Here is a 56,044-nt window from a genome sequence, read left to right on the forward strand (position 1 = left end):
CTACCTGATCCACCACCGCCAGCTTAAAGGCCAGTGTGTAGTCCTTCTGCGTTCTCTTAACCCATTGATCCACTTGACTTTCCTTCCTGATGAACAGAAAGGTGTCAACCTCATTCAGGACGGGTCATCCACAATAAAAAAGCGCCGGGAGTGCCGGCGCTTTTTTTTGTGACCGCTGAGCGGGGGATCAGGCCGTCAGCGCCTTCACCACCGCATCGCCCATCTGCGCCGTACCCACCTTGGTGGTGCCTTCGCTGTAGATATCGGGCGTCCGCAGGCCCTGCGCCAGCACCTTTTGCACGGCGGCTTCGATGCGCTGGGCGGCGGCTTCCTGGTTCAGGCTGAAGCGCAGCATCATCGCGGCCGAGAGGATGGTGGCCAGCGGGTTGGCCACGCCCTTGCCGGCGATGTCGGGCGCACTGCCGTGGCTGGGTTCGTACAGGCCCTGGTTGCTGCTGTTCAGGCTGGCCGAGGGCAGCATGCCGATGGAGCCTGTGAGCATGGAGGCTTCGTCCGACAGGATGTCGCCGAACATGTTGCCGGTCACCACCACGTCAAACGCCTTGGGGGCCTTGACCAGCTGCATGGCCGCGTTGTCCACGTACATGTGCTGCAGCTCGATGTCGGGGTATTCCTTGTGCACGTCGGTGACCACATCCTTCCAGAACTGGAAGGTTTCGAGCACGTTGGCCTTGTCCACGCTGGTGACCTTCTTGTTGCGCTTGCGGGCAGCCTGGAAGGCGACGTGGGCGATGCGCTCGATCTCGGGGCGGCTGTAGCGCATGGTGTCGAAGGCTTCCTCGGCACCGGGGAAGTGGCCATCGGTGGCCACGCGGCGGCCACGCGGCTGGCCAAAGTAGATGTCGCCCGTCAGCTCGCGGATGATGAGGATATCGAGGCCCGCGATCAGCTCGGGCTTGAGGCTCGATGCGCCCACCAGTTGCTCGTAGCAGATGGCGGGGCGGAAGTTGGCGAACAGGCCCAGGTTCTTGCGCAGGCCCAGGATGGCCTGCTCGGGGCGCAGGGGGCGGTCGAGCTTGTCGTACTTCCAGTCGCCCACAGCGCCGAACAGGATGGCGTCGGCTTCCTTGGCGAGCTTCAGGGTGGATTCGGGCAGCGGGTGGCCGTGGGCCTCGTAGGCGGCGCCGCCGACCAGGGCAGATTCCATCTCGAACTTCAGGTCCAGGGCTTCCAGAACCTTCACGGCTTCGGAGACGATTTCGGTACCGATGCCGTCACCCGGCAGAACTGCGATTTTCATTGAATTTGCTTTGATTTTGATAGCTGCTACCGCTTATGGATAAAGCGCTAGAGGCCAATTTAAATGATATTTTTTTGATGCCTGCGGTGTCTTACGACACCATGGTGTGCGCAAGCCAGGGCTTGGTCGCCAGGCGCTGCGCTTCAAACGCCTTGATCTTGTCGGACTGGCGCAGGGTCAGGCCGATGTCGTCGAAGCCGTTGAGGAGGCAGTACTTGCGGAAGGCCTGCACGTCGAACGGAATCTCTTCGCCCTGAGGACGCACGATGACCTGGCGCTCCAGGTCGATGGTGAGTTGGTAGCCGGGGAAGGCGTGCACTTCATCGAACAGCTGGGCCACCGTTGCCTCGGGCAGCACGATAGGCAGCAGGCCGTTCTTGAAGCAGTTGTTGAAGAAGATGTCGGCAAAACTCGGCGCGATCACGGCGCGAAAGCCGAACTGGTCCAGTGCCCAGGGCGCGTGTTCGCGGCTGGAGCCGCAGCCGAAGTTCTTGCGTGCCAGCAGGATGGAGGCGCCTGCATAGCGCGGCTGGTTCAGCACGAAGTCGGGGTTGGGCTTGCGGCTGGCCGGGTCCTGGCCCGGCTCGCCGTGGTCCAGGTAGCGCCATTCGTCAAACAGGTTCACGCCAAAGCCGGTCTTCTTGATCGACTTCAGAAACTGCTTGGGGATGATCGCGTCGGTATCGACGTTCTCGCGGTCCATCGGGGCCACCAGGCCCTTGAGTAAGGTGAATTTCTGCATGGGTGCCTTGTTACTTGTTGGCGGCGCGTTCGAGTGCGCCCCCTGCCCGTTGAACGTCCTGGCCTACGCCCTTGACGGTGTTGCATCCGCCCAGCAGCAAGGCGGCAGACAGTGCGATGAGGATGGCGGCGATTTTCTTCATGGCGGGCTCCTTCAGGCGAATTGGCGAATGTCCACAAAATGACCGTGCACGGCAGCGGCTGCTGCCATGGCGGGGCTGACGAGATGGGTGCGGCCACCAGCGCCCTGGCGGCCTTCGAAGTTGCGGTTGCTGGTGGATGCGCAGCGCTCGCCCGGCTCCAGGCGGTCGGCGTTCATGGCCAGGCACATGCTGCAGCCGGGCTCGCGCCACTCAAAGCCTGCAGCCACAAAAATCTTGTCCAGGCCTTCGCGCTCGGCCTGCTCTTTGACGAGGCCCGAGCCGGGAACCACCATGGCCAGCTTCACGTTGCTGGCCACCTTGCGGCCGAGGTTCTTCACCACAGCAGCGGCTTCGCGCATGTCTTCGATGCGGCTGTTGGTGCAACTGCCGATGAACACCTTGTCGATGGTGATGTCGTTGATTGCCTTGCCGGGCTGCAGGCCCATGTAGGTCAAGGCGCGCTCGATGGCGCCGCGCTTGTTGGCGTCCTTTTCCTTGTCGGGGTCCGGCACGCGGGCATCCACGCCCAGCACCATTTCGGGCGACGTGCCCCAGGTCACCTGCGGCACGATGTCGGCGGCGTCGAGCTTCACCACGGTGTCGAACTTGGCGTCGGGGTCGGAGTGCAGCGTCTTCCAGTACGCCACGGCCTGGTCCCATTCGACGCCCGTGGGCGACAGGGGGCGGCCCCTGACGTATTCGATGGTCTTGTCGTCCACCGCCACCAGGCCAGCGCGCGCGCCGCCTTCGATGGCCATGTTGCACACGGTCATGCGGCCTTCCATGCTCATCGCGCGGAAGACGGAGCCTGCAAATTCGATGGTGTAGCCCGTGCCGCCGGCCGTGCCGATCTTGCCGATGATGGCCAGCACCACGTCCTTGGGCGTCACGCCCTTGGCGAGCGTGCCGTCCACCTGCACCAGCATGTTCTTGGCCTTCTTGGCCAGCAGCGTCTGTGTGGCCATCACGTGCTCGACCTCGGAGGTGCCGATGCCGTGGGCCAGTGCGCCGAACGCGCCGTGCGTGCTGGTATGGCTGTCGCCGCACACCACCGTCATGCCGGGCAGGGTGGCACCGTTTTCAGGGCCGATGACGTGCACGATGCCCTGGCGCTTGTGCATGAAGGGGAAGAACGCAGCGGGCGAGATCTGCGCCATGTTGTCGTTCAGCGTGGTGATCTGCTCTTTGCTGATGGGGTCGGTGATGCCGTCGTAGCCGTTTTCCCAGCCGGTGGTGGGCGTGTTGTGGTCGGCGGTGGCCACGATGGAACTCATGCGCCAGACCTTGCGGCCCGCCTCGCGCAGGCCTTCAAACGCCTGGGGGCTGGTCACCTCGTGCACCAGATGGCGGTCGATGTAGAGGATGGAGGTGCCGTCCTCTTCGGTGTGGACGACATGCTCGTCCCAGATCTTGTCGTACAGGGTGCGTCCCATGGCGTGGCTTTCTTTCTGCTTTTCAGGTGGGTGATTGGATTTTAGTGTCGGGGTCTGGCCGGGGTGACAGGTGTTCCACCAGCAAACGGGCCGTGACGGGCAGGGCGTTGAAGTCGCGAGCCACCACACGCAGCTCGCGGTGGGCCCAGGCATCGGTCAGCGGGATGGCTTGCAGGTTGCCCACGCCGCGCATCAGCGCAAATGCCCGGTCGGGCAGCAGGCCCACGCCCAGGCCGTTGTCGATCATGCGGCACATGGCATCGAGCCCTGTGACCTGGATGCGCTGTCGCAGCGGGCGCCCGGCGGCGGCGGCGGCGGCGCGCATGGCCAGGCTGATGCTGCTGTTGGCATGCAGGCCCACGATGTCCCAGTCCAGAACTTCTTCAAAATTGATAGCGTCCAGCGCAGACAGGTCGTGCGCCAGGGGTACAACGAGCACCAGATTGTCGGCGCGGTAAGGGCGGCTTTGCAATTCCAGGGCACCGTTGCCACTGGCCATGCCGATGTTGCAGATGCCCAGGTCGGCGGCGCCCTCCTGCACGGCATGCAGCACGTCGCTGGAGAGGTGCTCCTGCAGGTCGATCTTGATCTGGCTGTGCTCGCGCGCAAAGGCGCCCAGGTCTTCGGGCAGGAACTGGAAGATGGCCGAGATGTTGGCGTGCATGCGGACATGGCCGCGCACGCCGTCGGCGTATTCGCTCAACTCGCCCTGCATGCGTTCGAGGCCAAACAGCACGGTGCGCGCATGGTGCAGCAGGCTCTCGCCTGCGGGTGTGAGCGTGACGCCCCGGCTGTGGCGGTAGAGCAGGGCGGTGTCCACGGCGGTTTCCAGGTCCGACAGGCGCTTGCTGACGGCCGATGCCGCAATGAATTCGCGCTCAGCCGCGCGGCCAATGCTGCCGAGCTCGCACACCGCCACAAACAGTTGCAGCGAGGTTAGGTCGATACGGCGCGCAAAACTGCGCTCGGAGCTTTTCATGGGGTTTTAACTTCTCGAAATGAGAAGGTTGCCTATTTTCTTCCCATTATTGCCACTTTGACATCGCGATACGCGATGGCGGCACTGCCCTTCTGCGCGAGGGTAGAACCGCTGAGGCCCAGAAAGCTAACGTGGCTCAGGCGGTGCAGGTGCTGCCGTGCTCTGGCACAGCGGCACGCCAGCGCAGCTCATGTTCAATGCGCTGACGCAGCAGATCGGCCGCGCCCATTTCACCATGCACCACGTACACCTTGTCCGGCGCGTGCCCCATGCTGTGCAGCCAGGCGATGAGCTGGTTGCCGTCGGCATGGGCTGATGCAGAGGACAGCCGAACCACCTCGGCCCGCACGGCCACGTCCTGGCCGTGGATACGGATGGTTTTTTCGCCCTCTGCCAGCCGCGCACCACGGGTGCCTGGGGCCTGGTGGCCGGTCAGGATGATCATGTTGCGGTGGTCGCCTGCGTGCAGTGCCAGGTGGTGCAGCACGCGCCCCCCGGTGGCCATGCCGCTGGCCGACAGGATGACCATGGGGCCATGAAGCTTGGCCAGCCCCTTGGATTGCTCGGGCGTCTGGACCATGGTGGCGCCATGCTCCAGTGCCTGCACCTCGCGGCCGCTCAGGCGGTGTTCCTGCATGTGGTGCTGGAACAGCCCCGTGGTACTGACGGCCATGGGGCTGTCCAGAAACACCTTGAGCGATGCGGGCACCACACCCTGCGCCTTGAGTAGGCCAATCGCGTGCAGCACGACCTGTGCACGCCCCACGGCAAACACCGGCACCACGGCAATACCGCCACGCGCCGCCAGGCGCTGCAGGGCGGGGCCCAGTTCATCGAGCGGACCTTCGGGCGGGTGCTCGCGGTCGCCGTAGGTGGACTCGATGAGCACGGTGTCGGCCTGGGGCGGCGCGTCAGGCGGGTTCATGAGCAGGTCATCGGGCCGCCCCAGGTCGCCCGAAAACAGAATGCGCCTGCCTCCCACCTCCAGCAGCACGCTGGCTGCACCAAGGATGTGGCCTGCGGGCGAAAACGTCACACGCCAGCCGGGCAGGGGCTCAAACGCCTTGTGAAATGGGTGGATCTGGAACTGCTTGAGGCAGTGCAGCGCGTCGAGCCGGGTGTACAGGGGTAGGGCGGGGCTGTGGCTGCTGAGCTGGTGGCGGTTGAGAAAGGCCGCGTCTTCTTCCTGCAGGTGCCCGCTGTCGGGCAGCAGGATGGTGCACAGGTCGCGTGTGCCCGGTGTGCAGTGGATGGCGTGGGTGTAGCCGTCGCGCGCCAGCAGCGGCAGGTAGCCGCTGTGATCCAGGTGGGCATGGGTCAGCACCACGGCGTCGATCTGGTGCGGCGTGACGGGCAGAGGCTGCCAGTTGCGCAGGCGCAACTGCTTGTAGCCCTGGAACAGGCCGCAATCGACCAGGAGGCTCTTTCCGTTGTAACGCACCAGGTACTTGGAGCCGGTGACCGTGCCGGAGCCGCCCAGGAAGGTGATGTTGACGTTCATGTGCCCAAGCTCCCGGGTGATCATCGATGAGACCCATCCTACTGCGCTGTGCGTGCATCGCACGGGCCTTAGGGAGTTTCTTGCCCTGCGTCAAGAAAAAACCGCCTGGGCCAAAAGGCCACAAGCGGTTTTCGATGGGATGCCGGTGCGCGGTCAGCTGAAGAAGTTCTTCAGCCGGTCCGTCCAGCTCTCGCCGCTGGGCGAGTGGCGGGCGCCGCCCTTCTTGAGCGAATCTTCCAGTTCGCGCAGCAGCTTGCGCTGGTGCTCGGTCAGCTTGACGGGTGTCTCGACTGCGATGTGGCAGTACAGATCGCCCGGGTAGCTGGCACGCACGCCCTTGATGCCCTTGCCACGCAGGCGGAACTGCTTGCCGGCTTGGGTGCCTTCAGGAATGTCGATCGCTGCCTTGCCAGCCAGCGTGGGCACTTCGATCTCGCCGCCGAGTGCTGCCGTGATGAAGCTCACGGGCACCTGGCAGTGCAGGTCGTCGCCATCGCGCTCGAAGATGTCGTGTTTCTTCAGGCGGATTTCGATGTACAGGTCACCCGGTGGGCCGCCGTTGGTGCCCGGCTCGCCGTTGCCGGTGGAGCGGATGCGCATGCCGTCGTCGATGCCCGCAGGGATCTTCACTTCCAGCGTCTTTTGCTTCTTGAGCTTGCCCTGGCCATGGCAGGTCGTGCACGGCTCGGGAATGATCTTGCCCGTGCCGCGGCAGTGGGGGCAGGTCTGCTGCACGCTGAAGAAGCCCTGGCGCATCTGCACCGTGCCCGCGCCCTGGCAGGTGCCGCAGGTCTTGGCACTGGTGCCGGGCTTGGCGCCGGTGCCGTGGCAGGTGTCGCAGCTCTCCCATGACGGGATGCGGATCTGCGCATCCTTGCCGCGTGCGGCTTCTTCGAGGGTGATCTCCATCGCGTACGACAGGTCGCTGCCTCGGTACACCTGTCGGCCGCCGGCACCGCGCCCACGCCCGCCCTGCTGGCCAAACATGTCGCCGAAGATGTCGCCAAAGGCCTCGGCAAATCCGCCAAAACCTTCCGCACCTGCGCCGCCGGGGCCGCGCATGTTGGGGTCCACGCCTGCGTGGCCGTACTGGTCGTAGGCAGCGCGTTTTTGCGGGTCAGAGAGCATCTCGTAGGCCTCTTTGGCCTCCTTGAACTTCTCTTCGGCAGGCTTGGCTGCGTCACCCTGGTTGCGGTCAGGGTGGTGCTTCATCGCCAGCTTGCGATAGGCCTTCTTGATTTCTTCGTCCGAGGCGTTCTTGGGAACGCCCAGGATTTCGTAAAAGTCTCTTTTGGACATGGTCATTCTGAGCCCGGTTGGAACAGGAACGCCGCGCAAGCCCCGTCAAGGGCCCCGCGCGGCGGCTGGGGTCAACGGGGGCGTGCTCAGCCCTTCTTGACTTCCTTCACCTCGGCATCGACGACGTTGTCGTCGTCTGCGGGCTTGGCTGACGCACCACCGGCCGATGCGCCTGCGGCCTCTGCACCACCGGCTGCCTGAGCAGCTTGCGCTGCCTGCGACTCTGCGTACATCTTTTCGCCCAGCTTCTGGCTGGCAGCCATCAGCGCCGTGGTCTTTTCGTCAATCGCGGCCTTGTCTTCGCCCTTCAAGGCTTCTTCCAGCGCCTTGACTGCGGCAGTGATCGCGTCCTTTTCACCTGCGTCGAGCTTGTCGCCGTGTTCGGCCAGGCTCTTGTTCACGCTGTGCACGGCGGCTTCACCCTGGTTGCGGGCTTGCACCAGCTCCAGCTTCTTCTTGTCGTCGGCCGCGTTCAGCTCGGCATCCTTCACCATCTGCTGGATTTCTTCTTCCGACAGGCCTGAGTTGGCCTTGATGGTGATCTTGTTTTCCTTGCCCGTGCCCTTGTCCTTGGCGCCCACGTGCAAGATGCCGTTGGCGTCGATGTCGAACGACACCTCGATCTGCGGAACACCGCGGGACGCAGGTGGAATGCCCTCCAGGTTGAACTCGCCCAGCAGCTTGTTGCCGGTAGCCATTTCGCGCTCGCCCTGGTAGACCTTGATGGTCACGGCAGGCTGGTTGTCGTCGGCCGTCGAGAAGGTCTGTGCGAACTTCGTCGGGATGGTCGTGTTCTTCGTGATCATCTTGGTCATGACACCGCCCAGGGTTTCGATGCCCAGCGACAGGGGCGTCACGTCCAGCAGCAGCACGTCCTTGCGGTCACCCGACAGCACCTGGCCCTGGATGGCAGCGCCCACGGCCACGGCTTCGTCGGGGTTCACGTCCTTGCGGGGGTCCTTGCCGAAGAATTCCTTGACCTTTTCTTGCACCTTAGGCATGCGGGTCATGCCGCCGACCAGGATCACGTCATGGATGTCCGACACCGACACGCCAGCATCCTTGATGGCCATGCGGCAAGGAGCGATGGTGCGCTCGATCAGCTCTTCCACCAGTTGTTCCAGCTTGGCGCGGGTCAGCTTGATGTTCAGGTGCTTGGGGCCCGATGCGTCTGCCGTGATGTAGGGCAGGTTGATGTCTGTCGAGGCCGAGTTCGACAGTTCGATCTTGGCTTTCTCGGCCGCTTCCTTCAGGCGCTGCAGGGCCAGCACGTCATTCTTGAGGTTGACGCCCGACTCCTTCTTGAACTCGTCAATGATGAAGTCGATGATGCGCTGGTCGAAGTCTTCGCCGCCCAGGAAGGTGTCGCCGTTGGTCGACAGCACTTCGAACTGCTTTTCGCCGTCCACATCGGCGATTTCAATGATGGACACGTCGAACGTGCCGCCACCCAGGTCATACACAGCGATCTTGCGGTCGCCCTTTTCCTGCTTGTCCAGGCCAAAGGCCAAGGCTGCAGCGGTGGGTTCGTTGATGATGCGCTTGACGTCCAGGCCCGCAATGCGGCCAGCGTCCTTGGTGGCCTGGCGCTGTGCGTCGTTGAAGTACGCGGGCACTGTGATGACGGCTTCCGTCACGGGCTCGCCCAGGTAGTCTTCAGCCGTCTTCTTCATCTTGCGCAGGATGTCGGCAGACACTTGCTGGGCCGACAGCTTGTTGCCGCGCACTTCGATCCAGGCGTCGCCGTTGTCGGCGGCCACGATCTTGTAGGGCATCAGGTCGATGTCCTTTTGCACTTCTTTTTCGGTGAACTTGCGGCCGATCAGGCGCTTGACGGCGTACAGCGTGTTCTTGGGGTTGGTCACGGCCTGGCGCTTGGCCGAGGCACCGACGAGGATCTCGCCGTCTTCCTGGTAGGCCACGATGGAGGGCGTGGTGCGTGCACCTTCGCTGTTTTCGATCACGCGGGTCGTGTTGCCCTCCATGATGGAGACGCAGCTGTTGGTCGTACCCAGGTCAATGCCGATGATTCTTCCCATGATTTTTCTCCGAATGCTTGAATGGTTTGGATGGCTAGTAACTTGTGGATAACTTGGTGTGGTTCAAGTCTTCCGGGTCGATTTTTTTGAGGCTTACTTGGGAGCCGTCACCGTGACCAGGGCCGGACGCAGCACGCGCTCGGCGATCACATAGCCCTTTTGCAGCACAGCCACCACGGTGTTGGCTTCCTGCTCGGCAGGCACCACGCTGATAGCCTGGTGCTGGTGCGGATCGAACTTGGCGCCAGCGGCCGGGTTGATGGCAATCACCTTGTTGCGCTCCAGTGCCGACGTCAGCTGGCGCAGGGTGGCGTCGGCGCCTTCGCGCAGCTGCTGGGGCGTGGCTTCCTTGATGGCCAGGGCGGCATCCAGGCTGTCGGCCACGGGCAGCAGGCTCTCGGCAAAGCTCTCGATACCGAATTTGCGGGCCTTGGAAACCTCGTCTTCGGCGCGGCGGCGGGCGTTCTCGGCCTCGGCCTTGGCGCGCAGGAACTGGTCGGCCAGATCAGCGCTTTTGGCCTTGAGCTCGGCCAACTCGCCCTGCAGGCGTGCCAGCTCGTCAGAGGCGTGGGCAGCCATTGCGGCTTCGACTTCTTCGGGGGCGGATGCGCTCTGTGCGGGGGTGGTTTGGCTGGTGTCGGACATGTCTTGGTCTGGAAGTAAATGAACGGTACGCGCGGGATCTGGGGGCGTGCCACCACAAATCAAGGTCTGCGCCAGGGGCATAGTCTCACGAGCCCCGTATGCATCGCGGTTTGTTGTATTGCATGTCGGCCCAGCCACTGGTTTTACAAGGGGCTGGACGCATCTATGGCATCTTTTTGTACGCCTAGACAGGGGCGGCGAAGCACTGAGTGTACAAGCGACGCAGGCCGGGCTATAATCGCAGGCTTTCCCTTGCCACACCACTTCAAGACGCAGTGGGTGGTCTTACCCAAAAGGAGTATGCATGCGTCATTACGAAATCATTTTGTTGATCCATCCGGATCAAAGCGAGCAAGTTCCAGCCATGCTGGAGCGCTACAAGGGCATGATCACCGCTGGCGGTGGCAAGGTGCACCGCGTGGAAGACTGGGGCCGCCGTCAACTGGCGTACCTGATCAACAAGCTGGCCAAGGCCCATTACCTGTGCGTGAACATCGAAGCCGATCAGGCCGTGATGGCTGAACTGGAGCACGCCTTCAAGTTCAACGACGCCGTGCTGCGCCACCTGACGGTTCAGAAGAAGAAGGCTGATACGGGCCCATCTTCCATGATGAAGACCGTCGAGCGCGAAGAAGCCCGCAAGGCCAGCCAAGCTGAATATGCAGCGGCCGGTGGTGAGCGCGGCGAGCGCCCAGATCGCGCCGAGCGCTGATCTAGCCCGTTGGAGTGGAGAACCGCGTCGCCTTGACCGCCTGTATCGCAGAGGCTGAACCCCTGCGCTACACGCCCGCCGGATTGCCTGCCCTTACGCTGCGCCTCGAACACGAGTCCCAGCAAACCGAGGCAGGCCACCCCCGCGAAGTCAAGGCTGCCATGAAAGCCATTGCCTTTGGAGCGATGGCCGAGCGACTGGCACGGCAGAACATCGGAAGTCTCTGGACTTTCCATGGATTTCTGGCCAACCCGCGCAATGGCAAGACCGCAGTACTGCACATCCAGGATATTCAACAAAATTAATTTTCAAGGGGTCCGCAATGGCCACGTTCAAGAAGTTCAACAAAGACAAGCGCCCAAAGCGCAACACCCAGTCCCTGCTGTTCAAGCGCAAGCGCTTCTGCCGCTTCACGGTGACCGGTGTTGAAGAAATCGACTACAAGGATGTCGATACGCTGCGTGATTTCATTGCCGAAAACGGCAAGATCATCCCCGCACGCCTGACCGGCACGCGCGCCATCTTCCAGCGTCAGCTGAACACCGCCATCAAGCGCGCCCGCTTCCTGGCCCTGGTGCCTTACAGCGACCAGCACAAGATCTAAGGAGCACAACCCATGCAAATCATCCTGCTCGACAAGGTTGTGAACCTCGGCAACCTCGGTGAAATCGTCAAGGTCAAAGACGGCTACGCCCGCAACTTCCTGATCCCCGCTGGCCGCGCCCGCCGCGCCACCGAAGCTGCCAAGGCAGAGTTCGAAGCCAAGCGCGCTGAACTCGAAAAGGCCGCTGCTGCCAAGCTGGCAGAAGCCCAAGCCCAAGGCGAAAAGCTGGCTGGCACCACCGTCAAGCTGACGCAAAAGGCTGGCGTGGACGGTCGTCTGTTTGGTTCCGTGACCAACCATGACATCGCCGAAGAACTGAGCAAGCAAGGCTACAAGGTTGCCAAGTCGCAAATCCGCCTGCCCAACGGCCCGATCAAGGTCGTGAGCGAAAGCACTGTCAGCGTGGCTCTGCACACCGATGTGGTGGTGGACGTGACCGTGTCGGTCTACGGCGAAACCGCCTGAGATTCACTTCGGTGTTTCACGCAAAGCCGCCTTCGGGCGGCTTTTGTTTTTGTGCGGCTCTGGGTTGTACATGGTTACCCACTGGTTGCCCCAACTTTATCCACAGACTTGTGCCATGACGGCGCGCCGCACGGGCGCTAGCATGCCGGGTTAGCTCCGAGGATTCCATGTCTGCTGTTTTTCCGCCCCTTGACGATGGCTTCACGCCGGTACCCGACCGTGAAATCGCCCAGTTGCGCGTGCCGCCGCACTCGATAGAAGCGGAGTCCAGCGTGCTGGGCGGGTTGCTGCTGGACAACAACGCCTGGGACCGCGTGGGCGACCTGCTGGTAGAAAGCCATTTCTACCGCCATGAGCACCAGATGATCTACTCGGCCATCGGCGCACTGATCAACGCCAGCAAGCCGGCCGACGTGATCACCGTGTTCGAGCACCTGCAGAACCAGGGCAAGGTGCAAGAGATGGGTGGGCTGGCCTATTTGAACAATCTGGCGCAATACGTACCCAGCGCCAGCAACATCCGCCGCTATGCGGAAATCGTGCGCGAGCGTGCCATCCTGCGCAAGCTGGTCACGGCCAGCGACGAAATTTCCACCAACGCGTTCAACCCGCAAGGCAAGACGGTCGAACGGATTCTGGACGAGGCCGAGTCCAAGATTTTTGCCATTGGCGAGGAAGGCTCGCGCACCAAGCAGGGCTTTCAGTCGCTGGATACGCTGGTGATCGACCTGCTCGATCGCGTGCAGGAGATGGCAGACAACCCTGTGGATGTGACGGGTGTGCCCACCGGGTTTGCAGACCTCGACCGCATGACCAGTGGGCTGCAGGCGGGCGACATGGTGGTGCTGGCAGCGCGCCCCTCCATGGGCAAGACCTCGTTCGCGGTGAACATTGCCGAGCACGTGGCGCTCAATGAGGGCCTGCCGGTCGCCATCTTCTCGATGGAAATGGGCGCCGCCCAGCTGGCGGTGCGTATCGTGGGTTCGATTGGCCGGGTGAACCAGGGCAATCTGCGCACCGGCAAGCTCACCGATGACGAGTGGCCGCGCCTGACCGAGGCGATTGAAAAACTGCGCACCGTCTCGCTGCACATTGATGAGACCCCGGGCCTCACGCCCGGCGAATTGCGCGCCAACGCGCGGCGCCTGGCGCGCCAGTGCGGCAAGCTGGGCCTGATCGTGGTCGACTATTTGCAGCTGATGAGCGGCTCTGGTTCGGCGGCCAGTTCGGACAACCGGGCGACCGAGCTGGGTGAAATTTCCCGGGGCCTCAAGATGCTGGCCAAGGAACTGCAGTGCCCGGTGATCGCGCTGTCGCAGCTCAACCGCTCGGTGGAGCAGCGCACCGACAAGCGCCCCATGATGTCCGACCTGCGCGAGTCGGGCGCTATCGAGCAGGACGCCGACATCATCATGTTCATCTACCGCGACGACTACTACAACAAGGACTCCAAGGAGCCCAACGTGGCCGAGGTCATCATCGGCAAGCAGCGTAACGGCCCCACGGGTACCGTGAAGCTGTTCTTCCAGAAGAACCAGACGCGCTTCGAGAACCTGGCGATGGGTTCGGGCGACGATTTCTAATAATAATAGCCACTAGCGCTTATTGGGTAAGCGCAAGTAGCTATCAAATTAGGAGTTTTTGGCCGGGGTAGATGGTGTTGGTCGGAGTTCCGTTAGGGTCGCAGCACCCACACCAGCAAACCCGCACATCCCACGGCAAGAACACCCACAGCCACAGTGAGCAGTTGCTGGCGTTGGCGCAGCACTTCTACCGCCTGCACCACCTGGGCATTCTGTTCGGCCAGTGACTGGATCAGCACGGCGGATTCCTGTTGCTCCTGCTCCAGCATTGCCACCCGCTCGCGCAGATGTTGCAGCTGCAAGGCCACGGGAATGGCGGGTTCGCCCCCAGCGCCTTCGAGTGTTCCCGCTGCAGTTTCAGCCTTCCCTTTTCGGGTGGTGCTCAGCAGCTTCTTGGCCGCCTGGAGAATCTGGGGCGTCGCCTCGATGACGTCGCCCCAGGGCACCAGCTTCAGTGCTGCAACCCAGCCTGCAGCCAACTCAGAGCACCTCGCTGGCGAAATCTGCCAAGCGCGAGCGTTCGCCGCGCGCCAGCGTGATGTGCCCGCTGTGCGGCCAGCCCTTGAAGCGGTCCACGGCGTAGGTAAGCCCGGAGGACCCTTCGGTCAGGTACGGCGTGTCGATCTGCGCGAGGTTGCCCATGCAGATGATCTTGGTGCCGGGACCGGCGCGGGTGATCAGCGTCTTCATTTGCTTGGGCGTCAGGTTCTGCGCCTCATCGATGATCACGTACTTGTTCAGGAAGGTGCGTCCGCGCATGAAGTTCATGCTCTTGATCTTGATGCGGCTGCGGATCAGCTCGTTGGTGGCAGCGCGGCCCCACTCGCCAGCATTGCCGCCGTCGCCCTTGGCCAAAAACTCCAGGTTGTCGTCCAGCGCGCCCATCCAGGGGCCCATCTTTTCTTCTTCGGTACCGGGCAAAAAGCCGATGTCCTCGCCCACGCTCACCGTGGCGCGGGTCATGATGATCTCGGTGTAGCGGCGATCGTCCAGCACCTGGGTCAGGCCTGCAGCCAGGGCGAGCAGGGTCTTGCCGGTGCCGGCCGTGCCGGTCAGGGTCACGAAGTCGATCTCGGGGTCCATGAGCAGGTTCATGGCGTAGTTCTGTTCGCGGTTGCGCGTGGTCACGCCCCACACGGCATTTTTGGCCGAACCGTAGTCCTTCAGGGTCTGCAGTACCGCTGTTTTCTCGCGGATTTCGCTCACGCGCGCAAACAGGCTGGGCTCGCCGGGGGCTTCGAAGTACACGAACTGATTGATCATCAGCTGCGGCACGATGGGGCCGCCAATGCGGTAATAGGTGTGGGCGCCGCTTTGCCAGCTTTCCACGTTCTTGCCGCTCTTGGCCCAGAAGTCGGGGGGCAGGGCCAGCACGCCAGCGTAGAGCAGGTCGCCATCTTCCAGTGTCTTGTCGTTCTGGTAGTCCTCGGCAGTCAGGCCCAGCGCGCGGGCTTTGACGCGCATGTTGATGTCTTTGGAGACCAGCACCACTTCGCGCGGTGCGTGCAGCTTGCGCAGGGCTTCGACCACGCCCAGGATCTGGTTGTCGGCTTTGCCCGGGGGCAGGCTGGTGGGTAGGCTGTAGTCCAGTGGCACCGTCTGGAAGAACAGGTGGCCACCCGCAGCACGCTGGCCGGTGGAGTCAAGCTTGAGGCCCTTGGCCATGTCGGCGCCCTGGGCGGCAGCCAGGGCATCCAGCGTGCGGCTGGCCTGGCGGCCGTTGCGGGCCACTTCGGTCATGCCCTTCTTGTGGCCGTCCAGTTCTTCCAGCACGATCATCGGCAGGAAGATGTCGTGCTCTTCAAAGCGGAAGAGGCTGGTTGGGTCATGCAGGAGCACGTTGGTGTCCAGCACAAAGAGCTTGGTCGGACCTTGCGGTGCGGATTTGCGGGTGCGTGTGGTGGTCGCGGTGGCCGGGGTGGTGCTGGCGGTGACGGCGGCAGGTGTGTCGGTGCTGCGTGCCTTGCGCGTGCCGGTGCTTCGGGCCACGGGGGCGGCGGAGGGTTGGGGTGTGCGTGCTCGGGTCTCAATCTGGACCAATGGAGCTGTGTCAGGCGCTGCCAGCGACGAGGCCACGCTGTCTGCCTTACGTCCGGCGCGGGTGGGGGCTGTAGCGGTGGCGGTGCGCTGGGGCGTAGCAACGGCTTCGTTGGCCGAGGTGGTAGCTACGCGGGGGCGGGCTGCGACTTCAAAGGCTTCTGGCGCGAGGAGTGCAGCGCGCCGGCTGGGGGCGGGGGGCAGGGGCATGGTGGCAGGGCCTCGGTCGGTAAAGGGGTAACGGGTGGGTCAGAAAGCAAAAAGCCGCCTGGAGGCCAAGGCGGCTTTTTGGAGGAGGGCAAACGTTGCGATAACCAGGGGCATAAAACCATTATGCCTACTCTGGATGTCTTGCCTGGGCAAAACAAGCGGGGTGTCGCGCCGATGCCCCAATGTGCAGATCAGGCGGCCTTTTTCAGGGCCTTGATGGATTTGACGGCTTTCAGGACCTCGTCCACGTGGCCGGGAACCTTGAGGCCGCGCCACTCTTGCACCAGCAGGCCATCGGGGCCGATCAGGAAGGTGCTGCGCTCAATGCCCTTGACCTTCTTGCCGTACATGATCTTATTCTTGACCACACCGAACATGTGGCACATCTTTTCTTCGGTGTCGGCGATGAGTTCGAAGGGCAGTTCCAGCTTTTCCTTGAATTCGTCGTGCGACTTCATATTGTCGCGGGACACGCCGAACACGGCAGCGCCTGCCTTCACGAAGTCCTTGTACTTGTCTCGAAACTGCATGGCCTCCGTGGTGCAGCCAGGCGTGTTGTCCTTGGGATAGAAGTAGAGAACCAGAATTTGGCCAAGGTGGGAGGTGTTGGAGACCTTGAGTCCACCGGTAGCGTTGGCTTCAAATTCAGGGAGGGGTTTGTTGACAACGATCGCCATATCACTTCAATCTCTCAGGATGTAGTCGTTGGTAAGCCGGGGGAGCTAGTGTGTTATTGCTCTTGGTGGTGCCCCCGACCGCAACCGGCGATTTTACCCCGAATTCACTCTTCGGCCAAATGTAAGACAGTGTGTCCGGCCCGCAGTGGCGGGCATTTAGGCAAGGCCTTGCATAGGTGCAAGCGCCGGATTTGCAGCTTGCCGCGGCGGTTGCGGGCCTGCAGCTCAGGCTTCCAGAATCAGTGCTGCCACCACGTTGCGCCCTTCACTGGCCAGAATGTTGTACGTGCGGCAGGCGGCGGGGGTGTCCATGGTTTCCAGCCCCAGCCGGCGGGCGATGAGCGGCGCAAGCCACGCCGGTGGCGGGAACCGGTTGCGTGTGCCGCTGCCAAAAATGACCAGCTCTGTCTCCAGGGCTGCCAATTGCGCGAAGTGTTCGGGGGTCAGGTCTTCAAAGCGCGTGCAGGGCCAGGCCTGGCGCAGCCCCGACGAGCCGATGATGACGCTGTGCGTGATCTTCTCGGCATCCACGCCGATCCAGCCGGGGCCGTAGCCGCTGATGGTCTGAGCGTTGGAGCGGTCGGGCTGGAATTTCATGGGTGTTGGCGTCGGTTGCAGGCGCTGGCGCTGCGGGTAGGCCCGGCGCAGGGCCCGGGCGCGCTTGTGATCTGTGGTCAAATTATAGGTTTCGCCAAGGTGCCAGCCGCTCTGGCCGCCACCTGACCCCACTGCACCACCGTCAGCGCATGAAAACCGTCCAAAAATCCGCCAAGCTCGCCAACGTCTGCTATGACATCCGGGGGCCCATCATGGACGCGGCCAAGCAGATGGAGGAAGACGGCCACAAGATCATCAAGCTCAACATCGGCAACCTGGCGGTGTTCGGTTTTGATGCGCCGGAAGAGATTCAGCTGGACATGATCCGCAACCTGCCCAATTCGGCGGGTTACTCGGACAGCAAGGGCATCTTTGCGGCGCGCAAGGCCGTCATGCACGAGACCCAAAAGCAGGGCATCAAGGGTGTGATGCTGGACGACATCTACCTGGGCAACGGCGCCAGCGAGCTGATCGTGATGGCCACCAATGCGCTGCTGGACAACGGCGACGAGCTGCTGCTGCCTTCGCCCGACTACCCCCTGTGGACCGCCGCCGCCAGCCTGTCGGGCGGCACGCCCGTGCACTATGTGTGCGATGAAGCCAATGGCTGGATGCCCAACCTTCAGGATATCCGCGCCAAGATCACGCCCCGCACCAAGGGCATCGTGGTCATCAACCCCAACAACCCGACGGGCGCGCTGTATTCGGACGAATTGCTCAAGGGCATCGTTGCCATTGCACGCGAGCACGGCCTGGTCATCTTTGCCGACGAGGTGTATGACAAGGTGCTGTACGACGGCGCCAAGCACACGGCCATTGGCTCGCTGAGCGAGGATGTGCTCACACTCACCTTCAATTCGCTGTCCAAGAGCTACCGCTCGTGTGGCTACCGCGCGGGCTGGATGGTGGTGTCGGGCGACAAGAAGCCTGCCAAGGACTACATCGAGGGCCTGAACATGCTCTCGAACATGCGCCTGTGCGCCAACGTGCCCGGCCAGTGGGCGGTGCAGACGGCGCTGGGTGGCTACCAGAGCATCAATGAACTGGTCGGCGAAGGCGGCCGCCTGCGCAAGCAACGTGATCTGGCGTACGAGCTGATCACGGCCATCCCGGGCGTGACCTGCGTGAAGCCCCAGGCGGCGCTCTACATGTTTCCGCGCCTCGACCCTGCCGTGTATCCCATCGAGGACGACCAGCAGTTCTTCCTGGAGCTGCTGCAGGAGACCAAGGTCATGCTGGTGCAGGGCACAGGCTTCAACTGGGCGGCGCCGGACCATTTCCGCATCGTGTTCCTGCCACACGAAGACGATCTGCGCGACGCGATTGGCCGCGTGGCGCGCTTCCTGGAGCAATACCGCAAGCGCGTGCAAATGGCGGCTGCGTAACTTGCACGTTGAACGGTGCAGAAACTCATTTTTTCATAGCTGCTAGCGCTTGATGGATAAGCGCTAGAGCCCATTTTGACTGATAAAAATCCCATGAAACCCATCCAAGTAGGCCTTCTGGGCATCGGCACCGTCGGCAGCGGCGTGTTCAACGTGCTCGCGCGCAACCAGGACGAGATCAGCCGCCGCGCTGGCCGTGGCATTGAGATCACCATGGTGGCCGATCTTGACGTGGAGCGCGCCAAGGCGGTAGTGGGTGCTGACATCCAGGTCGTCAATGACGCCCGCGCCATCATTGCCAACCCCGACATCGACATCGTCATCGAGCTGATTGGTGGCTATGGCATCGCCCGCGCGCTCGTGCTCGAAGCCATCGCCGCTGGCAAGCACGTGGTCACCGCCAACAAGGCGCTGCTGGCCGTGCACGGCACCGAGATCTTCGCGGCTGCATCGGCCAAGGGCGTGATGGTGGCCTTTGAGGCGGCCGTGGCGGGGGGCATCCCCATCATCAAGGCGCTGCGCGAAGGCCTCACCGCCAACCGCATCCAGTGGATCGCCGGCATCATCAACGGCACCACCAATTTCATCCTGTCCGAGATGCGCAGCAAGGGGCTGGACTTTGATGTGGTGCTCAAGGAAGCACAGCGCCTGGGCTACGCCGAGGCCGACCCCACCTTCGACATCGAAGGCGTGGACGCCGCGCACAAGGTCACGCTGATGAGTGCCATTGCGTTTGGCATCCCCGTGCAGTTTGACAAGGCCTATGTCGAAGGCATCACCAAGCTCGGCGCGGCCGACATCAAGTACGCCGAGCAACTGGGCTACCGCATCAAGCTGCTGGGCATCACGAAGCGCGCGGACAAGGGCATCGAACTGCGCGTTCACCCGAGCCTCGTGCCCTCCAAGCGCCTGATCGCCAACGTCGAAGGTGCCATGAACGCCGTGGTGGTGCAGGGCGATGCCGTGGGCACCACGCTGTACTACGGCAAGGGTGCGGGCAGCGAGCCCACCGCCAGCGCCGTCATTGCCGATCTGGTGGACATTGCGCGCCTGCACACGGCCGACCCCGAGCACCGCGTGCCGCACCTGGCCTTCCAGGCCAACACGCTGGCCGATGCCATGGACACGCTGCCCGTGCTGCCGATGAGCGAAGTGGTCACCAGCTACTACCTGCGCCTGCGCGTGGCCGACCAGGCCGGTGTGCTGGCCAAGGTCACCGGCCTGTTGGCCGAGGCAGGTGTGAGCATCGACGCAGTATTGCAGCGTGAGGCTGACGAAGTCGGTGGTGAAGGATCTACGCAAACGGACCTGATCATCCTGACCCACGACACCCGCGAAGGCACCATGGACGCCGTGATCGCCCAGATGCAGGCCCTGCCCACGGTGCTGGCGCCCATCACGCGCATCCGCAAGGAGGAACTGAACTGATGCTGTACATCTCCACACGCGGCCACGCCGACCGCAAGCATTTCTGCGACATCCTGCTCGAAGGCCTGGCGCCCGATGGCGGCCTGTACCTGCCCGAGCACTACCCGCAGGTCAGCGACGCGATGCTGACAAAGCTGCGCAAGGCTTACCACGAGCAAGGCTACGCCGAGCTGGCGTTTCAGATCCTGTCGCTCTACATCGATGACATCCCCGCCGCTGACCTGAAGGCCCTGTGCGCCAAGACGTACACCGCCGAGGTGTTTGGCACGGGCGAGATCGTGCCCCTGCGCCACCTCGAAGACGGCCTGTGGCTCGAAGCCCTGTCCAACGGCCCCACGCTGGCCTTCAAGGACATGGCGATGCAATTGCTGGGCAACCTGTTCGAATACGAACTGAACCGCCGGGGTGAAGAGCTCAACATCCTGGGCGCCACCAGCGGCGACACCGGCAGCGCGGCCGAGTACGCCATGCGCGGCAAAAAGGGCGTGCGCGTCTTCATGACCAGCCCGCACGGCCGAATGAGCGCGTTCCAGCAGGCGCAAATGTTCAGCCTGCAGGACGAGAACATCCACAACATCGCCATCGAAGGCGTGTTCGACGACTGCCAGGACATCGTCAAGGCCGTCAGCAACGACCTGGCCTTCAAGCGCAAGTACAAGATTGGCACCGTCAACTCCATCAACTGGGCGCGCCTGCTGGCGCAGGTGGTGTACTACTTCGCGGGCTACATCCAGGCCACCGAGAACAACGACCAGAAGGTCAGCTTCACGGTGCCCAGCGGCAACTTTGGCAACGTGTGTGCGGGCCATGTGGCGCGCATGATGGGCCTGCCCATTGACAAGCTGGTGGTGGCCACGAACGAGAACGACGTGCTCGACGAGTTCTTCCGCACCGGCGTCTACCGCGTGCGCGCCGCAGCCGACACGCACGAGACATCGAGCCCCTCGATGGACATCAGCAAGGCCAGCAATTTCGAGCGGTTCATCTTTGACCTGCTGGGCCGCAACGGCCAGCGCACGAACGCGTTGTTTGCCAAAGCGCTGCCCGCCTATGGCCGGTTTGACTTGAGCGCCGAACCGCTGTTTGCCGAAGCCGCCACCAAGTACGGTTTTGAAAGCGGCAAGAGCACCCACGCCGACCGCCTGGCCACCATCAAGGACAACTTCGAGCGCCACGGCGTCACCATCGACACCCACACGGCCGACGGCGTGAAGGTGGCGCGCGAACACCACCAGGACCCCAAGGTGCCCATGATCGTGCTGGAGACCGCGCTGCCCATCAAGTTTGCCGAGACCATCGTCGAAGCCCTGGGCCATGCGCCCGAGCGGCCCGCCAAGTTCGCGGGCATCGAAGACCTGCCCAAGCGCGTGCAGGTGATGCCGGCCAACGTGCAGTTGGTCAAGCAATACATCGAGCGCCACTGCACGCCCGCCCTCTAGGGTGGGCAATCCGCAGCCGCTCTGTCGCTGCGGATGCGGGAGCGGCTCAGGATGCTGGGTTTGAACAAAAAATGCCCCTGGCGCTTGTCTGGTAAGCGTTAGCAGCTATAAATACAATAGCTAACCAAGGAGCAGTGGATGAAGGTTGTCGGTTTTGCCGGTTTTTCCGGCAGTGGCAAGACCACGCTGGTCGAGCAGTTGATCCCCGAGCTGCGGCTGCGGGGGTTGCGCGTGTCGGTGGTCAAACATGCCCACCATAGTTTCGACATCGACCACCCGGGCAAGGACACGTACCGCCACCGCGAGGCAGGGGCCTTCGAGGTGGTCGCGGCATCGGACAAGCGCCTCATGCTGGTGCGCGAGTTCGAGCAGCCCGCCACGCTCAGCGTGCACCACCTGCTGGCCGAGCTGTACCAGGGCGTGGACTGGGTGCTGGTGGAGGGCTTCAAGGACAGCGACCTGCTCAAGATCGAGGTCTGGCGTGCCCCCGAACCCGGCCAGGTGGCCAAGCCTGTGCGCTACCCCGAAGACGATTTTGTGGTCGCCGTGGCCACCGATGCACCGCAGGGCCTGCCTGTGCCCACCCAGTTGCCCCTGCTGGACCTCAACAGCCCGGCGCAGGTGGTGGACTGGCTGCTCCAATACGAACACCGCTTTGAGTACAACTGGGATCTGCACGGAGGCCTGGTGCCATGCTCCCCCCAATGAAGCCCCTGAAACCGCTCGACGAGGCGCTGGCCGACCTGTTGGCCAAGGCCACACCGTTGCCAGAGGTCGATACGGTTGCCACGTTTGACGCGGACGGCCGCGTGCTGGCGCAAAACTGTGTTTCGGCCCTGCAGGTGCCGCCGCAGGACAACAGCTCCATGGACGGCTACGCCGTGCGCTGCGCCGATGTGGCACAAGCGGGTGTGGTGCTACCGGTGTCACAGCGCATTGCCGCGGGCAGTGCCGGTGATCTGCTCGCGCCAGGCAGTGCCGCCCGCATCTTCACTGGCGCGCCAGTGCCCGAGGGGGCGGATGCCATCCTGATGCAGGAAGACTGCGAAGCCCTCGCCACGGGCGACGGCCTGGGCCAGGTGCGCATCAACGCCGTGCCCCCACAGGGCCAGTGGATCCGCCGCGCGGGCGAGGACATCACCCGTGGTGCCGTGGTGCTGTCGGCCGGCACACGCCTGACCCCGGCCGAGCTGGGCCTGGCCGCCAGCATCGGCTTGCACGAACTGCAGGTGGCCCGTCGCCCCCGCGTGGCGCTGTTCTCCACGGGCGATGAACTGGTCATGCCCGGCGAGGTGCCGCCGGAGCAAATGCGCCCTGGTGCCATTTACAACAGCAACCGCTTCTTCCTGCGCGCCATGCTGCTGCGCCTGGGCTGCGAGGTGACGGACTTTGGCATCGTGCCCGACCGGCGCGACGCGACCATCGACGCCCTGCGCAGCGCGAGCGCAGCGCACGATCTCATCCTCACCAGCGGCGGCGTGAGCGTGGGCGAGGAAGACCACATCAAGCCCGCCGTCGAGTCGCTGGGCACGCTCGACCTGTGGCAGATCGCCATGAAGCCCGGCAAGCCGTTTGCCTATGGCCAGATCCCGCGTGACGGTGGTGCCGCCCACTTCATGGGCCTACCCGGCAACCCGGTGTCGAGCTTTCTGACCTTTGCGCTGCTGGTGCGCCCGTTTGTGCTGCGGCTGCAGGGTGTGGTGGACGTTGCTCCTCAACCCATAGCTGCTCGCGCTGATTTTGCCTGGCCCAAGGCCGATAAACGCCGCGAGTTTCTGCGCGTGCGCCACAATGCGGCAGGTGGGCTGGATCTGTTTCACAACCAGAGTTCGGGCGTGCTCACTTCGGCCGCCTGGGGTGATGGTGTGGTGGACAACCCGGCGGGCCAGACGATTGCATCCGGCGACACGGTGCGGTTCATTGCCTTTTCGGAGCTTTTGTCATGACGGTCACCGTGCGCTACTTTGCCTCCATCCGCGAGGCCATTGGGCAAGGCAGCGAGGCGGTCGATACCGCTGCCACCACGCTGGGTGCGCTGCGCGATGAGCTCATTGCACGTGGCGGCGCCCATGCCAGCAGCCTCGCGCGTGGCCGGGCCGTGCGCATGGCACTCAACCAGACCTTGAGCGATGAATCCGCCACCCTGGCCGATGGGGCCGAGGTGGCGTTTTTCCCGCCGGTGACGGGCGGTTAGCCCGGGCGCTCTCGCGCGCTCTGGCACGTCACCTCAAAGCGCCTTCAAACGATCCTGCAGCGCCTCCGAGGCCGGCATCATCGGCGCGCGCAGTTCGCTGCGCATCCACCCTGCATGCGCCAGCATGGCCTTGAGCGGGGCAGGGTTGGGCTCTGCAAAACACGCTTCCACCCAGGGTTGCAAGGCCTGCCACAAGTGGCGGGCTGCAGGCAGGTCGCCCAGGCGCAGCAATGCCATCAACTCCACAAAACGCGGCGTCTGCCAGTGTGCACAGGCAGAGATGGCGCCTGCACCGCCGAGGGCCAGCGTATGGAAGATCTGCGCGTCTTCACCGGTCAGCACCTGCAGCCGTCCATCGGCGATCAGGGCCTGCGTCTTGGCCGTGTTGCCGCCACAGTCCTTGATGGCCTGGATGCGCGGATGCGCCGCCAGCGCCAGCAGCGTCTCGGTGGTGAGCGTGGCGCCCGTGCGGTACGGAATGTCGTAGATCAGCAGGGGCACCGCGCTGGCGTCGGCAAGGGTGCGGAACCAGTGCAGCAGTCCCTCCTGCGAGGGGCGGATGTAGTGCGGGGCGGACACCAGCAGGCCTGCAACCGGGTAGTGTGCAAGGGTCCGCACCTGTTCCAGCACCTGGCCCTGGTGGTAGCCCGACACGCCCATCACCACGGGCAAACCCTGGGCGGCGCTGAGCACGGTCTCCAGTACCTGCAGTTGCTCGGCCTTGTCGAGGGCTGCGGCCTCACCGGTCGAGCCGCAGGCAACGAAGCCCGCAACGCCGTCGGCACGCAGCCGGGTGGTGAGGGCGGCAAGGGCCGGGTGGTCCACGGCGCCGTCCTTGAACGGTGTGACCAAGGCGATCCAGAGCCCGCTGAACAGCGGCTGGTGGGAGGTAGCGGTATCGGTGGCAGACATGCGAAGCGTCCTTTCAGGGTTCGACCAAGGGAAGAACCGTCCGGAGGGAGCGCGCGCGGAATGCCGGGGAGTGAAACGAGAAAAGGAAATTTCTCTACCAGGTGGTTCCGTCGCTCATCCGGACGGAACCACAGCTCCGGTCAGATGAGCTCTGGTTTTTTGGTTTTGCCCACGCACTGCAACGCCACCGCAAGTGCGGCGGTCATGGCAAAGGGGGTGTGCGTGGACATGGGCCGCAGTATAGCCAAGCGCCCACCGTGTCCCAAGGTTGGTCAGCCTGCCTGCGGTGGCTGGGCCGCGTCGGCTGCAGATTCAGGCTGCGGCGGCACCAGCACGGGGCATTGCCACACCAGCAGCTCGGCCAGCCGGGTGACGATCCATGTCGCTTCGGCCACCGCCACGCCAGATTCGGCCGTGCACAGCCCCACGTGGATGCGCTGCAGGATCTCGGTCTCGGAAGGCGCCTGCACGTGGTACAGCGTCTGCGCGTGCTCCACCAGGTGGCCTGCCAGGTCTTCGCACAGTTCGTAGCGGGCGCGCACGCCGTCCGCCTTTTCCGTCAGGCGCCCTCGGGTGTCGGTGTACACCGCCATGAAGGAGGGCGGCACGTGGATCTGGTTGTCGTCGTACATGGCTTGTTGGGTGGTGGGCGCGGTTCGGGGGCAGGAAAAAAAGCCCGCCAGAGCGGTGCAGTCAGGGGTTGTGCACACCAGCGGACTTATTGTGCGTGGGTGCTTGTGAGCGGGCTTGCAGGTGGTGCTGCGCCATGGCCGCTGTCTCTGCAAACCAGCCCAGCAGGTGCTGCAGCCAGATTTGCAGCTCCGCCTGAAAGCGGGGTGTGAGCGCGACGAGGCCCCGGGGCGCGTCCTGGGTGAGGTGGCCCTGCGCTGCGGCTTCATTGACCAGGTTGCGCACATGCGAGTGCGAAAAACCCAGGCGCTGCGCAAGCTCGCTGGCCCGCAGGGGAAACGGCGTGGACCCTTCTTCTCCAGGGCGGTGCACCCGGCAGTGTTCGCGCAACAGCAGCATGGCAATGCGGCCACCGCCGTCGCGCTGGTCAAACCAGTCCCAGCCGCCAAACCGGCCCCGGGTTTCGGCCAGGCGATCCAGGATGTGGTCGGCCCCGGCCAGAAAGGCGGCAAAGTAGTCCGTATCGCTGTCCAGTCGCTGTGCATGGCCTGGGGGCAGGGCGCCCAGGGCCTCAGCGCAGTGCAGGTGGTGCCGCACCCAGGTGCGCAGGCCGTCCAGCAGCCGGGGGGTGGGCACCAGGTAGCGCACCCGGCGGTCGCCGGGGTCAATGTCCACCGCCACCATACCGGCAAGGCGCAGCACCGCAAAGAACGTGGCCAGCGTGCGCGCACCCCCGGGCATGCGCCGCTGCAGCAGTGCCAGCGTGGGCCGGGGTGCCCCCCGCAATTGCCATTGGTAGTGCTGCACCACCAGCCGCCCCGCCGCATGCGACTGCAGCGCCCGGCCGAAGATCTTGTTGATGAGGCGCTCGTTCCAGTGCAGCCGCAAAATGCCGTCGCAATAGGCCTCTACGGCCTGGGCATAGGTGTCCGGGGCTCGGGAGTCGAGCGCCTCGAAGGATTCTTGCAGGTCCATGGGGCGTGTTGCGGTGCAGGGTTGCTGATTCAGTCCGGCGTGAACAGGCGCTCGAACTTGGCCTGGTCGGACGCCAGCTCAAAGGTCACCACCTGGCCCATTTTCATGTCCGACAGGCGGCAGGCGCCAAACAGGGTGGTTTTGCCCGCCAGCTCCATCACATCCAGGTCGATGAGGGCGTAGGGGTGGGGCACGAACACCTGGTGCTCGAACACGTTGCGGACCGTATTGCGCGGGGACGGGTAGAGCTTGTAGTGAGCGGTCTGAATCGTTTGTGTGGCCATGGGCTTAAGTTGCGGTGGAGGCTGTAGTGCGAGCAAGTGCGGGTACAGTGCGGGCGAATCGTACAGACAAACCTTTTGACCTATTTATGGCACGCAACAAAAGTGAATGGCCCGCCAAGGTGCTGGCGCTGGTCCGGGGCGGCAACCTGCCCGCCGCCATCGCACAGATCAAGGTCGCGCCCACCGTCGGTGACGTCACGCGCCTGCAGACCCTGCTGGCCCAGTTGCCTCCGTCGCCCGCACTGGCGCAGTTGAACAAGGTGGTGGAAGAAGAGCGTGCCCTGCTGGCCGCGCCCCGGTTGCACCGCTCGCCCTGAAGACTCTTTTTGTCTGACTTCCACACGCCCCGTAGAGAGTTTTTTGCCATGACCCTGCCCCGCGTTTCCATCCAGACCGAGGACTTCGACCTGTCCACCGAAGTCGCTGCGCTGCGCCGCGAAAACAAAGGCATCGGCGCAGTGTGCAGCTTTGTGGGCACAGTGCGGGATCGCAACGAAGGCGACCAGGTGTCGTCCATGGAGCTGGAGCACTACCCCGGCATGACCGAAAAATCCATCGAAGCCATGTTGGACGAGGCCTTTCGGCGCTTCGATATTTTTGGCGCCCGCGTGATCCACCGCGTGGGCCTGCTGCAGCCGCTCGACCAGATCGTGCTGGTGGCGGTGACCAGTGCCCACCGGGGCCAGAGTTTTCAGGCCTGCGAGTTCTTGATGGACTACCTCAAGACCCAGGCGCCTTTCTGGAAGAAGGAAGAAACCGCCCAGGGCGCGCGCTGGGTGGATGCCCGCGTGTCTGACGACGCGGCGCTGGCGCGCTGGGGCATTGTGGCGAACAACGCCTAGACAGTCGCTGCAGCGGGCGCCCTGCGGCGTTGCGGATACGCATCCTGCCGGGCACGTCATTCACATCCATGCAATGTTTGGACTTGTGCGCAGCCACGTCCATTTCGAGAATCGCCTCCTGCCCAGATAGGGCCTGAACAGGGAGGAATTCTTCATGAAATCTGTAGCACGAGCGCTGTGGCGCGCGTGGAGGCTGGGCCTGGCCGTCGTCGGTTTGTGCCTGGCGGTCTCTGGGCAGGCCCGTGCTGATCTGGCTTTCGGGGCCGCGACCAGTTTGCGCCTGGGTGGGCTTCCCAGTGAGATGGCGACGGGAGACTTCAATGAAGACGGCCGGCCCGACCTCGTTGTGGTGGATCGCCTGGGCAGTACCGTCAAGATCCTGCTCAACACAGGCGGGGTTGCAGGTTTTTCCGAGGCGGGAGCATTCAGCGTGGGCTCTGCTCCCTATGGCGTGGCGGCGGCGGATTTCAATGGTGACGGGCATCTGGATGTTGCCGTGACCAGCTTCAACAACGGAACCGCCACGATTCACCTGGGGGATGGCAGCGGTGGTTTGTCTGCTCCGGTCACTTTTGGTGCGGGGCTCAATCCGCGCGATCTGACAGTGGCGGATTTCGACGGTGACGGGCGGCTCGACCTGGCCATTGCCGTCTTTTCCGGGGCGCAAAAAGGCGTGTCCGTCTTGTGGGGTGATGGTGACGGGCGGTTTGACGGTCGCCCCCGCACTGACATCGGTTTGGGTGTTGCAGGGCGCCATGTTGTTTCGGGCGACTGGAACGAGGACGGTCATGTGGACATTGTTGCGGGGTCGGGCGACGGTGTGTTTTTGCTGCTGGGCAATGGCGCGGGCGGTTTTGCGGCGGCCCAGCGCGTGACCGGTGACGAGTACGTCCCGTTTGTGGCCGCAGGGGATGCCAATGGCGACGGCCACCTGGACATCCTGGCACTTGTGCAGAACACCTCCGCCAGCCCTGTCCTCCTGCTCGGAGATGGGCAGGGTGGCTTTTCGCGCAGAGGGGTGGGCCCTGCCTTTGGGCGCTTCAGCGGCGGGCAGATCGTGGACGCCACGGGCGATGGCCGGGCCGACGTGGTGCTGTCCCGCTTTAGCGGCACGGTGGTGGTTGTGCCGGGCCTTGCCGGCGGCGGATTCAGTGCCCAGGGGCTGGAATACCCGGTGGGCGAATCTGCCAGCCCCCCGGCAGTGGCGGATTTCAGTGGCGACGGGCATCCAGACATCGTCGTATTGGACGACCAACGTGGCTACCTGGCCAACCTGCGGGGAGACGGCGCGGGCCGATTCGCTGCAGCACGTGCCTACGGAATCCCAGAGCGTTACACCCAGGCGATAGCCGTCGCCGATTTTGATGAAGACGGGCGCGCCGACGTCGCCGTGACGCACCGTGACGATGATGCTGTCTGGATCATGCGTGGCAATGGTGCTGGTGGATTTGAATTCAGCACCCGGCTTGATGCCGGTGCGGGCGCGGGATCCGTGGCTGCTGGCGATCTCAATGGGGACGGGCATGCGGACCTGGCCGTGGTGAACGAGGTTGACAAGACGATCATGGTCTTCCTCGGCAATGGCCGGGGCACCTTCACGGTGGCCGGGCAGCGGTCCTTCATTGGCCTGGCCCCGCGGTCAGTGGTGATTGGCAATTTCCGGGGGGCTGGCTACCCCGCGTACGCGGCCGTGTGGGCGCCAGAGACGGCAGGTGTTTACGAAGGCATCCAGTGGGTCGGCGTGAGCCCGCAGGGCTCCATCGAAATGTTGGATGTGGCGTCGTGGGATGACGTGAAGGGGTTTGCCCCGCTGGATGTCGACCAGGACGGCCGTGCCGACATCGTGGCCGCAACGTCCGTGGGCACCGTGGGCACCTCGCTGTCCTCAGCCTCGTATCCGGGCGATCCCGTCTATGTGCCGGCGGGCGTAGGCGCCCTGAGCGCGATTGCCGGTTGGAGCCAGACGGGCCGGGCAGGGGTGTTTGCCTCCGCAGGAGTGCAGATTGCCTCGTTGGCTGGCGCGCCCGGGCAGGCGCTGAGCATGGTCGGCACCTACGGCGCGGGAATCTCTGCCAGCGTTCTTGCCGCCTCTGACTTTGATGGCGATGGCGGGCCCGATCTGGTGGCCGCTGACGCAGCTTCGGGCGAGCTTGCCATCGTGCGTGGCCAGGGCGCCCCCGGTGGGCTGGGTGCGCCGCTCCTGCGGTTTGTGGGCGGCACGCCCGAGCAGATGGTGGTTGCCGACTTCAACAGGGACGGCCTGTTGGACATTGCCATCGCCAATGGTCTGGGGGGCATCACCGTGCTGGTGAATGCCTCGCCATCCCCCAATGCCGCGCTCGCGTCGCTGGCGTTGTCGCAGGGGGCGCTCAGCCCGGCATTTGCCGGTGGCGTGACGGCGTATACCGCCACGGTGCCCCATGGGGTGGCCCAGCTGTCGCTGACACCGGTGGCGGCGCAGGCCGGGGCGTCCATCACGGTCAACGGTGTGGTGGTGACCAGCGGAATGGCGACTGCGCCGCTGCCGCTTGCGGTCGGTGCCAATGTCATCCAGGTGGACGTGGTGGCTGAGAACGGCGTGGCCCGGCGCACCTACACCCTCACCGTGGAACGGAGTCAACCCGCCCTGCACACGGTCACCGCCACAGCGGGGGCGGGCGGCAGCATCAATCCGGCTGGGGCCGTCAACGTGGCCGAAGGCCAAACGGGCGCCTTCACCGTCACGCCCGCTGCGGGCTACCGCATTGCGGCCGTCACGGGCTGCGGCGGCACGCTGGCGGGCAGCACCTACACCACGGCAGCGGTGACGGCCGCTTGCACTGTGCAGGCGCGTTTTGAAACCCTGCCCACACCCACGAACACCGGGTCGGGGCCGGTCAACGTGGGCGTGGTGGATGGCAGCGCGGGTTGCCAGCTGGACCTGGCGGGCACCGGCCCGGTGGCGGCACCGGCGCCGTACCCCGGCGCCACTTTGCCGCACGGGGCGTTCCGCCTGCGGCTCATCAACTGCCAGCCGGGTGAGACGGTGCGTGTGGCGGTGACCTTTCCAGACCTCACGGGCTTCACGGTGAAGAAGTACGGCCCCACACCCGACAGCCCCTTGTCCAGCCGCTACTACGACCCCGTGAACCTGCAGATCAGCGGCAACACCGTGACCTACGACGTGACGGACGGTGGCTGGGGCGACAACAGCTTTGGCGCGCAGGACGGCACCATCAACGACCCGGTGGTCCCCGTGCTGCTGGCGCCCAGCCCGGCGGCCATCCCCACCCTGTCGACCTGGGGCCTGGGTGGGCTGGCCGCGCTGCTGGGGTTGCTGGCGTTGCGGAGCGGCCGACGCACGTCTGCGCGGTTTGTTGGAGCGGTGGCTCAAACAAGATTTTGAGCAAAATTGGCTGCTAGCGCTTATTGGTAAAGCGATGGAAGCTGTAAATTTTGTAGTGATTGTGAATGGGGCGGATGGAATGTTTCATCTGCACCAGGAGTTCGTCGGCTCACTGGGTTGCGGTGAGGCATCGCCAGGAACCACAAGCAGTCGTCGGGCCGTCCTACAAGGCGGCAGGGGGGGCATCGATAAATTAGCGCTACCGCTGGCAGTGACTGTTGAACGCCACAGTTGCAGCCAGAAAGAAACTCTCCGCACAGTTTCATCATCGCGTGCGCTTCATCTCCTACAAGGCTTCCCATGAAAAAATCCCTGCTGCTCGCTGCACTTATCGTTACTTTTGGTCTTGCCGCTTGCGAGAAAACGGTTGTGACCCCTCCCGCTACTGCCCCCGTGGTCGTGGTCCCGGGCCCGGCCGGCCCTGCTGGCGCTACGGGCGCAACCGGCTCGACCGGTGCCACGGTGGCCGTTCCCGGTCCTGCGGGCGAGACGGGTGCCACTGGCGCCACCGGTTCCTCGGGTGCTCCCGGTTATGACGGTGCCAAGGGTTCCACTGGCGCTACCGGTGCCACGGGCGATACGGGAGCCGATGGCAAAAAGGGCGATACCGTGATCGTCGTTCCCGCCAAGTAATTTCTCGCGGACCCTAAAAAAAGCGCAGGCGGTATTCCGCCTGCGCTTTTTTGCTTTGCGGGCTCGGCGCAGGCGGTCTGAGCCGGCGGTGATCAAATGAATCTGTTCAAGGCATCAGGGCGCCTGGGCGAAGATTGATCTGGCGCAAGGCCTGCGCTGGGGCGTCGTCTTGAAATTCCGGAAGATTTGCCCCAAGTGCAGCGCAATTCGGAGGACATCCACATGCGTCTCGACAAATTCACCACCAAGTTCCAGGAAGCCCTGAGCGATGCACAGAGCATTGCGCTGGGCAACGACCACGCCTACATCGAGCCTGTGCACATGCTCGTGGCCATGCTCAAGCAGGACGACGGACCCAAGGCGCTGCTGCAGCGTGCGGGCGCCAACGTGCCCGGCCTGCTGGCAGCGGCGGAAGCCGCCGTCAAGCGTCTGCCCCAGGTACAGGGCAACGACCAGGTGCAGGGCGGCCCCGAGCTGGGCCGCGTGCTGCAAGCCACGGAGAAAGAGGCCATCAAGCGCGGCGACCAGTTCATTGCCAGCGAGCTGTTTTTGCTGGCCGTGATCGATAGCAAGGGCGAAGCCGCCAAGATCGCCAAGGACAACGGCCTCACGCGCAAGAGCCTGGAGGCTGCGATTGAGGCCGTGCGCGGCGGACAGAAGATGGACAGTGCCGAGGCCGAAGGCCAGCGTGGCGCGCTGGCCAAATACTGTTTGGACCTGACCGAGCGCGCGCGCATTGGCAAGCTCGACCCGGTGATCGGGCGCGACGATGAAATCCGCCGCGCCATCCAGGTGCTGCAGCGCCGCACCAAGAACAACCCCGTGCTCATCGGCGAGCCCGGCGTGGGCAAGACCGCCATCGTCGAAGGCCTGGCCCAGCGCATTGTGGCGGGCGAGGTGCCCGAGAGCCTCAAGGGCAAGCGCGTGCTGTCGCTCGACATGGCTGCGTTGCTCGCGGGCGCCAAGTTCCGCGGCGAGTTTGAAGAGCGCCTCAAAAGCGTGCTGAACGAGCTGGCCAAGGACGAAGGCCAGACCATCGTCTTCATCGACGAGTTGCACACCATGGTGGGCGCGGGCAAGGGCGAAGGCGCGATGGATGCGGGCAACATGCTCAAGCCCGCCCTGGCGCGCGGCGAGCTGCATTGCGTGGGCGCGACCACGCTGGACGAGTACCGCAAATACATCGAAAAGGACGCTGCGCTGGAGCGCCGCTTCCAGAAGATCCTGGTGGGCGAGCCCACGGTGGAAGCCACCATTGCCATCCTGCGCGGCCTGCAGGAAAAGTACGAAGTGCACCATGGCGTGGACATCACCGACCCGGCGATCGTGGCCGCGGCCGAGCTGAGCCACCGCTACATCACCGACCGCTTCCTGCCCGACAAGGCGATCGACCTGATCGACGAGGCCGCGTCCAAGATCAAGATCGAGATGGACTCCAAGCCCGAGGTGATGGACAAGCTCGACCGCCGCCTGATCCAGCTGCAGATCGAACGCGAAGCGGTGCGCCGCGAGAAGGATGAGTCCTCGCAAAAACGCTTTGCGCTCATTGAGGAAGAGATCACCAAGCTGCAAAAGGAAATCGCCGATTACGACGAAATCTGGCAGTCCGAAAAAGCCCAGGCGCAGGGCAGCGCGCATGTGCGCGAGGCCATCGACAAGCTCAAATTCCAAATCGAAGAATTCACCCGCAAGGGCGACTTCAACAAGGTGGCCGAGCTGCAATACGGCAAGCTGCCCGAGCTGGAAAAGCAGCTGAAGGAAGCGCAGGCGCAAGAGGCGGGCAAGGACGGCGCCCCTGCCGCGCGCCGCCTGCTCCGCACACAAGTCGGTGCCGAAGAAATCGCCGAGGTGGTGAGTCGTGCCACGGGCATCCCCGTGGCCAAGATGATGCAGGGCGAAAAGGACAAGCTCTTGCAGATGGAGACCAAGCTGCACGACCGTGTGGTGGGCCAGCAAGAGGCGATTGCTGCGGTGGCCAACGCCATCCGCCGCTCGCGCTCGGGCCTGTCCGATCCCAACCGGCCCACGGGCTCGTTCCTGTTCCTCGGCCCCACGGGCGTGGGCAAGACCGAGCTGTGCAAGGCGCTGGCGGGCTTTCTGTTCGACAGCGAGGACCACTTGATCCGCATCGACATGAGCGAGTTCATGGAGAAGCACTCCGTGGCCCGCCTGATCGGCGCGCCGCCCGGCTATGTGGGCTATGAAGAGGGTGGCTACCTGACCGAGGCCGTACGCCGCAAGCCCTACAGCGTGCTGCTGCTCGACGAGGTGGAAAAGGCCCACCCAGATGTGTTCAACGTGCTGCTGCAGGTGCTGGACGATGGCCGTCTGACGGACGGACAGGGCCGCACCGTGGACTTCAAGAACACGGTGATCGTGATGACGAGCAACATCGGCTCGCACCTGATCCAGGCCATGGTGGGACAGGACTCGGACGACATCAAGGAAGCGGTGTGGGGCGAGCTCAAGAACCACTTCCGGCCCGAGTTTTTGAACCGCATCGACGAGACCGTGGTGTTCCACGCGCTCGATGCGCAGCACATTGCCTCGATCGCCAAGATCCAGCTGCAACTGCTGCAAACCCGGCTGGCGAAGATGGATTTGGAGTTGCAGGTGTCCGATGCTGCCTTGGCAGAATTGGCCAAGGTGGGGTTCGACCCGGTGTTTGGTGCGCGGCCGCTCAAGCGGGCGATCCAGCAGCGCATTGAGAACCCGCTGTCCAAGCTGCTCTTGGAAGGACAGTTCCCTCCCAAGAGCGTGATCGCAGTGAGCGTGAACCCGGTGCTGGAACCGGGGGTGTTCCAGTTCAGCGCCGCGCCGCAGGGTTGATCGGGACCAGGGGAAAAGGGGGTAACCCCTTTTTCCCTCTTCCCAGATGTGAAGGAGAGGTGACGTTTGAATGATTTTGTTGCGGGCGTTGTGCGCCTTTTGCTGCGGGTAGTGGTCGTCGCCATGGGCTTGGTGCTGTTTGCCAGCCTGCTGGTGGCGGTGATGGTGCTCGCGCTGGTCTGGGCGTTGCGGGCGGGCTGGGCTCGCCTGACTGGCCGCCCCGTGACCCCGTGGGTCATGCGCATGGACCCGCGCACGGGCTTCAGCACGGTGTTTCGCTCTACCGAGCGCTGGTCCTCGGGCCGCCGTGGCGCCGCGCCAGCGGCGCCTGATGCCAGCGAAGAGACCGCAGCATCGCGCCGAGGTGGCATCCTGCCTGGCGCCGCTGAGGTCACGGACGTCGAGGCGCGCGAAGTGCGCTGAAGGGGCGCTTCTGACCGGGCACTGCCCCGCACCATGCCCCATCCAGTGCGGAGCCACAGGGAGCCTGCACCGGTGTCGCCTCCGTTTTTTTCGTGACGCGCCTGTCGGGGTGTCTTCTATGATCCAACCATGACACCCGCCGATATCCACGCCCATTTCGATCTTCAACGCCAGGCCAGCCGCGCGCATGTGGATGTGCCACTGCTGGTGCGCCGCGAGCGGCTGCTGCGCATCTCCAAGATGCTCAATGAGCATGGCCCGGTGCTGGCAGCGGCCGTGCAGGCCGACTTTGGCATGCGTTCTCCGCGCCTGACCGAGGTGGCCGACTTCTTTGTGCTGCGCACTCTGCTGTCGCATACGCTGAGTCACCTGGCGAAGTGGATGAAGCCCCGCAAGGTTCGCACGCCCATCTTCCTGCAGCCCGCCAGTGCGCACATCCAGCGCCAGCCGCTGGGCGTTGTGGGCGTGATTGCCCCGTGGAACTACCCAGTGCAGCTGGCCCTGGCGCCCGCCATCACGGCGCTGGCGGCGGGCAACCGCGTGATGCTCAAGCCCAGCGAGCTGACACCCCACACCTCGGCCCAGCTGGCGTTGCTGGTGGCCCAGTTTTTTTCACCCGACGAGTTCTGTGTGGTGCAGGGCGATGCCAACCTGTCGGCCCTGTTTGCCTCCCTGCCGTTCGATCATCTGGTGTTTACCGGCTCGACCGCCGTGGGCCGCAAGGTGGCCCAAGCGGCGGCGCAGAACCTGACACCCACCACGCTGGAGCTGGGTGGCAAGTCGCCCTGCATCATCGACGGCCACTGCGACATGGCGGATGCGGCGCTCAAGATTGCGCACGGCAAGCTGCTCAATGCGGGGCAAACCTGCATTGCTCCCGACTATGTGCTGCTGCCGCGCGGCCGCGAGGGCGAGTTTGCGCAGGCCTACCGGGCCGCGGTAGCGCGGCTGTTCCCCACCATCGAGGGCAACGCTGACTACGCGTCCATCATCACGCCGCGCCACCACGCCCGCCTGCGCACCATGCTGCAGCAGGCACAGACGCAGGGGGCCGAAGTGCAGACCATTGACCCCGCTGCTGGCAAGCCCGTTGTGAACACGGTGGGCACCCTGGGCGACGGCGCCAGCCGCCAGATGCTGCCCACGCTGGTGTTTGGCGCTACGTCGCAGATGCAGCTCATGCAGGAAGAGATTTTTGGCCCCATCCTGCCCGTGATCTCTTACGAACGGCTGGACGATGCCATCGCCCACATTAATGCCGGGCCGCGCCCGCTGGCGCTGTACTGGTTTGGCCAGAGCGAGGCCGTGCGCGACGATGTGCTGCGCCGCACCGTGAGCGGCGGCGTGACGGTGAACGACACGCTGATGCACATTGCGCACGACAACCTGCCCTTTGGTGGTGTGGGCGACAGCGGCTGGGGCGCCTACCACGGCGAGCAAGGCTTCCTGCGTTTTTGCCACCAGAAGTCGGTGCTGGTGCAGTCGCGCTGGTCCATGGGCTCGCTGTTCTACCCTCCCTATGGCGCCCGGTTTGACCAGGTCATGGGGATGCTGCGGCGCTGGTTGTAGCCGTCCCCTCGTCGTCGTCCTGCGGCATGCTGTCCGGTGGCACGGGCTGCGGCTGGGTGATGAGCTGCACCATGGCATCGCGCAGCTGGCCGGTGGACACCGGCTTGTGCAGGAGCAGGGCCGAGGTGGACTGCGCATCGCGCAGGCGCTGGGGGGATGTGTCGCCCGTCATGATGATGGCGGGCACGCTGGTGCCCAGGTAGGCGCGCAGGGCCTGCAGCACCTGCTTGCCGGTCTCTTCGTGGCGCAGGCGGAAGTCCGTGATGATGATGTCGGGTGTGATGTCTTCCAGGCATTCGAGCGCATCGGCGCTCGACTCTGCGGTGATGCACTGGCAGCCCCAGCTGTGCAGCAACGATTGCATGCCGAGGCGCACGGCCTCATCGTCGTCAATGGCCAGCACCTTCAGGCCCACGAGGCTGACGGTATCGGGCGCAGGTGCGGTGTCGTCCTCCAGCGCACCCTGCCAGCGGTCAAGCCACAGCCGGAACACCGAACCCCGCCCCGGCTGCGACAGCACCTCGACCGAGGTGTTCATCTCGCGCGCAAGTCGCTGCACGATGGCCAGCCCCAGCCCCAGACCTTTGCGGCGGTCGCGCTCGGGGTTTCCGAGCTGGTGGAACTCCTTGAAGATGTTGTCCCACTGGCTCCGGGGGATGCCCGGCCCCGTGTCCCAGACCTCCAGCGCCAGGCGCTTGCCGCGCGTGCGGCACGCAATCAGCACACCGCCTTTGGCGGTGTAGCGCAGCGCGTTGGAGATGAAGTTGTGCATGACCAGCCCGACCAGCGAGCGGTCGGCAAAGGCCGCTGCCGAAGTCTCCCGTGTGCGGTACACCAGCCCCGCCGTGTCGGCCTGTACGCCGAACTCCTGCTCCAGCGCCGTCAGCAGCGGCTGCACGGCAAAGGCATCGGGCCGCACCTTCACCACACCGGCTTCCAGCCGCGAATAGTCGAGCAGGGTGGTCAGCATCTCGGCCGCCGCGCCCGAGGCGGCATGGGCATGCCCCAGCACGGTGAGCTGGTGGTCGTTGAGCGGGCTGCGCTGCAGCGATTCGAGGAACAGGCCCATCGCGTGCAAGGGCTGGCGCAGGTCGTGGCTGGCAGCGGCCAGGAAACGGGATTTGTCGCGGTCGGCCTTCTCGGCGGCCTCCTGGGCCGCGAGGGCGCGTTGCGATTCGGCGCGCAGCTGGTTCACCAGCCGGTCGTTTTCCAGCTTGAGCGCAATGCTGCGCCGTGTGGCCCGGTCGGCGGTGCGCGCCTGCATGCCCGTGAGCGCGTAGTAGACACCGGTGAGAAACAGCGCGGGCCACATCACAGGCCCGCCAGCCAGCGCCACCGCCATCATCACGCCGCCGATGGCACAGGTGAGGTAGGTGACATAGGCGCGGTACAGCGGGGCCCCCAGCCCGAGTGCGCCCGACGACACCGTGCTGATGATGCCGATGGCGTAGATGACACTTTCAGGGGTGCCCCAGTAGAGCACCACATACCCCAGGCTGCCCCAGCTCAGCCCCATGGTGGCCATGCAGGCGATCAGTTTGCGCGCCGCCTGCTGCGCCGGGTCGGTGAAAGGCGCAATGCTGCGCAGCGTGAGGTACACCCCGGCCACCACGAGTGCGTGGGACACCAGCCACACCGTGATGGCCTGGGGCTCGGCCACCCGCGCCATGACCCACAACGTGCCAAGCGCGGTGGCCAGCGACGCGAGCAGCGTCATCGGAAAGTTGTGCCGCAGCAGGGCCACCTGCTCGCGCAGCACCTCATCGCGCTCCCACGCCGGCCACCCCCAGCGGGTGGGGGGCTGGGCGGCATCCGGCTGCACCGGCAGGGCCTCAGAGGGAGTCATGGAGCTGGGGGGTGGACAGGCCGAGGCGCTGGGCCGCCAGCAAGGCGGCGCTGCGACTGTTGACGCCCAGCTGCGCAAAGATGGCCGCCACGTGCACACGCACGGTGTTTTCGCTCAGGCCCAGGTCGCGTGCGATGACCTTGTTGGGCTTGCCGGTGCACAGCAGCGACAGCACGTCGAGCTGGCGAGCGGTCAGCGACGGCGTGTCCGGCCCGCGCGTGGTGGCGCTGTTGCCGCTGTTGATCGGAAAACACGGCTGCCCCGACAAGGCGCACGAAATGGCCTCCAGGATGTCTTCGGCGCTGGCGGATTTGGGCAGGAAACCATCGGCGCCCCGGGCGCGTGCTTCATGGATCGCATCGGGCGCTACGCTGGCCGAAACGAGCACGATGCGCGCCCGGGGGCAGGCCTGGCGCAACAGGCGCAGCCCGTCCAGGCCGCTCATACCGGGCAGCTGGATGTCCAGCAGCACCAGGTCGGCATCGGCCAGTTGCAGTGCGCAGGCTTCGGCAATCGAGCCCGCCTCGGCAATCGTGCCCACGCGGGGGTGGTCCTGCACGATCAGGCGCAGCCCGGTGCGAAACAGGTTGTGGTCGTCCACCAGCAAAAGGCGGGCAGTCATACAGCAACAGCCCCGGCGCAAACCGGGATGCAACACCCGCCTTGCCTTGGGATGAACCGTTTGCCTGAGCTCTGTTTTGCGTAAGTCATGAGCAAGTATTGCGCACAACACACTGTTGCGGACTAGTCCATTTGTGCGATGGACGCTCCGTTGTGCACTTTCTAGACTTTCCGTCAAGCATTGAAAAGCACCTGAGGGGGTGCGTACCAACCATCCATCAATGCGCAACCTTCGTTTTTCAAAGGGTTTCCCATGACTGCCAATGCACTTCACCCAGGTTCAGCCGCTTCCGATGTGTCCCGCCACCACGGCGAACGACGACCGGGGGCCATCGCTTCGCCGCAGGGCAGCACGGGGCTGGGGGGCAACACGCTGGCCCAGATCGTGGAAGATAACTGCCCGGGCACGCAGGCGTCGGCTGGCGTGGTGATCGAGCACCTGGACGCCCAGGCAGGCACCTGGCAGTTTTCGATGGACGAGGGGCAGACATGGCGTGCCATCCGCACCGATCTCATCAACCGCGATGGCAATCTGGGGCTGGCGCTGGACTGCGATGCGCGGCTGCGCGTGCTGCCTTTTGGGGGCCACCGCGTCAGCGGCGTGCGTGTGGCTTTCCACACGGTGCAGCGCCGCCACGGGCAAGGCAACGGCAGCTACCGCGCCTACGCGAGCGACGAGCGCGAGGATGGGTGTTCGCGCACCGTCACGCTGGTGCTGGGGCTCTCGGCCATCAACGGCGCGCCTCCTGCCGTGCATGTGCCGCGCCCCCGTAACAAGCGCGCGCTGGTGCAGCGTGCTGCGGCGGCAGCCGGTGCGGCGGGGACTTCGCTCTCGGGCTCCATGGCGCTGGCCTGAGATCCTGCTTGGCGCCCGCTGCTGGGTGTTGCTTGCGGCGCAGCCCGCAGCGGCAGTCGCTTTACCGGCGCCGCAATGCTATGTACACAGGCATTTGAGAGGGCCCCACAGAGGGTTTGCGAGGGGGCCGGACAGGGGGAAAAACCGTTTGCGGCGACAATGCCGGTCCTTTCGTTTTTTCTTTCCCTGTTTTCGTTCGGTTTTTTCATGTCCAGTATCCAGGTTCGTCCCGCCACGCTTCGCGATGCCAAAGCCATTGCCCAGATCCATACCGTCTCAGCCCAAGAGGTCTACAAAGGGCTGGTGCCAGACGAGCAGTTGAAATCCATGTCGGTCGAAAAGCGCCAGGCTTACTGGCGCGAGGCCATTGAATATTGCGAGCCCCAGGTCCAGGTGGCCGTGGACGGCGAGAAGATCGTCGGTTTTGTCGGCTACGACCGCTCGCGCGATGAAAAATCCCGCCCCACCACTGGTGAAATCTGGGCCATCTACGCCGCACCTACCCACTGGAACCAAGGCGTGGGTCTGGCTCTGTGGGATGCTGCCCGCGACGGCCTGCAGGAAGAAGGTTGCACCAACGTTACGGCGTGGGTGCCGCTGCGCAACGAGCGCGCCATCCGGTTTCACGAACTGGCGGGCTTCAAGCGCGAACTCTCCACCGCCAAGACGGCTGTGGTGGGGGGCGTCAAGATCGAAGAAGTGCGCCTGAAGCGCCCCATCAACGCGTAGTCACGCAAAGGCACTCAATGATCGAATGGAGCCGCCAGGGCCAGATTCAACAAGCCCAGTGGCGCTCCGAGAGTGGTGCCCCGGCCCCGCGCCGGGTTGTCACCGCCGACGATACCTTGGCCGCCGACACGGCCTACCGCATGGCCTGTGAAGGCACGGGTCTGCTGTGGCAGGGCGACTTCCAGAACGCCCGCATGCTGCTGCAGGCGCTGATGCGCCGGGCCGATGCCAAGTCCGGCAAGGCGGGCAAATCGGCCAAACCCCGCAAGTCCGCTGCCAAGGCCGCCGAAAAAGCTGCTGCCGCCACCCCCGCCGAAGCCTTTCATCTGCACCGCCAAGCGCAGGCGCAGCGCGCGCGGGTGCTGGCGTCGGTGCTCATCCCGCTCGAAGGCGACTACAGCATTGACCTGCGCCGTGCGCCCGATTGGCGCCAGGCCTGCACCGAGGCCTGGGGCCCGGCCACGGGCGAGCGCTCGGTGGCCACGCTGCGTGAGTTGCTGGGCCTGGTGGGCGCGCACGAATGGCGCAAAAAGGGTGTAGAAGTGCCAGCGCTTGGCGCTCCACCGCTCAACCGCATCCACCCGCACTACGGCGTGTTCTCGCCCGTGCGCGGCGAATACGTGGGCCTGGTGGCCGACACGGCTCTGCCTAGCAAGACATTGGCCTTTGACATTGGTGTGGGCACGGGGGTGCTGTCTGCCGTGCTGGCACGCCGTGGGGTGCAGCGCGTGGTGGCCACCGACCAGGACTCGCGCGCCCTGGCCTGCGCGCGGGAGAACCTGCAGCGCCTCGGTGTCATGCCACAGGTTGAGCTGCTGCAGGCCGACCTGTTTCCGCCCGGCCGCGCGCCCCTGGTGGTGTGCAACCCCCCGTGGGTGCCCGCACGGGCCAGTTCGCCCATTGAGCACGCGGTGTACGACGAAGGCAGCCGCATGCTCAAAGGCTTTCTGGCGGGTTTGTCCGACCATCTGGAGCCTGGCGGCGAGGGCTGGCTGATCCTGTCGGACTTGGCCGAACACCTGGGTCTGCGCCCACGCGCGCAACTGCTCGAATGGATTGCCGATGCGGGGCTGGTGGTGCGTGGCCGGCACGATGTGAAGCCGCACCATGCCAAGGCGGCCGATGCGGGGGATGCCCTGCACGCTGCCCGTGCTGCGGAGGTCACTTCGTTGTGGCGGCTGGCTGCGGCCTGATCACGGTATCACTTTCAGAAAATCCGCCCAGCCCCTCAAGCCAGTGCTGAGGGTTGGGTCGAGTCAAACGGCTCGGAGGCCGAAGGCGCAAAAGGCAGCAACTGCTCGAACCTTTCGCGCAGGCTGGCAGCACGTTCGGCCCCCGCGGTCATCGCTACTTCTTCAAACATGGCTTCGCCCACGTCCAGCATGCTCGCGCGGTCCTTGGCGGCGCGCAGCGCCTCGCGAAACTGCTGCGCCAGCACGGGGTCGCGCCGCACAAACAGACGCTCGCAGGTGTCGAACAGGTACATGCGTGCGCCGGCCAGCGAGCGCAGGGCATCGCCGGGCTCCGGGCGCTGGATGGATGGCTTGTTGTGTGCAGCGGTTTGCGCGGCGGAGGGCGGCGGTAGCTCGGCCGGGCCGGCCAGGTAACCCTGGCGCATGAGGTTGTCGACAATCTGCGCGCCGATGCCGTTGTACATGGCCTGCAAGTCGGACAGCGGTTTGCCATCCACCAGGAGCAGCAGAGAACGCTCCCGCAGGCTCAGGGTGCGGACGCCGGGCAAGAGTTCCAGGCGGGCTTTTTCGGTTTTTTGTAGCAGCATGGGGTTCTCCATTCACGGGTGAATGGCTGTGATTGCAGCAAGCCGCCATGACGCTGTGATGACCTCGTTGCCGCACAATGGCGGGCTGCCCCTGGTCGTAGCATGGCTGCAAAAGCGGTATTTGCTATATATTTGATAGCTACTAGCGCTTATCCATCAAGCGCTAGGGCCCTGTTTGATTCATTTTTTGGCTGTGTGCGGGCCGCGCCCTGTGCTGGGGTGCTGGGCCCGGAGACCTTTCTCGCAATGACCTTGCTGCTTGCCCCCATGGAGGGGCTCCTGGATTTTGTGCTGCGTGATGTGCTGACCCGCGTGGGCGGGGTGGACCGCTGCGTCTCGGAGTTCATCCGCATCACCGGCACGCTGCTGCCGGACAAGGTGTTTCTGCGCTACGTGCCGGAGTTGCACAACGGCAGCCGCACGCTGGCCGGTGTGCCGGTGCGTGCGCAGCTGCTGGGCTCTGATCCCGTCTGCATGGCTGAGAACGCCGCACGCCTGGCGGCCCTGGGGCCCGAGGGGATCGACCTGAACTTTGGTTGCCCGGCCAAGGTTGTCAACCGCCACGGCGGGGGCGCGGCGCTGCTGCAGGAGCCCGAGCGCATCGCCACCGTGGTGGCCGCTGTGCGCCGCGCAGTGCCCTCCCATTTGCCCGTGTCCGCCAAGATGCGCCTGGGCTTCAACGACACCGGTCTGATGCGCGAATGTGCGCAGGCCATGCAGGCGGGCGGCGCTGCCGAACTGGTGGTGCATGCCCGCACCAAGGCCGACGGCTACCGGCCCCCAGCGTATTGGGAGCACATCCCCACCATCCGCGCTGCGGTCGGCATCCCCGTGGTGGCCAATGGCGAGATCTGGACCGTGGCCGACGCGCAGCGCTGCCGCGAAGTGTCGGGCTGCGATGCGCTGATGCTCGGGCGCGGCATCGTGGCTGACCCCGGCCTGGCCCGGGCCATCCGCGCGTCGGATGCGGGGCAGCCCGGCGCGGACACGGTGGCCTGGGTCGACCTGCTGCCGCACCTGGCGGCCTTCTGGCAACTGGTGTGTGACGACTTGGAGCCACGCCAGCGGGCGGGGCGGCTCAAACAATGGCTCAACCTGCTGCGCAGGCGCTTCCCGGAGGCTGAGGTGGCCTACCAGCACGTGCGCACGATGACGGACCAGCGGGCGATCACCGCGTGGGTGGATGCATTGCAGCCAGCCGAGGGGTGATCTAGGGATGTCCTGCATAACCCTCGCGAGTCAGTGGTAGTGCGGATCGGGATGGGACGCAAGGCGTCTTTTTGCAGCCAATAGCCCAGCTATTGACAAGAAAAGCAACGCAGCGGACCGCCCGAGACCGCGCTCTCACCGACCGCAGGGAGTTATGCAGGCCATCCCTAGAGCAGGTGATCCGGCGCCAGCGGGCCCAGCAGTTGCAGCATCAGCCGCAGTGGCGCGCTGGCATCGGGTTCGGTGGTGGCATCTGGCAGGCCGCTGCCCTCGGGGGCATGCCACACCAGTTGGCCGCCATCGCGCAACTGCACATGCCAGGCGGCTTCGCGCAATGCCGTTTCGATCTGCGTGGTGGCGCGGCGTGACAGGTCGCTGCTGCGGATCAGCAGCGCGATCTCCGTGTTCTGCCGCTGCGAGCGGATGTCCAGGTTCATCGAACCCACCACCAGCAGGCGGCCGTCCATGATCAGAATCTTGGAGTGCAGCATGGCGCGTGAGCTGCCGACAGAACTGGCCGCACCGCTGATCCCATCACGCCCCCCCGTGCTGCCCGTGGAGCCCAGTGCCCCGCGCAGCACGCCCGTGAGCTCGCTGCGCATTTCGTACAGCTCGACGCCCATGGCCAGCAGATCGGGCCGGTGGCGCGCATAGCCTGCGTGGGCAATGGGTGCATCGTTGGAGGCCAGCGAGTTGGTGAGCACCCGCACCCGAACGCCCCGCGCCCGTGCGGCTGCAAAGGCCTGCTTCATGTCGGGCCCTGGCACGAAGTAGGGCGAAATGATGAGCAGATCGCGCCGCGCCTGTCCCATGAGGTGCAGCAGCCCATCCACCACGGTATCGGTCTGGGCATCAAGAGTTGCAGGGTCGGGGGTAGACACTGCTGCAGTGGCCGATGGGATGCCGTTGGCGGGATTGGACGCTGACGATTCGGGGGGGGCAGCGGCCCCGGCAGCAACGGTCAGGGCTTCGGTGGGGGCCTTGGCTGGCGCACGCGCAGCGCCCCGCGACACGACGGCGAGGGGCGTGGCCCGGGACGGGGGCTTTTCAGGCAGCGCGGCAAGGGAGGTGCCATCGGGCGGAATCTTGGCTGGCTTGTCCACCAGCACCGCCGCCGGGGCCCAGGTGAACTGCGCTTGCGCCAGGTCCATGGGCTGGTAGTCCCAGATGCGCGCACGCTGGGCGGCGGTGGTGCGCCGGCCGTCTTGCACGGGCTGGCTGTCCGGTGCCAGGGCGCCACCCTGGCCTGCGATACGCTCGCGCTGCACGGCATCCGAGTTGCGCATGCGCTCGCGCAGAATGTCCAGTTCCTCCCGCGTGACCAGCGATTGCACGGGGTAGGCGCGCTCGTTGTTCCAATAGCTGTCGAAACTGCGGGAGAGATCCTGCACCACAGGCCCTGCGGCCAGCACGTCCAGGTCCACAAAATTGCCGGAGTCGGCATTGCCGAAATAGGCGTCCCCCAGGTTGCGCCCCCCGGTGACGCCCATGGCGTTGTCGGCGATGAAGAGCTTGTTGTGCATGCGCTGCTGCACCCGCGAAAAGTCGCTCAACGCGCTGAACATGCGCCCCAGCGGCGAGCCCCGTGCCCCGGTGAGCGGGTTGAACATGCGCATCTCGATGTTGGGCACAAAGGCCAGGCGCATCACCTGCGCATCTCGGCCCACGCTGTGAAAATCGTCCAGCAGCACCCGCACACGCACGCCGCGCCGGGCTGCGGCCACCACACTGAGCAGCAGGCGCTCGGTGCTGGCGTCGGCATGGATGGCGTAGTACTGCAGGTCCAGTGTTTTCTGCGCGGCATCCACCAGCGCCAGGCGGCTGCTGTAGGCTGCCTGTGGCCCACTGAGCAGCAGGAACCCCGAGGGGTGGCGGCCGCCTGCCGATGTCCGGCGATCCTCCACGAGTTGGCCCAGGGGCGTCCCTGCGGGGGAGGCCAGGGCGCTCGACACCGGCCGCTCCACGTCCTTGGGCAGGCCGGCGCAGCCGCTGGTTGCACCTGCGACGATGACGGCCAAAAGCGCCAGCCAGCCGTAGCGGGCCGTGTTGCCCAGAAACGCTGGAATGGCAGGGGTCGATAAAAGCATGGCGCGATTGTGACCGTGTGGCGGTGGCCGCGCTTGTCAGACGCGGCGCCAACTCCGCCACAGTAGCTGCCCAGGCTGGCAGCGGCCTCCTCAGCGTCTCACGGGGCTTACCAACTCACTTCGCGGTCTGGCGTGGCGCTGATCTTGTGGATCGACAGGTCAGCCCCGTCAAATTCCTCTTCCTGCGTGAGCCGCAGGCCCACCGTGCTCTTGAGAATGCCATACACCACCAGGCCGCCCACCAGCGCCCAGGCCACGCCCAGGGTGCTGCCGATCAACTGGGCCGAGAAGCTCACACCACCGAGCCCACCCAGCGCCTTGCTGCCAAAAATGCCTGCAGCCAGCCCGCCCCATGTGCCGCACAGGCCATGCAACGGCCACACGCCGAGCACGTCATCGATCTTCCAGCGGTTCTGGGTGAGTGTGAACATCACCACAAAGATTGCTCCCGCCACGGTACCCACCACCAGCGCTCCCAGCGGGTGCATCAGATCGGAGCCCGCGCACACAGCCACCAGCCCGGCCAGCGGGCCGTTGTGCACGAAGCCCGGGTCGTTCTTGCCCAGCACCAACGCCGCCAACGTGCCGCCCACCATGGCCATCAGCGAGTTCACGGCCACCAGGCCGGAGAGCTTGTCCACGGTTTGCGCGCTCATCACATTGAAGCCGAACCATCCCACCACCAGCACCCAGGCGCCCAGCGCCAAAAACGGGATGTTGGAAGGCGGGTGGGCAGAGATGGCCCCGTCCTTGCGGTAGCGGTTGGCGCGCGAGCCCAGCAGGATCACGGCCGGCAGGGCGATCCACCCGCCCATGGCATGCACGACGATGGAGCCCGCAAAGTCGTGGAACTCTTCGCCCGTCAGTCCCTTGATCCAGGCCTGCACCCCAAAGTGCTGGTTCCAGGCAATGCCTTCAAAGAACGGATAGACAAACCCCACAATGACCGCCGTGGCCATCAGCTGGGGCCAGAACTTGGCCCGCTCCGCGATCCCGCCCGACACAATCGCCGGAATGGCAGCCGCAAAAGTGAGCAGGAAGAAGAACTTGACCAGTGCGTAGCCGTTTTGCTGCGCCAGCGATTCCGCGCTCACAAAGAAATGCGTGCCATAGGCCACGCTGTAGCCCACCACAAAATACACCACGGTGGACACCGAAAAGTCCACCAGGATCTTGACCAGCGCATTCACCTGGTTCTTTTTGCGAACCGTGCCCAGTTCCAGAAAGGCAAACCCTGCATGCATGGCCAGCACCATGATGGCCCCCAGAAGAATGAACAGGGCATCAGCGCCCTGTTTGAGTGCTTCCATAACGTCCTCGCGCGATTGGTTGATCTGTTCTGGTGCGTTTCGAGCCTAGCTACCAGATTTGCACCAAGTTGAAGCAAAAATCGCGCCAAAGAATGGTGCGTTGTTTTGCACTGTTTTGGTGTGGTGCGGAAAGGACTGGGGAGGAGAGGTGACAATGGGCCGTGCCGCGAGGGTCGTCGCCGCCCAGCAGCGATGACGACGGCGCGAGCGCGCAACTGCCATCCAGTGAAAGTTGCGAGGTATCTGGCTTGTGCAAAGCCCAAGTTTTGAGCGAGTTTGGCGCTGGTGTCTTTGTGAGAGTTTTTTTAGTATCAAAACGCAGCCGCCTTGCCGAGGCTGTCGTCTTCTGCGGAGGTGGGCTGAGCTGGGTGGTGGTGGCGGGTCATCTTTGTGCTGCGCGGGTGAGCGCCCCTTGTGGTTGGGGGCTTGCGTTGTTTTGCAGGCACTTCCCACTGGGCTGCGCCCGCAGAGCCCACCAGCTGCTGTTGTTCGGTCGTTGCCCCACCCATTTTTTACCTTCCGCATGGCGAAGCCCGTTCCTGCCGGGAGTGTGGGGTGGGGGAGTTAGAAACTGTCGCGTCCCTGCACCCGTGCCACAACACGCAAGTCCGCGCCCAAGGTCTCTACGGACTTGAATTCCAGCGCCAGCCCATCGGCCAAGGCCGTCAACGGGCCAAAGTCTGCTATTCCCCGTCCCGCACCCAAAAGCCGTGGTGCCAGGTACAGCAACAGCTCATCGACCAGGCCTTCTCGGACCAGAGAGCCATTGAGCTTGTGCCCAGCCTCTACATGCAGCTCGTTGATGCCCCGTTGGCCCAGGTCCTGGAGCATTGCCGAAAGATCGACCTTGCCGTTCGCGTTGGGCAGGTGGATCACCGTAGCACCACAGGCTTGCAAAGCTGTCTTCTTGGTTTCGTTGTCAGAGGCTGTGTAGACATAACAATCGCGCCCTTTCATCAGCAGATTGGCGTCGGTCGGCAACTGCAACTGGCTGTCCACCACCACCACATGGGGCTGGCGTGGCGTGGGAACTTCGCGGACGTCTAGTCGGGGGTTGTCATCCAGCACTGTGCCAATGCCCGTCAATATAGCGCACGCCCTGGCCCTCCACGCGTGTCCATCCGCCCGCGCAGCGCGGGACGTGATCCACTGGCTGGCGCCATTGTTCAGGGCCGTAGTGCCATCCAGCGAGCTTGCTACTTTCAGCCGCACCCAGGGTGTACCCCGGATCATGCGGCTGAAAAAACCAATGTTGAGTTCTCGGGATTCTTCAGCCCCAGGGCCGACCACGACCTCCACCCCTGCCGCACGCAGCCGGTCAAACCCGCGCCCGCCCACCAAAGGGTTTGGGTCCGCCAACGAGGCCACCACTTTGGCAACACCAGCTTGAATGAGTGCATCGCAGCAGGGGCCGGTTCGCCCGTGGTGGGAACAGGGCTCCAGCGTGACATAGGCTGTGGCGCCTGCCGTGTCGAACCCCTTGCCGCTGGCGTCGCGCAGGGCCATGACTTCAGCGTGTGGCCCACCCGCATGCTGCGTGAACCCTTGGCCTATCACTTCGCCGCTTGGAGAGACAAGCACGCAGCCAACACGAGGGTTGGGGTTGGAAACAAAAAGCGCTTGGGTGGCGAGCCCAAGCGCTTGGTGGATGTGGGGGGGCGCTTTATGAATCATGGCGCCCAGGATGGTAGCTCAGCGGTTACTTGTTCCAGCAAGTGGCGTCGAAGCCAGCGTCGGTTTGGATTTTCCCGTTGGCACCTCGTATCCCTGTGTGGGTTAATGTGTAGTTGCCGCACTTGTCGCCTGCCTGGGGAGTACCAGCCTTGGGTGTTGCCGTCAGTGTGAATGACGACGTCGTGGCAGGGCCACCAATGGCGATGGTGTAGCGCTTGGTCGGATCAGCGGCCCACGTCAGGTTAGCGGGAAGCGCGGTAGGGTAGGTGCCCGTAGCCGTAGACGCGCGCTCCAGCCACTGTTGGGCCTGCAGCAGCCCTGCCCTTGCATCGGCGCGGTGTCCGCGCCGGATGTATTCGGCGTAGCTCGGGATAGCGACGGCCGCAAGGATGCCAGTGATGGCCACCACGATCATGATCTCGATGAGCGTAAATCCCCGATGATGATGTTTCATAAAAAACTGCTCTTGATTGAGATTGAGCTTAACGCAGTTGCCGCCAGCTGGGGCGCATGCTTTGCTCTGGGAACGTTTGGTTGTCCAGGTTGTCGTCGGTACCGTCCGCCTTTTTGCCTGTGAGACGGATGATGCTCCCGCGTTGAATCATTGTTTGAGAGCCTGCGGTAATCGACACACGCGAAGCCCCCATGTCGGAGGTCAGGTTGTATTTCCCGTCGCCGTTCGTGTCCATGATCTGCACACTGGGACGCTTGCCGTCCATGATATTGATCAGGGTGAAAAACTGACGTTCCTTGTCCACAGAACCTGCTTCACAGGCCTCCACGCTGGGGTCCAGCAGGGATCCCTTGGCGGGGACTTGCGAAAACACGGACAGCATATTGCTGCTGTCGTAAAACTCCATGGGTTTGAGCAAACGCTCACGTGTCTCAGGCAGATCCATGTACCAACCTTTATTGGTAGTCCAGTCCAGCGTGGTAGACGCATCAATGGTCCAGAACTGGTGTCCATCGCGTGTAAAGACCGAGGTAACCGGAATTTGGCGCTGTACCAAATTTGCCTGTGTCACCGATGTCGGCAGATCGTCCGTCGACTTCACTAACTCGTCACACGCTGTGTCAGAAGTGGATGCACATACTGCGATGCGGTCTTTCTTGGCTCCTACCAGCTTGTAGCTTGTGTTGTCCAGCACGGAGTACAAGCTTTGCTTGTTCGCATTCTGGGGGTCATCCGTGGCAATGTTACGCCCCGTCCCAAAAGCCACCATCATGCCGCCAACGGGCACAGTTTTCTTCTTGCCACCGCCAATGTCGATCTCCTTCTTGCGATCATTTGCGCGCACCGTAGGTACTGCGGTGATGGACTGTGCCAGCGTACGCGAATTGGGGGAGCCTTCTGTACCACCCTTGGCGGTGAAAAGTGGAACCCCGTTGGTGGCATGGTTTGTGGTGGTACCTGCCGAACTGCCCCAGCGTGCAACGCCCCAGTTGTTCTCATCACTGTCTGCAATGAGAAACTTCCACACATTGCCTTTGAGGTCGCCGGCATAGACAACGTCAGGGCGGCCATCACTGTTGATGTCCACCAGACGTGGCGCCGAGAGGCCGTTGTCGGTCGTGTTGGTATGGCTGCCTGTTGCAGTTGTGCCTGTCGCTACCAGTCGCAACAGTTTCTTGTCGCCATCCAGATATTGCACCAGCAGCACAGGGCGCTCGCTCTTGCTGTTGTAGCCATTGCCCATCACCGCAGCCCAGCGGTTATTGTTCATCCGCACAATCTGTGTGGTGCGTTGGGGGTTGGTGTCGTCAATCACAGGCTTGGCGAATATGTGGCCCATGTCGGCTGCCGCCAAGCAAGCTTCCTTGTTTGCCACGGGAGTGACCCCTGCATCTTCACAAACCGCCACGGTGGCCACGGACTCGCTGGCATGTCGGGTTTTGTCCATCAGCACCAGTTGCTGGGCGTTGCCCTCTGTAAAGTTGCCTGGGGCTGGCGCTGTAGTGCCCGGACTCGTGATGTCCAGCACAAAGTAACCTTTGCCACCGGCGCCCAACGTGCCTACGAGCATGGTGCGCCAATCAGGAGCATAGATTCCATAATCGGGATCGCTAGGGTCTTTGCCCCCATTGACATCCACATCACCGCTCATGGCAGAACCATCGACGTAATAACGATGATTCTGGTTAAAAGCCGGATCGGTCAAACGGCCCACCGCTGGAATGACGCCCCGTGGCACGTAGGCCAGCTTCTCTGTGCCATCATTGGCGGAAAAACCATGCAGCATGCCATCGTTTCCACCCACATAGATCATGGGCAGGCGATTTTTATTCGATCGGGTAAATGCGGCGTAGCCTTTCCACACGTAGTTACTGGAGGGTGCGCCGACGTACCACACCTCGGAATTCACAATGCTGCCTTGGCGAGACTTTCTTTCACGGAAGGGTTTTGCGGCAGGATAATCGGGCGGGCTTTCTGTGCCTTCTTTGGTACGGTCCCCACGCACGTAGTTCAATCGATCCTGACCCAGGGCATCGCTCGTGCCATCGCTCTTCAAATTGAGAAAGTTCTTTTGCGCGGTGCTGAGATTGGTCTCGTCAGTTGTCCATTTGAAAGGGGTTCCATGCTGGTTCTTGTCATTCCAAGTCAAAATCAGCCGCGCACTTACATTGAAACCTCCTGCATCAAGCAAGTCAGCGGTTGTTTTTCCTGCCCAGCCTGCAGCAGGCACCGTGGTGCCATCCGTCTTGACGGTCTCTGCTTCAACCCAGCCTCTCCAGCCTTCCTTGGGTACATAGTTGGCTACATACTTGCCCACATCGTTGCGTGAGGCATTGCTTCCGCTTGTGGCGGTAGACCCCCGGTCGGGCTCGTTCTGGGTATTGATCTGCTGGATGATCATGCGGAAGGCTTTTTCCAGGTCTTCACCCTGCTCCACCGCAAAGAATCTACCGCGCCCGTTGAGTGCAGCGTGCCACAAGTCCAATGAACGCTTGTTCTCGTTGTCCAATTGAGGCCACGTTTGTGTGCCATTCACCAAATTAGGAAAGCTGCCGTCATACCCAAAGGGGACCATTGCTGTAGGGCGCGTGATGGTTGGAGCGCCTGGCCATGTGTATGCCATGGAACTAAAGCCAATGGTGTAAGACACCATGTGAGCCCAACTGGCAGGGTTGTACTTTGGATTCCAGTATTTAGGCAGGGCCACACCGCCGATTGTTTCCGTCGCAGGGGCTTGGTCGTATTCAGCGATGGGGGTTACAGAGCCTGTGAGGCTAGCCGCTGGTTGAAGGCGGTCTGCCCAACTCTTAAACGCCCAATCGGCCAAGGTGTCGCTAAACGTGTCGTGATAGAGCTGGTTAGGTGGTCTAGCCGCTGCGCTGGTGCTGCCGTAAACCGTGCCATCAGGCAGGGTCTTGTTGACGTTACGGCTATCTTGGGATCCCCCGGATACGCCGCCGTTCCATCGGCCATCGGTCATAAAAAGGTGGTAATTGCGACGGCAGCCAAGGTAGGGGGCTCCAGTTGTTCCTGGCTTTGAGGCCCAGGGGCCGTTCTGATGCAGCCCAAGCCTCATATATTCGTCAGCGTTCTTGAACATTCTGTGAGATGGCGTGCTACTTCCAGGCTTCAGGTTGTTCACAAAACTGAGAAAATTACTCCGATGGGCGGTATCTAGCACCTTCATGGAGTTGGTGTTGGACTGTGCTGTCGTCCCGGTATTAAGTGTTCCTGGCGTGCCATTGTTTGCGTTCATCGCCTGCCACGCCAAGCGAATTTTTCCCTCAGGTAATAGGGAGGTGTCGTTGAAGACCTCTTTGAGCGCATATTTCAATACGTTCATGCGTCGGTCTGTCGTGCGCCAAATTTTCCTATTCGGATCGTCTGCGGTGGGGGCTGCTACGGTCGGCACGGTATTGTTTGTTGCGCCTGTTGCATTTTCCTGATCAAGCCGAAAATCCATACTCCCCGAATCGTCGACGGAAATAATTACATTGGGTGCCACATAGGGCTCTACGGTGCCGGGTGGCGACTGCGCAAAATCCAGCGCCCAGCTAGCGTGCGGTGCCAGTGCTGCACCGACGGCCATGGCAATCAGGGATTTTTTAAAATGTGTGCGGTTACGAATGGCGTGGGGCATGGTGTGCTCCTGTTCGAATAGGGGATGAATTGACTTTTGATGCTTGTATATAAAGCGGCAAAAGCTATCATTTTTGAATAAAAATCAGTCTTTGAGCTTCTGGCGGGCGTAGGTTTGTTGCAGCACCGCTTGGGTAATCGGCACGTCCACACCTGCTATGCGTCTTACCTTGCGCCCATACGCAATAGCGGTAATGCGGTATACGACGTTGGGTTTCATATTCAGCGGCAAGTGATTGGCGCCGCCTGCAATCAACGCTGATTTGTCTGCGTTCGGGTCGTAGGGCAATATCTCGATCCAGTACCACCCGCCCCGGTTGTTTGCGGAACGATCTCGCAAAATGGGATTGCCTTTGGGCTCATTTTCGTCGCTACTTAACTGTGCGCCGCTGTATTGACCGTAGCGCGCACCAACGGTGTCGACCGCCATTTCAGCCAGCGTGAAATCGACAAGGGGGTCTGTTTTGTCGCTGACGTTGTTCCAAAAATCCTGTCTTCCTGTCCGTTTCAGGCAAAGAGCGTTCAGGCAGCGTGGGCCTGTGGTGATATTTTCCAAGTCTGCCCACAATGCAGCAGCTTCCTTGGCTTCTAATGGGATCTGTGCAACAGCGGACTGGCCTCCGCGGCAGGCCGTGGCGGTTGGAATCCTGCAGTCACTGCCATCGGCCTTTTCGCCGCGTATGTCGAGTTCAGCGTCTTGTATCAGTGCCTGTGCCGCTTCAAACGCACGCTGGTAATCGGCGTCGTTGCCAACCACCATTTCGTTGAACACCGAAGTGCGTGACGCCCACAGTGCCAGCAGCATCGAGAGCATGACAAAAACAATCACAACAAACAGTGCGACCCCGCTTTGGCGCCGCTGTTGCTGGAGGAGGGAGAGAGGTAGGGGCATGCGTTGCATGGCAGTGCAGTGTGTGGATTAGCCTGCCAGCCCTTGGCTGCGCAGTTGGTAGACGTTGCGGAACACCATGTGCACGCGCCGGTTCCGAGGCTCCGCCAGCGTGGTCAGATTAACTGCCGTAGCGCCATCGCAGTCTGTGTAGGTGCTGCCTGCAGGTAGGCTGAGCTTTTCGTTGCCAAAGAGCACTAGACAGACTTCCACCGCGAAAACCTGGGCCCAGCCGGGGGTGCCCGGAGCGCCTACTGTGGCGGCGTCTACATAGCGCAGGTTGGGGTTGCCTGTGCCTGCTGCCGTTTGCATCAGGTAGCGGACCTGGAAGTTGGCGACATTGCGGACAATGGGCTGGATGTCATTTCCGGTCACGGTAGGGCCGTTGCAGCGGAGTTCATTGGCTGCAACATTCAACACAAATTGACTTTGGATGAGTGTGGGAGTGCCCTTGCCTGCCAGGCAGTTGCGTAGCACGGATTCTGGATCCAGCGGATTGGCTGGATCTTTGGCGAGATATACAGTCTCTGTGTAGTTGCGGTAACCGGTGGTGAGCTTGTATTCGCTGGCCCCAGGGGAGTCCAGCCCACTCAGGGTATCGGTTGCCAAGGTGAATGTGTTGGTCCCGTCGGTAAAGTCGGTTTCAAATGCCACTGGTTCTGCAACCAAAGGGGGGGTGGTGTCAGTTTCCAACTTGGTCGCCGACATTTTGAGTTTGATGGAGCCTGACTGTCTCAATTGCGAGCCAATCACGCGGAAGGCGTACGAGGCTTGCTGCTGCAGGTCGCTGACATCACTCACGCTGCCTGTAACGCCGCGTGACACCATAAGCGCGCCCATCGCCACGGCGATCGTGAGCAGGCCAATCGTGATGCCGACCAGCAGTTCGAGCAGCGTCACGCCACGCTGTGTGTTTGGCCTCGAAGTGGAATATTTCATGCCGAGCTTGCCTGATAAAAAGAGAGGAGCGGGTGAAGTCAAACGTTGTCAGGATTTGGGGCCTGGGCAGAAGTACTGCACGGTGACATCGGCAAAGTAAGGAGCACAGCGACTGCTGACAGGGATGTATTGGAGGTGGCAGGTGTACCTGGGGGTGGATGTGGGGCTGATGTTGCAGGTCGGCATCCCAGCATCTCCACCCAGGTTGGTTGCCGTTGTCAGCAAATCTGCGAGGTAAGAGTTGTCGGTACTGCGCTCGTTCTCACGCCAGCGGATCATCACGCCCAACTGGCGGCGGCTACCGGCGGTCGTTTCGGCCGGAGCAAAAAAGACGCTGGCGTCTCCCAAAGGAAGAGTGCGCTCAAGAGTGCGTTTCCATTCGCGCAGGTCATAAGCGGCAAACTCTGCATGGGTGCAATTGGTGGCGCCTTCGCAGAGTTTGGAAGCCTGAGGGGTTGGGGCTGGGCCAGGGCGCCAGCCAACGGTGTAGCTGTCAATGCTCACCAAGGCATTGGGGTGGGTCTTCATGCGCTCGCTCAGATCTTCAATCAGGCGAATGGCCTGTGCACGGTGCACGCTGGTTTGGGTGTCACTAAGGGTACGCATCTGTACACCCAGAACGCCCAGAATGCCCAATGCGGCAACAACGATGGCGACCAGGGATTCGATCAGCGTGATGCCCCGCTGATTAGGATGAGCAGTGTGCTGCATAGTCTTTAGCCGGACGTGCATGGCATATCTTCGGATTTAATGGTTCTGATGCGTCCCCCGGAGCTCATGCACAGGCCGCGAGCTGCCAAGTCAGAGATGTTTTTATCGTGAGGGACCAGGCTGAAACCGACAAATGGGCCTGACACCCGGCCCCAGCGGTCAAATTCGATGCTTGCAGCACCGCCGACGCGCGTCACGTCAATGTTCGGTGGGGTAGGGAAGCTTTGCAAAACTTCTTCACCTGCGTCTAATGTTCCATTGCTGTTGGTGTCGGTAAAAACAAACCAGCCGCAATCCCAATTTGCGTTGCCAGGAGCGAGCAGGCAGCCACCGGTGCCAGTGGGGTGCTTGCGGACCGTGACGGTGCCGCCCCGTTTGATGGCTTCTGCGCGTGCGTAGTAAAGGGTGGATTCAAGCCCCTTCACCGCCTGCTGCACGCGCCAGCGCTCTATCAGCGGTGTGAAACTGGGGAGGGCCAGCGCCGCGAGAAGGGCCAAGATGGAAACGACCACCATCAGCTCAATGACGGTGAACCCATGGGGTGCCCGTGGGGTGCTCGGGTTGCGGACACTCCGCCGTAAGCGAGATAGAGAGTGCATGTTCTGCATGGGCGAATGCTATTTGGATAGTTCTGACGCTGCGTGTGTGTGCTTGATGAGTGGCGCCCGCGTGGTGATGAGCGGCTCGCCCAGGGCCACGCCCTGTGGTTTGTGACTATCGCGTGTAGCCTCTGCACGCCCCAGCATTGTGCAAACCTTTGCACTCTCGATACATCCTTCGATCACGTTCGGCGCGTGTTTCTTCGGAGGTGCTTCGTTGGTAGGTCACTTTGCTCACGCCTTTCTTTTTTGCAGGATTGCTCGCTGAGGCCGTTTTGCTGTCGGAGGTGCCTTTCGCAAGTGTGACTTCTGAGCTGGTCAGCAAGAACAATGCGAATGCGACGGTGGAAAGTGTGGGAAACACACTTCGGGGTGAAAGGCTTGCGAGTCTGCGCGCCGATGTCGCGTTGGCTTGTGTCATGGGAGGCTTTCAGTGTGGATCGGAGGTGCGGTTTAGCGCGAGTGTTCTAGATCGCATGGTGCTTGGCAAGGTTAAATTCTTGCCAAGGCTATAATCACGAGGTTTTGCATGGTGCAAGACGCACGCCTGCAGCCGTTCCAGCCGCTGGCGCAAGTAAAAACCACGGCCCAGCTTCCTTTGCGGGCCTTATCAAGGAAAAACAATGATCGCATCCTCCATCAAGGCCGAAGTCGTCAAGGCTAACGCCCGTGCTGCCAATGACACTGGTAGCCCAGAAGTGCAGGTGGCCCTGCTGACCGCCCGCATCAACGAACTGACCCCCCACTTCAAGACGCATGCCAAGGACCACCATGGTCGCCGTGGCCTGCTGCGCATGGTGAGCCGTCGTCGCAAGCTGCTGGACTACCTGAAGGCCAAGGACGCTGA

At 63.4% G+C, this 56,044-nt stretch carries 52 protein-coding genes (1 of these 52 cut by a window edge); 23 read left to right on the forward strand and 29 right to left on the reverse strand.

The features are described 5' to 3' along the window. Positions 1-187 precede the first annotated feature (187 nt). The 9 genes from leuB to grpE all read right to left on the reverse strand — a co-directional run bounded on the left by leuB (position 188) and on the right by grpE (position 10,041). A complete protein-coding gene (leuB, locus tag LPA35_RS23285) occupies positions 188-1,261 on the reverse strand; it encodes a 3-isopropylmalate dehydrogenase (RefSeq protein ID WP_121420746.1) in 1,074 nt (357 codons plus the stop codon). Between the two features lie 91 nt (positions 1,262-1,352). Further along, the gene (gene leuD, locus LPA35_RS23290; protein WP_228899279.1) at positions 1,353-2,003 is read right to left on the reverse strand and encodes a 3-isopropylmalate dehydratase small subunit; all 651 of its coding nucleotides are present in this window, start codon (positions 2,001-2,003) and stop codon (positions 1,353-1,355) included. A gap of 10 nt (positions 2,004-2,013) precedes the next feature. Continuing rightward, positions 2,014-2,145: an entericidin A/B family lipoprotein gene (locus LPA35_RS23295; protein ID WP_055399399.1), complete on the reverse strand. Its 132-nt coding sequence runs from the start codon at positions 2,143-2,145 to the stop codon at positions 2,014-2,016. 11 nt (positions 2,146-2,156) lie between these two features. Continuing rightward, a complete protein-coding gene (gene leuC, locus LPA35_RS23300) occupies positions 2,157-3,578 on the reverse strand; it encodes a 3-isopropylmalate dehydratase large subunit (protein WP_218300571.1) in 1,422 nt (473 codons plus the stop codon). 22 nt (positions 3,579-3,600) lie between these two features. Then, positions 3,601-4,557 (reverse strand): LysR family transcriptional regulator, encoded by a 957-nt coding sequence (locus LPA35_RS23305; RefSeq protein ID WP_228899280.1) that lies wholly within the window; start codon positions 4,555-4,557, stop codon positions 3,601-3,603. Positions 4,558-4,693: 136 nt separating this feature from the next. Next, on the reverse strand, positions 4,694-6,058 hold the full coding sequence (locus LPA35_RS23310) for an MBL fold metallo-hydrolase (protein WP_228899282.1): 1,365 nt from the start codon (positions 6,056-6,058) through the stop codon (positions 4,694-4,696). 153 nt (positions 6,059-6,211) lie between these two features. After that, positions 6,212-7,357 carry a molecular chaperone DnaJ gene (dnaJ, locus tag LPA35_RS23315; RefSeq protein WP_228899290.1) on the reverse strand — a complete coding sequence of 382 codons (1,146 nt, stop codon included), beginning with the start codon at positions 7,355-7,357 and terminating at the stop codon, positions 6,212-6,214. Between the two features lie 86 nt (positions 7,358-7,443). Further along, positions 7,444-9,396, reverse strand: coding sequence for a molecular chaperone DnaK (gene dnaK, locus LPA35_RS23320; RefSeq protein ID WP_228899292.1), 1,953 nt, complete (start codon positions 9,394-9,396; stop codon positions 7,444-7,446). Positions 9,397-9,489: 93 nt separating this feature from the next. Next, positions 9,490-10,041 (reverse strand): nucleotide exchange factor GrpE, encoded by a 552-nt coding sequence (gene grpE / locus LPA35_RS23325; protein ID WP_218300573.1) that lies wholly within the window; start codon positions 10,039-10,041, stop codon positions 9,490-9,492. 304 nt (positions 10,042-10,345) lie between these two features. Here grpE and rpsF point away from each other — a divergent pair, with 304 nt between their 5' ends. The 5 genes from rpsF (at position 10,346) to dnaB (ending at position 13,405) form a co-directional block, all read left to right on the forward strand. Then, positions 10,346-10,753, forward strand: coding sequence for a 30S ribosomal protein S6 (rpsF, locus tag LPA35_RS23330; protein WP_055399389.1), 408 nt, complete (start codon positions 10,346-10,348; stop codon positions 10,751-10,753). Between the two features lie 14 nt (positions 10,754-10,767). Further along, the gene (gene priB / locus LPA35_RS23335) at positions 10,768-11,058 is read left to right on the forward strand and encodes a primosomal replication protein N (RefSeq protein WP_121420739.1); all 291 of its coding nucleotides are present in this window, start codon (positions 10,768-10,770) and stop codon (positions 11,056-11,058) included. Positions 11,059-11,075: 17 nt separating this feature from the next. Then, positions 11,076-11,357 carry a 30S ribosomal protein S18 gene (gene rpsR, locus LPA35_RS23340; protein WP_005795932.1) on the forward strand — a complete coding sequence of 94 codons (282 nt, stop codon included), beginning with the start codon at positions 11,076-11,078 and terminating at the stop codon, positions 11,355-11,357. A gap of 12 nt (positions 11,358-11,369) precedes the next feature. After that, a complete protein-coding gene (rplI, locus tag LPA35_RS23345) occupies positions 11,370-11,822 on the forward strand; it encodes a 50S ribosomal protein L9 (RefSeq protein ID WP_055399385.1) in 453 nt (150 codons plus the stop codon). Positions 11,823-11,989: 167 nt separating this feature from the next. Further along, a complete protein-coding gene (gene dnaB, locus LPA35_RS23350) occupies positions 11,990-13,405 on the forward strand; it encodes a replicative DNA helicase (protein ID WP_055399383.1) in 1,416 nt (471 codons plus the stop codon). 92 nt (positions 13,406-13,497) lie between these two features. On the opposite strand, the gene LPA35_RS23355 is transcribed toward dnaB, so the two are convergent. From LPA35_RS23355 to LPA35_RS23370, 4 genes are all read right to left on the reverse strand, one after another. Continuing rightward, positions 13,498-13,884, reverse strand: a complete 387-nt coding sequence (locus LPA35_RS23355) for a hypothetical protein (protein WP_228899298.1) — start codon at positions 13,882-13,884, stop codon at positions 13,498-13,500. A gap of 1 nt (position 13,885) precedes the next feature. Further along, positions 13,886-15,652: a PhoH family protein gene (locus tag LPA35_RS23360; protein ID WP_121505784.1), complete on the reverse strand. Its 1,767-nt coding sequence runs from the start codon at positions 15,650-15,652 to the stop codon at positions 13,886-13,888. Between the two features lie 191 nt (positions 15,653-15,843). Next, positions 15,844-16,329, reverse strand: coding sequence for a peroxiredoxin (locus LPA35_RS23365; RefSeq protein WP_055393154.1), 486 nt, complete (start codon positions 16,327-16,329; stop codon positions 15,844-15,846). A gap of 225 nt (positions 16,330-16,554) precedes the next feature. After that, on the reverse strand, positions 16,555-16,926 hold the full coding sequence (locus LPA35_RS23370; RefSeq protein ID WP_055393291.1) for an Mth938-like domain-containing protein: 372 nt from the start codon (positions 16,924-16,926) through the stop codon (positions 16,555-16,557). Positions 16,927-17,075: 149 nt separating this feature from the next. Between LPA35_RS23370 and LPA35_RS23375 the strand changes: the two genes are divergently transcribed. The 6 genes from LPA35_RS23375 to moaD all read left to right on the forward strand — a co-directional run bounded on the left by LPA35_RS23375 (position 17,076) and on the right by moaD (position 23,372). Next, complete coding sequence (locus LPA35_RS23375; protein WP_228899299.1) at positions 17,076-18,311, forward strand: pyridoxal phosphate-dependent aminotransferase; 1,236 nt, start codon at positions 17,076-17,078, stop codon at positions 18,309-18,311. A 93-nt stretch (positions 18,312-18,404) separates the two neighbouring features. Continuing rightward, the gene (locus tag LPA35_RS23380) at positions 18,405-19,739 is read left to right on the forward strand and encodes a homoserine dehydrogenase (RefSeq protein ID WP_121420735.1); all 1,335 of its coding nucleotides are present in this window, start codon (positions 18,405-18,407) and stop codon (positions 19,737-19,739) included. Then, positions 19,739-21,178, forward strand: a complete 1,440-nt coding sequence (gene thrC, locus LPA35_RS23385; RefSeq protein WP_228899300.1) for a threonine synthase — start codon at positions 19,739-19,741, stop codon at positions 21,176-21,178. Before LPA35_RS23380 ends, thrC begins: the two co-directional genes overlap by 1 nt. Before the next feature lie 138 nt (positions 21,179-21,316). After that, positions 21,317-21,886 carry a molybdopterin-guanine dinucleotide biosynthesis protein B gene (mobB, locus tag LPA35_RS23390; protein WP_228899301.1) on the forward strand — a complete coding sequence of 190 codons (570 nt, stop codon included), beginning with the start codon at positions 21,317-21,319 and terminating at the stop codon, positions 21,884-21,886. Beyond that, the gene (gene glp, locus LPA35_RS23395) at positions 21,883-23,124 is read left to right on the forward strand and encodes a gephyrin-like molybdotransferase Glp (RefSeq protein ID WP_228899303.1); all 1,242 of its coding nucleotides are present in this window, start codon (positions 21,883-21,885) and stop codon (positions 23,122-23,124) included. Before mobB ends, glp begins: the two co-directional genes overlap by 4 nt. Continuing rightward, positions 23,121-23,372 carry a molybdopterin converting factor subunit 1 gene (gene moaD, locus LPA35_RS23400; protein ID WP_055393166.1) on the forward strand — a complete coding sequence of 84 codons (252 nt, stop codon included), beginning with the start codon at positions 23,121-23,123 and terminating at the stop codon, positions 23,370-23,372. Before glp ends, moaD begins: the two co-directional genes overlap by 4 nt. Positions 23,373-23,405: 33 nt before the next feature. Here the strand turns inward: moaD and dapA are convergent, their stop codons facing one another. The 4 genes from dapA to LPA35_RS23420 form a co-directional block, all read right to left on the reverse strand. Continuing rightward, the gene (gene dapA / locus LPA35_RS23405; RefSeq protein ID WP_228899304.1) at positions 23,406-24,284 is read right to left on the reverse strand and encodes a 4-hydroxy-tetrahydrodipicolinate synthase; all 879 of its coding nucleotides are present in this window, start codon (positions 24,282-24,284) and stop codon (positions 23,406-23,408) included. A 272-nt stretch (positions 24,285-24,556) separates the two neighbouring features. Then, on the reverse strand, positions 24,557-24,916 hold the full coding sequence (locus LPA35_RS23410; protein WP_218300578.1) for a hypothetical protein: 360 nt from the start codon (positions 24,914-24,916) through the stop codon (positions 24,557-24,559). Positions 24,917-24,977: 61 nt separating this feature from the next. Beyond that, the gene (locus LPA35_RS23415) at positions 24,978-25,889 is read right to left on the reverse strand and encodes a hypothetical protein (protein WP_228899314.1); all 912 of its coding nucleotides are present in this window, start codon (positions 25,887-25,889) and stop codon (positions 24,978-24,980) included. 29 nt (positions 25,890-25,918) lie between these two features. Continuing rightward, entirely contained in the window at positions 25,919-26,173 is a 255-nt protein-coding gene (locus LPA35_RS23420) for a hypothetical protein (RefSeq protein ID WP_055393174.1), read from the reverse strand. Positions 26,174-26,259: 86 nt separating this feature from the next. On the opposite strand from LPA35_RS23420, the gene LPA35_RS23425 reads away from it, so the two are divergent. From LPA35_RS23425 to LPA35_RS23455, 7 genes are all read left to right on the forward strand, one after another. Further along, on the forward strand, positions 26,260-26,490 hold the full coding sequence (locus LPA35_RS23425) for a hypothetical protein (protein WP_055393176.1): 231 nt from the start codon (positions 26,260-26,262) through the stop codon (positions 26,488-26,490). Between the two features lie 48 nt (positions 26,491-26,538). Next, positions 26,539-27,015: a molybdenum cofactor biosynthesis protein MoaE gene (locus LPA35_RS23430; RefSeq protein ID WP_121420729.1), complete on the forward strand. Its 477-nt coding sequence runs from the start codon at positions 26,539-26,541 to the stop codon at positions 27,013-27,015. 154 nt (positions 27,016-27,169) lie between these two features. Further along, the gene (locus tag LPA35_RS23435; RefSeq protein ID WP_228899316.1) at positions 27,170-30,400 is read left to right on the forward strand and encodes an IPTL-CTERM sorting domain-containing protein; all 3,231 of its coding nucleotides are present in this window, start codon (positions 27,170-27,172) and stop codon (positions 30,398-30,400) included. A gap of 300 nt (positions 30,401-30,700) precedes the next feature. After that, the gene (locus LPA35_RS23440) at positions 30,701-31,033 is read left to right on the forward strand and encodes a collagen-like protein (protein ID WP_121420727.1); all 333 of its coding nucleotides are present in this window, start codon (positions 30,701-30,703) and stop codon (positions 31,031-31,033) included. Between the two features lie 222 nt (positions 31,034-31,255). Next, complete coding sequence (clpB, locus tag LPA35_RS23445; protein WP_121422806.1) at positions 31,256-33,862, forward strand: ATP-dependent chaperone ClpB; 2,607 nt, start codon at positions 31,256-31,258, stop codon at positions 33,860-33,862. A gap of 66 nt (positions 33,863-33,928) precedes the next feature. Then, a complete protein-coding gene (locus LPA35_RS23450; protein ID WP_055393184.1) occupies positions 33,929-34,285 on the forward strand; it encodes a hypothetical protein in 357 nt (118 codons plus the stop codon). Positions 34,286-34,414: 129 nt separating this feature from the next. Next, positions 34,415-35,854, forward strand: coding sequence for a coniferyl aldehyde dehydrogenase (locus LPA35_RS23455; RefSeq protein ID WP_121420726.1), 1,440 nt, complete (start codon positions 34,415-34,417; stop codon positions 35,852-35,854). On the opposite strand, the gene LPA35_RS23460 is transcribed toward LPA35_RS23455, so the two are convergent. Beyond that, a complete protein-coding gene (locus tag LPA35_RS23460; RefSeq protein WP_228899317.1) occupies positions 35,826-37,700 on the reverse strand; it encodes a hybrid sensor histidine kinase/response regulator in 1,875 nt (624 codons plus the stop codon). The two genes, LPA35_RS23455 and LPA35_RS23460, sit on opposite strands and share 29 nt — an antisense overlap. Then, positions 37,687-38,322 (reverse strand): response regulator transcription factor, encoded by a 636-nt coding sequence (locus LPA35_RS23465; protein ID WP_055393190.1) that lies wholly within the window; start codon positions 38,320-38,322, stop codon positions 37,687-37,689. The genes LPA35_RS23460 and LPA35_RS23465 overlap by 14 nt, the downstream gene beginning before the upstream one ends. Positions 38,323-38,574: 252 nt before the next feature. Between LPA35_RS23465 and LPA35_RS23470 the strand changes: the two genes are divergently transcribed. The 3 genes from LPA35_RS23470 to LPA35_RS23480 all read left to right on the forward strand — a co-directional run bounded on the left by LPA35_RS23470 (position 38,575) and on the right by LPA35_RS23480 (position 41,099). Beyond that, the gene (locus LPA35_RS23470) at positions 38,575-39,177 is read left to right on the forward strand and encodes a hypothetical protein (RefSeq protein WP_228899320.1); all 603 of its coding nucleotides are present in this window, start codon (positions 38,575-38,577) and stop codon (positions 39,175-39,177) included. A 207-nt stretch (positions 39,178-39,384) separates the two neighbouring features. Then, a complete protein-coding gene (locus LPA35_RS23475; RefSeq protein ID WP_055393295.1) occupies positions 39,385-39,906 on the forward strand; it encodes a GNAT family N-acetyltransferase in 522 nt (173 codons plus the stop codon). A gap of 17 nt (positions 39,907-39,923) precedes the next feature. Then, positions 39,924-41,099 carry a class I SAM-dependent methyltransferase gene (locus LPA35_RS23480; protein WP_228899322.1) on the forward strand — a complete coding sequence of 392 codons (1,176 nt, stop codon included), beginning with the start codon at positions 39,924-39,926 and terminating at the stop codon, positions 41,097-41,099. A gap of 35 nt (positions 41,100-41,134) precedes the next feature. Here LPA35_RS23480 and LPA35_RS23485 read toward each other — a convergent pair whose 3' ends face one another. Beyond that, positions 41,135-41,686 carry a hypothetical protein gene (locus LPA35_RS23485; protein WP_228899323.1) on the reverse strand — a complete coding sequence of 184 codons (552 nt, stop codon included), beginning with the start codon at positions 41,684-41,686 and terminating at the stop codon, positions 41,135-41,137. Between the two features lie 246 nt (positions 41,687-41,932). On the opposite strand from LPA35_RS23485, the gene LPA35_RS23490 reads away from it, so the two are divergent. Beyond that, the gene (locus tag LPA35_RS23490; RefSeq protein WP_228899325.1) at positions 41,933-42,895 is read left to right on the forward strand and encodes a tRNA-dihydrouridine synthase; all 963 of its coding nucleotides are present in this window, start codon (positions 41,933-41,935) and stop codon (positions 42,893-42,895) included. A gap of 167 nt (positions 42,896-43,062) precedes the next feature. Here LPA35_RS23490 and LPA35_RS23495 read toward each other — a convergent pair whose 3' ends face one another. From LPA35_RS23495 to LPA35_RS23535, 9 genes are all read right to left on the reverse strand, one after another. Beyond that, on the reverse strand, positions 43,063-44,982 hold the full coding sequence (locus LPA35_RS23495; RefSeq protein ID WP_228899331.1) for a phospholipase D family protein: 1,920 nt from the start codon (positions 44,980-44,982) through the stop codon (positions 43,063-43,065). Between the two features lie 107 nt (positions 44,983-45,089). Continuing rightward, on the reverse strand, positions 45,090-46,292 hold the full coding sequence (locus LPA35_RS23500; RefSeq protein ID WP_228899332.1) for an ammonium transporter: 1,203 nt from the start codon (positions 46,290-46,292) through the stop codon (positions 45,090-45,092). A 564-nt stretch (positions 46,293-46,856) separates the two neighbouring features. Then, positions 46,857-47,966 (reverse strand): bifunctional diaminohydroxyphosphoribosylaminopyrimidine deaminase/5-amino-6-(5-phosphoribosylamino)uracil reductase RibD, encoded by a 1,110-nt coding sequence (ribD, locus tag LPA35_RS23505; RefSeq protein ID WP_228899333.1) that lies wholly within the window; start codon positions 47,964-47,966, stop codon positions 46,857-46,859. A 25-nt stretch (positions 47,967-47,991) separates the two neighbouring features. Then, on the reverse strand, positions 47,992-48,420 hold the full coding sequence (locus LPA35_RS23510) for a type IV pilin protein (RefSeq protein ID WP_121505797.1): 429 nt from the start codon (positions 48,418-48,420) through the stop codon (positions 47,992-47,994). A 28-nt stretch (positions 48,421-48,448) separates the two neighbouring features. Then, positions 48,449-52,060, reverse strand: a complete 3,612-nt coding sequence (locus LPA35_RS23515) for a pilus assembly protein (RefSeq protein WP_228899334.1) — start codon at positions 52,058-52,060, stop codon at positions 48,449-48,451. An 84-nt stretch (positions 52,061-52,144) separates the two neighbouring features. Further along, entirely contained in the window at positions 52,145-52,960 is an 816-nt protein-coding gene (locus LPA35_RS23520) for a PilX N-terminal domain-containing pilus assembly protein (RefSeq protein WP_228899335.1), read from the reverse strand. Between the two features lie 18 nt (positions 52,961-52,978). Next, positions 52,979-53,887 carry a PilW family protein gene (locus tag LPA35_RS23525; RefSeq protein WP_228899336.1) on the reverse strand — a complete coding sequence of 303 codons (909 nt, stop codon included), beginning with the start codon at positions 53,885-53,887 and terminating at the stop codon, positions 52,979-52,981. A gap of 48 nt (positions 53,888-53,935) precedes the next feature. Then, positions 53,936-54,598 (reverse strand): type IV pilus modification protein PilV, encoded by a 663-nt coding sequence (pilV, locus tag LPA35_RS23530; RefSeq protein ID WP_228899337.1) that lies wholly within the window; start codon positions 54,596-54,598, stop codon positions 53,936-53,938. Between the two features lie 5 nt (positions 54,599-54,603). Continuing rightward, on the reverse strand, positions 54,604-55,206 hold the full coding sequence (locus LPA35_RS23535) for a GspH/FimT family pseudopilin (protein ID WP_370641506.1): 603 nt from the start codon (positions 55,204-55,206) through the stop codon (positions 54,604-54,606). Positions 55,207-55,820: 614 nt separating this feature from the next. Here LPA35_RS23535 and rpsO point away from each other — a divergent pair. Then, positions 55,821-56,044: the 5' portion of a 30S ribosomal protein S15 gene (gene rpsO / locus LPA35_RS23540; RefSeq protein ID WP_005793232.1), read on the forward strand. The gene runs 43 nt beyond the window's last position; 224 of the gene's 267 nt are visible here — the first part of the coding sequence; it begins with the start codon at positions 55,821-55,823; the stop codon falls past the right edge of the window.

Source organism: Acidovorax sp. Leaf73, assembly GCF_916855635.1.
GTDB lineage: Bacteria > Pseudomonadota > Gammaproteobacteria > Burkholderiales > Burkholderiaceae_C > Acidovorax > Acidovorax facilis.

What these genes read in the sequence shown, in the direction of transcription:
- dnaJ (WP_228899290.1), bottom strand. Translation starts at nt 7,357, where the DNA reads ATGTCCAAAAGAGACTTTTACGAAATCCTGGGCGTTCCCAAGAACGCC.
- clpB (WP_121422806.1), top strand. Translation starts at nt 31,256, where the DNA reads ATGCGTCTCGACAAATTCACCACCAAGTTCCAGGAAGCCCTGAGCGAT.
- LPA35_RS23380 (WP_121420735.1), top strand. Translation starts at nt 18,405, where the DNA reads ATGAAACCCATCCAAGTAGGCCTTCTGGGCATCGGCACCGTCGGCAGC.
- LPA35_RS23475 (WP_055393295.1), top strand. Translation starts at nt 39,385, where the DNA reads ATGTCCAGTATCCAGGTTCGTCCCGCCACGCTTCGCGATGCCAAAGCC.
- LPA35_RS23310 (WP_228899282.1), bottom strand. Translation starts at nt 6,058, where the DNA reads ATGAACGTCAACATCACCTTCCTGGGCGGCTCCGGCACGGTCACCGGC.
- LPA35_RS23415 (WP_228899314.1), bottom strand. Translation starts at nt 25,889, where the DNA reads ATGGACCTGCAAGAATCCTTCGAGGCGCTCGACTCCCGAGCCCCGGAC.
- LPA35_RS23460 (WP_228899317.1), bottom strand. Translation starts at nt 37,700, where the DNA reads ATGACTCCCTCTGAGGCCCTGCCGGTGCAGCCGGATGCCGCCCAGCCC.
- rplI (WP_055399385.1), top strand. Translation starts at nt 11,370, where the DNA reads ATGCAAATCATCCTGCTCGACAAGGTTGTGAACCTCGGCAACCTCGGT.
- thrC (WP_228899300.1), top strand. Translation starts at nt 19,739, where the DNA reads ATGCTGTACATCTCCACACGCGGCCACGCCGACCGCAAGCATTTCTGC.
- grpE (WP_218300573.1), bottom strand. Translation starts at nt 10,041, where the DNA reads ATGTCCGACACCAGCCAAACCACCCCCGCACAGAGCGCATCCGCCCCC.
- LPA35_RS23485 (WP_228899323.1), bottom strand. Translation starts at nt 41,686, where the DNA reads ATGCTGCTACAAAAAACCGAAAAAGCCCGCCTGGAACTCTTGCCCGGC.
- LPA35_RS23360 (WP_121505784.1), bottom strand. Translation starts at nt 15,652, where the DNA reads ATGCCCCTGCCCCCCGCCCCCAGCCGGCGCGCTGCACTCCTCGCGCCA.
- LPA35_RS23365 (WP_055393154.1), bottom strand. Translation starts at nt 16,329, where the DNA reads ATGGCGATCGTTGTCAACAAACCCCTCCCTGAATTTGAAGCCAACGCT.
- ribD (WP_228899333.1), bottom strand. Translation starts at nt 47,966, where the DNA reads ATGATTCATAAAGCGCCCCCCCACATCCACCAAGCGCTTGGGCTCGCC.
- dapA (WP_228899304.1), bottom strand. Translation starts at nt 24,284, where the DNA reads ATGTCTGCCACCGATACCGCTACCTCCCACCAGCCGCTGTTCAGCGGG.
- LPA35_RS23430 (WP_121420729.1), top strand. Translation starts at nt 26,539, where the DNA reads ATGACCCTGCCCCGCGTTTCCATCCAGACCGAGGACTTCGACCTGTCC.
- LPA35_RS23495 (WP_228899331.1), bottom strand. Translation starts at nt 44,982, where the DNA reads ATGCTTTTATCGACCCCTGCCATTCCAGCGTTTCTGGGCAACACGGCC.
- mobB (WP_228899301.1), top strand. Translation starts at nt 21,317, where the DNA reads ATGAAGGTTGTCGGTTTTGCCGGTTTTTCCGGCAGTGGCAAGACCACG.
- LPA35_RS23535 (WP_370641506.1), bottom strand. Translation starts at nt 55,206, where the DNA reads ATGCAGAACATGCACTCTCTATCTCGCTTACGGCGGAGTGTCCGCAAC.
- LPA35_RS23470 (WP_228899320.1), top strand. Translation starts at nt 38,575, where the DNA reads ATGACTGCCAATGCACTTCACCCAGGTTCAGCCGCTTCCGATGTGTCC.
- rpsR (WP_005795932.1), top strand. Translation starts at nt 11,076, where the DNA reads ATGGCCACGTTCAAGAAGTTCAACAAAGACAAGCGCCCAAAGCGCAAC.
- glp (WP_228899303.1), top strand. Translation starts at nt 21,883, where the DNA reads ATGAAGCCCCTGAAACCGCTCGACGAGGCGCTGGCCGACCTGTTGGCC.
- LPA35_RS23435 (WP_228899316.1), top strand. Translation starts at nt 27,170, where the DNA reads ATGAAATCTGTAGCACGAGCGCTGTGGCGCGCGTGGAGGCTGGGCCTG.
- LPA35_RS23490 (WP_228899325.1), top strand. Translation starts at nt 41,933, where the DNA reads ATGACCTTGCTGCTTGCCCCCATGGAGGGGCTCCTGGATTTTGTGCTG.
- LPA35_RS23525 (WP_228899336.1), bottom strand. Translation starts at nt 53,887, where the DNA reads ATGAAATATTCCACTTCGAGGCCAAACACACAGCGTGGCGTGACGCTG.
- LPA35_RS23500 (WP_228899332.1), bottom strand. Translation starts at nt 46,292, where the DNA reads ATGGAAGCACTCAAACAGGGCGCTGATGCCCTGTTCATTCTTCTGGGG.
- rpsF (WP_055399389.1), top strand. Translation starts at nt 10,346, where the DNA reads ATGCGTCATTACGAAATCATTTTGTTGATCCATCCGGATCAAAGCGAG.
- LPA35_RS23510 (WP_121505797.1), bottom strand. Translation starts at nt 48,420, where the DNA reads ATGAAACATCATCATCGGGGATTTACGCTCATCGAGATCATGATCGTG.
- dnaB (WP_055399383.1), top strand. Translation starts at nt 11,990, where the DNA reads ATGTCTGCTGTTTTTCCGCCCCTTGACGATGGCTTCACGCCGGTACCC.
- LPA35_RS23515 (WP_228899334.1), bottom strand. Translation starts at nt 52,060, where the DNA reads ATGCCCCACGCCATTCGTAACCGCACACATTTTAAAAAATCCCTGATT.
- moaD (WP_055393166.1), top strand. Translation starts at nt 23,121, where the DNA reads ATGACGGTCACCGTGCGCTACTTTGCCTCCATCCGCGAGGCCATTGGG.
- LPA35_RS23455 (WP_121420726.1), top strand. Translation starts at nt 34,415, where the DNA reads ATGACACCCGCCGATATCCACGCCCATTTCGATCTTCAACGCCAGGCC.
- LPA35_RS23410 (WP_218300578.1), bottom strand. Translation starts at nt 24,916, where the DNA reads ATGTACGACGACAACCAGATCCACGTGCCGCCCTCCTTCATGGCGGTG.
- leuB (WP_121420746.1), bottom strand. Translation starts at nt 1,261, where the DNA reads ATGAAAATCGCAGTTCTGCCGGGTGACGGCATCGGTACCGAAATCGTC.
- pilV (WP_228899337.1), bottom strand. Translation starts at nt 54,598, where the DNA reads ATGCAGCACACTGCTCATCCTAATCAGCGGGGCATCACGCTGATCGAA.
- LPA35_RS23305 (WP_228899280.1), bottom strand. Translation starts at nt 4,557, where the DNA reads ATGAAAAGCTCCGAGCGCAGTTTTGCGCGCCGTATCGACCTAACCTCG.
- LPA35_RS23370 (WP_055393291.1), bottom strand. Translation starts at nt 16,926, where the DNA reads ATGAAATTCCAGCCCGACCGCTCCAACGCTCAGACCATCAGCGGCTAC.
- LPA35_RS23480 (WP_228899322.1), top strand. Translation starts at nt 39,924, where the DNA reads ATGATCGAATGGAGCCGCCAGGGCCAGATTCAACAAGCCCAGTGGCGC.
- LPA35_RS23375 (WP_228899299.1), top strand. Translation starts at nt 17,076, where the DNA reads ATGAAAACCGTCCAAAAATCCGCCAAGCTCGCCAACGTCTGCTATGAC.
- leuD (WP_228899279.1), bottom strand. Translation starts at nt 2,003, where the DNA reads ATGCAGAAATTCACCTTACTCAAGGGCCTGGTGGCCCCGATGGACCGC.
- dnaK (WP_228899292.1), bottom strand. Translation starts at nt 9,396, where the DNA reads ATGGGAAGAATCATCGGCATTGACCTGGGTACGACCAACAGCTGCGTC.
- LPA35_RS23295 (WP_055399399.1), bottom strand. Translation starts at nt 2,145, where the DNA reads ATGAAGAAAATCGCCGCCATCCTCATCGCACTGTCTGCCGCCTTGCTG.
- LPA35_RS23420 (WP_055393174.1), bottom strand. Translation starts at nt 26,173, where the DNA reads ATGGCCACACAAACGATTCAGACCGCTCACTACAAGCTCTACCCGTCC.
- LPA35_RS23440 (WP_121420727.1), top strand. Translation starts at nt 30,701, where the DNA reads ATGAAAAAATCCCTGCTGCTCGCTGCACTTATCGTTACTTTTGGTCTT.
- LPA35_RS23425 (WP_055393176.1), top strand. Translation starts at nt 26,260, where the DNA reads ATGGCACGCAACAAAAGTGAATGGCCCGCCAAGGTGCTGGCGCTGGTC.
- LPA35_RS23520 (WP_228899335.1), bottom strand. Translation starts at nt 52,960, where the DNA reads ATGCAACGCATGCCCCTACCTCTCTCCCTCCTCCAGCAACAGCGGCGC.
- LPA35_RS23465 (WP_055393190.1), bottom strand. Translation starts at nt 38,322, where the DNA reads ATGACTGCCCGCCTTTTGCTGGTGGACGACCACAACCTGTTTCGCACC.
- leuC (WP_218300571.1), bottom strand. Translation starts at nt 3,578, where the DNA reads ATGGGACGCACCCTGTACGACAAGATCTGGGACGAGCATGTCGTCCAC.